Source organism: Kamptonema formosum PCC 10802 (genome assembly GCF_000332335.1).
In the GTDB taxonomy this organism is placed as follows: domain Bacteria; phylum Cyanobacteriota; class Cyanobacteriia; order Cyanobacteriales; family Oscillatoriaceae; genus Oscillatoria.
On the sequence record NZ_KB235948.1, the window covers coordinates 5,002,380 to 5,058,086 of the forward strand.

Here is a 55,707-nt window from a genome sequence, read left to right on the forward strand (position 1 = left end):
GTTGGCGGTGGCGGTGCTGGCTCTGGGGGTGCCGGCTTGGCCACTGACTCAGCGGCTTGCTGTTGCTGTTCTGGGGTTTGGGTTTCGTCGGAACTCATAGAAGATAAAAGCAATTGAAGGGTTGGCGGGAGAGGGAGGGGGTGAGGGGGGGGAGTGAGGGAGTGAGAAACGGGAGCATTATTCCGTTTTTGCCAATACCGGGGCAATTTAAATCGGGCTGCTCAGACATGAAGCTATGCCTGCGGGGGCGCTGTTTGTGGGATGCCCCAATTGAAAGCCGGTGCTGTACAGGGCGTGGGATGAAGAACCCCACCCGCCGGGGGGTGGGGCTCTCCGGATAACTGCAAAGAGTTTGAATCCTCGCCCTCGTGTTGGGCGCTGCGCAGCTGACTCTCCCACTTTCCCGCCGGCGCGTGTTCCCGGCGTGCGGTACGGATTGCTAAGTGCGGGAACAGCGCAACTCCAGGCAGGTGCGCAGCATTTTGGGGTCAAACAAAATCGGCAGGAAGTGGATGCTCTTTACTTCTCGGAAGTAGAAGAGTATGGGGACTGGGGGCCAAAAGATCCGCCAATTTTGCCACTCCTGGTAGGGAAAGCGCCGGAGCAACTTGTCATTTCGGCAGACTTCCAAGGCGGTTTCGGTGAATTTCAAACGAATGGTGGCAGTCTGGAACAGGAGAAATAGCCCCAGTAGAGCGATGGCGATTGCTGCCAGGGGTTGCACCGGCAGCAGGGGAATGGCTAGCACCGCTAACACGACCGGCAGCGTATAGCTGGGAGCCAGTTCAACGGTTTGTGCCGATAGGGGAGAGGACGCGGTAGCAGTCACAGGCGTTAATCCGGCTTTATGTAAAGTAACCTTTCTCTGCTTTTCATTGTAGAGGGTTAGATCCTCACAAGCCCCGGATGACGGCGCTGCCGGTTCCCTGGAACATCAGCCAGGAGAGAACAAAGTTGAACATGAAGATGGCCAGCAGGGAGGTGACAACTGCGGTGGTGGTGGACTGTCCGACGCCTTTGGCTCCCCCTGTTGTGGTCAAACCCCAGCTGCAGCCAATGACGGCGATTAAGCCACCGAAGCAGACGGCTTTGATGACGGCGCTGCACAGATCCCAAACATTGAGGAAGCTGCGGGCGGAATCGATGAAGACTCGTGGGGGGATGCCGTATATGGTGGTTGCGATCAGCATTCCCCCAGCCATGCCGGTGAGCAGGGACAGCACTGTCAAAACCGGCAGCATGACGCAGCAGGCGAGCGTCCGGGGTATCACCAGGTAATCCACCGGATCGGTTTTGAGGATGTAGAGGGCGTCAATCTGCTCGGTTACTTTCATGGTGCCGATTTCTGCGGCGAAGGCGGAACCGACGCGACCGGCAATGATCACGGCTGTCAGCACTGGGCCCAGTTCGCGGGTGAGGGAGAGGGCCAGCACGCCGCCCACCGCCCTCGCTGCGCCAAAGTTGAGAAATTCTCGCGCCACTTGGATGGTGAACACCAAACCGACAAAGGTGGCGGTGAGGAGGGCGATCAGCAGGGACTCCGGACCGACGGCTGCCATTTGCTCGAGGGTGTTGCGCCGGTGAATCTTGCCGGCAATCAGGTGCACGATGACTTGGCCTGCGAGAAAAATAGCGGCCAGCAAACGCTGCAACCACAATCCCAGGCTGGATCTAGAATTGGTTTCACTCAAGGGGGGATTATCGCACAACTACAACTTAATTGTGGCAGAGCCTCCCAGTGTTTGTTCTTTTGGCTATTCCAGAAACGCCACAGTCCCAGTTGAGAGCTTCACCGATGGAGTTCCCTTGCTCGGTTGATGGAGCTCAGAGCTCGACCGATGGAGTTCCCTTGCTCGGTTGATGGAGCTCAGAGCTCGGTTGATGGAACTCTGATCTCGGTTGATGGGCACCCTTGCTCGGGTGATGGAGCTCAGAGCTCGGGTGATCGAGTTCCGAGCTCGGGTGATGGAGCTCAGAGCTCGACCGATGGAGCTCAGAGCTCGGGTGATGGGCACCCTTGCTCGGTTGATGGGCACCCTTGCTCGGTTGATGGAGCTCAGAGCTCGGTTGATGGGCACCCTTGCTCGGTTGATGGGCACCCTTGCTCCAGCGGTGGTGGGGCTGGCTCATTCTGTGTTCTGGTTTGTGACTCTTTTTTCAGCTGCAACCCACACTACTGCCATATATGGGTTTCATGCGGGTATTGACAAAACTCTCGCAGCTCACCAGCTAGCAATTATTTTCTGAATGTAACATAATTTTACAAAAAATGCTTGACAGCAAAATGGCTGCCCAATAGAATTGTCGTAACAAGAGGCAATGCTTCTCATATATCTGGCGCAAAACTTAATCTCGTACAGAAGAGGGCCAATCTAATGACCGCTCCTTTGACCGGGGCAGACTTATTGCTCTGTTGCGATCGCTAGACGCGCCCAGAGAAAAGCTTGCAGCAATTTTTGGGCACAGGTGCTAGGGCATAGGGGATGGGAAAAGTTATACTGGTTCGCTAACATCGAACTTTCGATTTAGAGAAAAACACTATGGCGGAGGTGAGCGCAGACCTCGAACAGGACATCTGAATTTGGAAGAATAAGGTTTACCGGAGCCATCCCTTGCTCAGTAAGGACGACGAGCTGATCGCGCAATACCGGCGCTGGGTTCGCCAGTTCTACAAAGGAGGAGCTAAGGATAGCTCGACCTAGCATGCGGCACAGGGGAACGAAAACGTGAGTGAGGCAACTGCTCTCTCGCAAGCCAACTCGTAGAAACAGAAAACCTAAAAAGGCTGTCTCTTGGAATACCCTGGCTTATAGCCGTGGGGAGAATGTCAATTACTAAGAATAGAAAATGATATGAAGTTAAAATCCCAGCTAAAGGCTCCCATCTGTTGGATTGCCTTGATGCTCGTAATGTCTGGTGCAAAATGCGGTGCGGATGTAGAAGTAGGAGTTGACAATAAAACTCTAGATGTTTTAAAACAAGGTATTGAGGAGTTAAGGCGACAGCCGGATCGCGGGGAGGAAACGATGCTTGCCACAGTTAAATAGTTGGAAGAGTCAAGCAACAAAGTAGCGAAGCAAGTGGCTCAGGAAGTTCGTTCGACCTACAATAGTATCGCTGGGCAAACAGGCAGTGAATTTTCCTGCCGGTCCGATTTCGTTGTTATACGGCTAGAGCAGCGACTGCAGAAAATTGGGCATAAACTAGATAAGGATCGTTTTCCTGCTCCTGATATATTACCAGTGATTTGCTCTACTAATTCCTCCGATAGCATTACGTTAGATACCAATTTGTTAGTGTTCTACGGATTCGATTTTCAGGAGGAGTTTAATCAACCAGACAAACCATTTAATGCCTATGTGCAATATGCAGATGGCACGGGGAAGCAAGCAGTAGGCTTTGTAGCAATTCCTCACAACTATCAGCTTGTACTGGATCTGCAAAGTCCAGAACTGAAACAGGTTATTCGGGCAATGAACCCAAATAAAGGACCGCAGATCGTACTTGAGTGGGGCGGGCGGAATGTGGGAGTTAACCCAGATAAACAACGAAATAATCAAGCTGCACTACCAATTATCCTACCGGCACCAGAACCGCCAAAGCCCCTAAAGAGAGATTATGTCGCTGTTGGCAAGATTGGGCCATTTGGGGGTCCCTATGGTAATTGGACGACGGAGGAAAGATGTCCAACGGGACAGTGGGTGTTAGGTGCTTCGCTGAAGATAGAGCCAGAACAGAAGACAGGTGATGATACTGCCCTCAATGGTATTTATTTGTTGTGCGGAACAGTTGAAGACAAAGGAAGTGTAACAGAAATATCATCTGGAACTGGAGGGTGGGGAGATAAAATAAATGTAGGGAATTGTGGTGATAAGTATGTAACTGGTGTGCAGTTAAGAATTGAAGGACCTCAAGGGAGCGGCGATGATACTGGCGCTGTTGATGCGGAATTTCTGTGTCAAGATGGGAAAAGGTTTGCTTCCTATCGACTTGGTTGGGGGGGATGGTCAAGCTTAAAAACTTGTCCTCCGGCTTCGGCAATTTGTGGCATAAAGACAAAAGTTGAGCCCCCACAGGGAAAGGGTGATGACACGGCTTTGAATGACGCTGAGTTTACTTGCTGCTCACTGCCTTGAAAAGGGGAGATATCAATAAATTTGTTGAGTGCGGTTCAGAGCAGTTGCCGACAGGGGCGCTGGATCATAGAAAATTTTCAGCCAGCTTTTAGCGCCCTCTCTTATAAAGAGTCTCTTAGAGGCAGGGCATATCTGCAAAAAAACGCCACACTCCCCCCGCACCCCCTGTACAAAAAAACCGGGTAACTTCGGCGAAACCCGGTTTTTAAACGAGCGCCAACGTCTTCAAAAAAGCCGGTTTTCCAACTCAGCCAACCGGCACCGGCACCGGCTCCAAGCGAGCCACCAATTTAACGCCGTATTCCGCCTCAAACACCGCTTTCTTCTGATCCAAACTCCAGCGCTCTAAAACGCACTCATCCGAGGGCAGTGCCGGCAGAATCCGCAAGTGCAATTCTCGCAGCGCCGGACGGAACTCGCACTTCAACCCGGCGATAGCGCCAATTTGCCGCCGGTCGAGCGCCACCGCCAGCCGCAGCAAAGCGCTCAACTGACTCACCATCTGCCGGTGCTGTTTGCTAGGCAAGCTCCGGTAGTTTTCGTGCTTTTTCTTCGGCCCACTCTTGCGGTGGTAGCGGGCGATATTCGCCATCACTTCTATCTCGGTTTCCGTGTATCCGAGTAGCTCGCCATTGCGAATCAAGTAATACGAGTGTTTGTGGTGAGAAGAGTGACTCACATGCAAGCCGCAGTTGTGCAAAATCCCAGCCGCCCACAAAAGTTCCCGCTCTTCCGAACTCCAGTTGTGCAAAACGCCCTGAGTTTGGTCAAATAGGTTGAGCGCAAAAGCTGCCACTCGCTCAGCGGATTCCAGGCTAACTTCGTATTTCTCGGCGATTTTGATTACGCTGCGCTGGCGGACAGAACTCTGGAAGCGCAGCCGGTCTTCAATCAAACCGTGGGTGAGCATCCAGTCTACTACGATGCCTTCCCGCAGGGAGCGCTCGCAAACCGTCAGCAACTCCACCCCCAGCAGCGTCATGGCTTCCTGTAAAATTAGAGCGCCGGCTAAAATAATTTCTGACCGCCGGTCTGACATCCCTGGAATTGCCGAACGCTCGGAGTTAGAAAGCTTGCGCAAGCGATTCACCAGGTTCGACAAGTCTTTGAGGGTGAATTGGAAGCCGGTGAGCGGACTGGGAACCACACCCATCTTTTCGCGGGCGATAATCCCCGCCAAAGTTTCAATTGTCCCAGATGTGCCCACCAAACGGGGTTGCTCCCCCGGTTGCAAGTGCGCCCGCAACTCGTCAGCCGGTCGTTCCAGCGTACCCCGCACGAACGCTTGCAGGTACTGAAACTCGGCATTGCTAATCGGATCGGTGGTGATGAATTCTGCTGTCAGGCGAACTGCGCCCACTTTGGTGCTGCTCAGGGAGCGAGGCTCGTGCCCATCCCCTAAAATTAATTCTGTAGAGCCGCCGCCAATATCAATTATAATGTGGGGCTGGCTGTTAAATTCCATCCCCGACAGGACGCCCAGGTAAATTCTCCGGGCTTCTTCTTGACCGGAGATTAAGCTAACCGACAGACCTAACTCCTCTCGCACCTGCTGCAAAAAGTCTCGCCCGTTGGGAGCCTCGCGCACGGCGCTAGTCGCCACAGCCACAACCGTTTCCGCATTCAGGCTGTTGGCAATTTCTTGGAAGCGCCGCAGAGTGTCGGTAGCGCGTTTGATTACCGCCGGTTTGAGGTCGCCAGTTTCTGGACAGCGGTCGCCCAGCCGCACCGTTTCCTTCTCTCTGGCAATAATCGTAAAAGCCGGCAGTTTGGGTTCAATCCGCACCACCACCATGTGCAGGGAGTTCGTCCCCAAATCGATGGCAGCGATAATCCGGTCTTGCTCCACAGATGGAGCGGGAATCTTAACTAAAGGAACTGTATTGACCATCCCCGTAGATCTAGGGTTACAACCCCAGCCCATACTTTCAGATTCAGCATATCTTAAAAGGGGTCTTTTTCCGCTCGGCAGGCGCTTGCTGTCAGGCGTGCTGCGCTCCGCCAGGGAAAGGGGTGAGGGGTGCGAGGTCCTGTCAGCCCCGGATGCTCCCGGATGAGGCGACCGATATCCTTTTCTGTTTTCTCTCACAATTCCGGGTGCGAAACCGGCACTAGCTCGCTCCGCAGAAGTCTTGCGCAATGCCTGCCGGCAGCGGGAGCATCTGATTTGTGCACTCCCCCCACCCCCAACCCCTATCCCACTTGGGGTCAGGGGAGAATTCTTTTTTCCCCCCTCTCCCGCCCTGGGAGAGGGGGGTTAGGGGGGTGAGGGTGAAACTCTTTGCAAAAAGGGGATGCTCCCGACGCCAACTCCCCTGCGGAGCAATCTAAAACGTTCTCGCGACTGAGCGTGAAAACCGCACCTGCCAATGATATACTTATTCGGGCTACAGTAGCCCAGTGAGTCTCCTAATTCCGAATTCTCCTGCAGGCACTTTAGACACAACCATGCTAACCGAGCAAGAACGCAAAGCCGAACCGATTTGGCTGAGGATCGCTAGACTTCTCAGGTGGGACAAGCCATCGGGACGCCTGATTTTGATGATTCCCGCCCTCTGGGCTGTGTTTTTGGCCGCCGGCGGGAAGCCCCCAGCACCCCTCGTGGCCGTGATTGTGTTCGGCACTCTGTTCACCAGCGCCGCCGGTTGCGCGATCAATGACCTCTGGGACAGAGATATTGACCCGCAAGTGGAAAGGACGCGCAATCGCCCCCTGGCTTCCCGCGCCCTCAGCGTGCGCACCGGCATTGTTTTGGCGATTCTGGCCTTGCTTTGCGCCGCCATTGTGGCCCTGTACCTCCCTCCCCTGAGTTTCTGGCTGTGCGTCGCCGCCGTGCCGGTGATCCTCCTCTACCCGCTGGCAAAGCGAGTGTTTCCAGTTCCCCAGCTCGTGCTCTCTATCGCTTGGGGATTCGCGGTTCTCATCAGCTGGACTGCAGTGACAGGCACATTAGAATTTCAAACTTGGCTGCTCTGGGCCGCCACTGTCTCCTGGACTTTGGGCTTCGACACCGTGTACGCGATGAGCGACCGGGAAGATGACCTGCGGCTGGGGGTAAACTCCAGCGCCCTGTTCTTTGGGGAGTACGCCGCCGAGGCTGTGGCCTTTTTCTTTGCCTGCACCGCCGCCATGCTTGCCTGTGTGGGGGGACTGATGCACCTTTACATTACTTTTTGGATAGCTTTGGTTGTGTCTGTCGCGGCGTGGACTTGGCAGTACCTCCAGCTGAGAAATGAAAATCTCCCTAAAGCAGTTTACGGGAAGATATTTGGCCAGAATGTCTGGATTGGCTTTATTTTACTCGCCGGCATGATTGCAGGAATTTTGACAAGATAAACAACCGAAAACGCCCGCAGATGTCCCCAGATAAGACTGGCCTCTGGGACTTGCCGGCATGGATAAAACTGTGGGATTTCTGGGATGAAAAAAATTGTGATTGGGGTGATGGGTCCGGGTGCCGGCGCTACAGCAGCTGACATGCAAAATGCCTTTGAAATTGGCCTACTTATCGCCAAATCAGGTTGGGTTTTGCTCACCGGCGGCAGGGATGCCGGTGTCATGGATGCCGCATATATTGGTGCCAAAGAGGCGAATGGCCTTACTGTAGGCATCCTGCCTACTGACGGCACCGGCATGATTTCTCCCGCAGTCGATATTGCTATTTTCACCGGCATGGGCAGCGCTCGCAATAATATCAATGTCCTGTCGAGTGATGTGCTGGTTGCCTGCGGTATGGGTGCCGGCACTGCCTCAGAAATTGCCCTCGCCATCAAGGCGAATAAGAAAGTCGTTTTGTTAAATGATGACGAATCCAGTCAGGTATTTTTCAAAAAGCTTTCGCCAGAAAATGTTTTTGTGGTAGGGAGTCCTGAAGAGGCGATAGGGAAAGTTAGAGAGGTGTTAGGATAATTTGTTTATCTCGTCAGGGACAGGCGAGACGCCTGTCCGTTGGTCCGCGCCCTATGTGCCTAGTGCTATAAGAATAAGAGGCAGAGCCGCTGAGAAAGGGTTCCCAGGTTCTACCTGGGAACCAGAAACGAGAAGAGGAGAAATTGGGGAGTTATTTGTGGGAGTAATTCCCCACAATTTGCAGGATGCGCTCGGCGGCGTGACCGTCTCCAAAAGGATTGATAGCGGTTGCCATCGCTTGATAAGCCGCTGAGTCGCTCAGCAATTCGCCGGCGACAGCAGCAATTTTGGTTGGGTTGGTGCCGACGAGTTTGGCGGTGCCGGCGTCAATGGCTTCGGGTCGTTCTGTGGTTTCTCGCAACACGAGTACGGGTTTGCCGAGTGCCGGCGCTTCTTCTTGCAATCCGCCAGAATCTGTCAGCAAGAGATAGCAGCGCTGAATTGCGCCGACGAGTTGAGCGTAATCTAGAGGTTCAGTCAAGAAAACCCTGGGGTGATCGCCCAAAAGTGCGGTCAGCGGTTCGCGCACTGTGGGGTTGCGGTGCAGCGGTAACAGCAACGCTGTGTCTGGAAAGCTGTCTAGGATTTGCAGGAATCCGTGAGCGATGTCTTGCAGGGGTTCGCCCCAGTTTTCTCGCCGGTGGACTGTTGCCAGCAGGATGCGGTGTTCGTTCCAGTCCAAACCGGGAATCTCGCACTCGGGCTGGCGCTTGGCCACGGCCAGCAAGGCGTCAATCACGGTGTTGCCGGTGTGGTGAATTTCTCCGGTGACGCCGGACCGGCGCAGGTTTTTCACCGCCTGGGAAGTGGGCGCAAAGTGCAGCTGAGCCAGCTGGGAGATCAGACGCCGGTTCGCCTCCTCTGGGTAGGGGTTGAACAGGTCATCTGTGCGCAGTCCCGCCTCCACATGGCCAACGGGAATCTGCTGGTAAAAGGCGGCTAAGCAAGCGGCAAAGGCGGTGGTGGTGTCTCCCTGGACGAGCACCAGTTGCGGTTGCAGTTCTTGAAAGAGCGCTTCCAGTCCCTGCAAACTCCTGCAGGTAATGTCCGTGAGGGTTTGCCGGGGAAGCATGATGGCCAAATCTCGGTCGGCACTCAGCTCAAAGAGTTGCATTACTTGCTCGACCATTTCGCGGTGCTGGCCGGTTAAAACCACTCGCGTCTCAAAAGATGGGGAAGCCTGGAACAGTTGGATGACCGGCGCTAGTTTAATAGCTTCTGGACGGGTTCCCAGAGTGATGCAGACAGAGATAGGAGACTTCGGCATTGAAGTGGGTACTAATTTACCAGAGGACAGCGACAACAAATTTAGCGTGTCAAATAATAGGGTGTAAAAAGGCGGTGCGGAAAGCGCTTTCCGATCAATCCTGTTCAGGGAGTGAAGCTCAATCCTTGGGCTTTGGCTTTCCTAAGCTCTTAGGCTTTTAACCTGCTTTTGCGTTGAAAGGAGGCAGAGCCTCCAGATTGCGTTCCCAGACAGAGCCTGGGAACGAGAGAAATCCTTGGGCTTTGGCTTTCCTATCATCCCACACCCCTCCCCAGCTTTCAGGAATTTCAGTATAATCAACAGGGCACAAGAAATCCATCCCTGCCAGAAAATCACTCAACCGGCTGACTCACGCGCTATTGAACCCTGTGCCAGAAATCAGGTTTCTTTTAGAATAGTGGTTTCTTGATGTGCCGTGATGTGCCGTTTATTTATAGCCTCTCTCATCAAGCGTGAGGTACTGAGAAACCCGGTTTCTTTAAGAAACCGGGTTTCTGGGCCATAGTTCATCCCACTGAGAGCCGCTATATGTCCACTGACTTAAGATTGCCCAGAAGGAATAAAAACCCGAGGGGGTGGAGTTGGGAACCGGCTGTTTGGGGCGCGCTCGCCGGCGGCACCCCGCTTCTCGGCGGGACTGGCAAAAACGGGACGCTGCCGGCGGAGGTCAGGTAAAAATCAGCAGGATTCCCCACCGACTGGACAAAAAGTTCGCAATTGTGCGCATGGCAGGATCTCAGCGGCTTGTATCCTCTTTTGTAGAAGCAGCGGCAGAGCGTCAAGGCGCGAGGGGAGGGGCGTGGCCGGTGGCCATTTGTAGTTGGGCGTTAGCCCCGTTTGTAGTTGGACTTTAGCCCAAAGGTTTGTAGTTGGGCTTTAGCCCAAAGGTTTGTAGTTGGGCTTTAGCCCAACCGGTGGCGCAACTGGCCCGTTTGTAGTTGGGCTAAAGCCCCACCAGTTCTGTTAAATAAAATTACAAAAGCAGAAAACCAGCTTGACTGCGGCTCCCTTTCATGGGGCCAGCCAGAACAGGTCGGGCTGGAGGAACTCCGCCGGGACAGATTGCATCCCTTGCGCTGTGCGGCGGTTTTGCCACTGAAGTGGTGCTGGGCGGAGAAACTTGGGAAACCTAAACAATATGGTGCGTGCAGAATTGTGAGTGCGTACATCTGCGCCAGAAAAAGAGTGAAAATGACCTTTGAGATGAAGATCTGTTCAGTTTAGTCTTGAGGCGCGGCACCCAACGCTGGGGGTCAAGCAACCGGAATCTACAAACTCTTGCGCACAGGCCAAGAGGGCATCTATAGCCTAAGACCCAAACTCTGATGAGTTTTTTGCATTTTAAAGCTTTGCTGGTCAATCAGAATAGTGCTCTATGACACAATCCAATCGTCCACCCGTTCCACCCCCTCCTGGTCCACCTCGCATTCCACCCATGCCACCCCCACCCGGTGGGCGGGTGCCGGCTCCTCCCGGCAGTATGGGCGTGCCAGGGGCCACTCAGGGACAGGCACAAACGATGCGCGTGCCGGCACCACCGCCACCGCCGGGGGTACCCAGACCTCAATCGCCCCCACCCCCACCGGCAGCTGTAGCCCCACCGGCAGCCCCACCGGCAGCCCCACCGGCAGCTGTAGCCCCACCGGCAGCCCCACCGGCAGCCCCACCGGCAGCACCGGCAGCACCGGCACCGGCACCGGCAGCACCGGCACCCCCATCTGCGCCGGCACAGCCGACAGCGGTTTCCCAGCCGACACCGGCAATGACCCACTCGAACATCCCGCCGATTAAGGCACTGGTAGCGCCAGAGCCCCGACCGCCACAAAGAGGCCCGGGGCCCAGTCCGGGACACCCGACATTAAGGGATATTGTGTGGACAGCGAACGAAAACGGGGTTTCTGACGTTCACTTGGGCGTTAATGAAGCCCCCCGATACCGCAAGCGGGGCGACATCACGCCCACAGAGTGGCCGGTGACGGATCTGGACAGCTTTATGAGCTGGCTGCGGGAAATCCTCACGGATGAAGAAATTCAGCGCTTCCAAGACAGCCTGGACTTTGACGCGGTGGCGGACCTCGGTTTCGTGCGCATCCGGATCAACCTGTTTGACTCCCTTGCCGGTCCGGCGATGGTGCTGCGCCTGATCGGGGCGACGATATTGACGATGGAGCAGCTGAAATTGCCGCCGGTGTTCAAGGATGTCTGCCACTACCACAAAGGGCTAATCCTGGTGACAGGGCCCACCGGTTCTGGTAAGTCCACCACAATGGCGGCGATGATTGACTACATGAATAAGGAGTTTGCCAAACACATCATCACCATTGAGGACCCGGTTGAATTCGTCCATATCAGCCGCAAATCCCTGATCAAGCACCGGGAAGTGGGCCGGCACACCCTGGAATTTAAAAACGCCCTCAAAGGAGCGCTCCGCCAAGACCCAGACTTGATGCTGGTGGGGGAAATCCGCGACCAAGAAACGATGAATATCGCCCTCAAAGCCGCCTCCACGGGTCACTTGGTTGCGGGCACCCTGCACACGAACAGCGCTATCAAAACCATTGAGCGGATTCTGGGGATGTTCCCGCCCGCAGAGCAGCCACCCTTGCGGATTTCCCTGGCAGAATCCCTGATCTGCATTATCGCCCAGGGGCTTTGCAAAACAACGGACGGCAAGCGGGCAGCTTTCCACGACATCCTGATCGCTACTGACGCGATTAAGGAATACATCATCAAAGGGGATTATGAAAATATCAACCAAGTGATGCTGAAAGCTGAGTTCGACGGCATGATGACCATGAACAAGGCTCTGCTGAAGCTCTATCAAGAAGGCCGCATCACTGAAGAAATCGCCTTGGAAATGTCGCCCACTCCCAATGAAATGGCTCAGTTCCTCCGAGGCCGCATCTAAGTGAAGCCGGGGAACGCAACGCGCTGCGGACTCCCCTGGCACCTACCTTGCTCCGACAGGCAAGGGGCCTGCCCTGCGGCGCAACCCCTCTTGGCCCAGAACCCCGCTTTCTTTAAGAAACCGGGGTTCTGAAATTTACACGAAGGTTATTGGCGCGCTATATTCGCCTTACGGTTTGTGCAATTTAATAGTTGCTACGGCAGTGCGGGGGACAGGAGGCGAGATTTCAGGTCCTGTGCCTGCGTCTCACGGACCGTTCATTTCTCAGCGCCACCCCCGACGGCTGCGCTGGCAGGTGGCGGCACGCCAGAGCCCCACACAGTTTTTATTAAAAATTAATTAAACGTAATTCACCCCCTGCAGGGCTGAATGCTATGGTTGAGATGAGGGAATGGCTCTGACAAGTTGCCCCTCCGTTAGAAGAGTTGCGCAATCCCTAAGTGCTGGCCACCTGTCGTCCGCAGTTTCCTCAGCGCTGGGAAGAGCCTGCCCCAGTCATGCGAATTGAGCGGAACTTATCTTATCACAGCTCCCAGCATCTGGGAGTGCCACCTATGCGCGACCCATCGGAAACTTACGGATATGTACTGCGTTTATTTGTTTGCGGGCACACGGCGGCTACCGAGCGCACCCTCAAGCGCCTGCACCAGCTTCTGCAGGAGGGGAGCCCTTCCCCTTATACCTTGAAAGTCATTGATATTTTCAAACACCCAGAGCAAACAGAAGCAGATCGAGTCTGTGCCACCCCCACCCTCCTGAAAGTCTGGCCGCAACCCTTTAGGCGGATTGTCGGTGAGCTGGACAATGCAGACGCTGTTCTGCGGCTGCTCAGCTCTGTGGATATTGAATAATTTCCGCTTAATACGTTTTCATTTGCGGTCGGGGTGCTGTGAGCGGTTCAGCAGTAGGGTGGCATCATCCCAGACGGAAACTGCCTAAAAATCCTGTTGGCTGAAGTGGGGCTCATCCGGGACTCCCAGACGAGCCACTCGCGTTCTGCAAGAGATTTGTACGAACGCCGATATCGCCTCTCCACACCCGTTTTGGGCCGGCATCCCTTTTCCTAACCGTCTGTATTGCATCAACTTGACAGCCACTCTACAGAGGAACGCAAACATCAGGCGCACACAGCCCTGGAAATTGCAGTGCCGTGACGGTCATCGTGTCGATTTCGGCGCGACGGATCGCGTGGTTATTCGTATCTGCAATGTAGAGGTAAGCACCGGCAGCGCTCAACCCGGCAGGCTCGGAAAACCGAGCGCCGGCACCCCATCCATCTCGCAATCCGGCTGTCCCATCTCCTAAGACAGAATAGCACTCTCCCGTGCGCGTGTCAACCTTTTTGATTTTGTGGTTGTAACTGTCCGCAACCCAGAGAAAACCGCCGGCATATTCTACCCCCAAACAGTGCTGCAGCCGAACCTCCCAGCCGGTGCCATCCCTGTCCCCAAAACCGAATAATTCCCCACTCCCACAGACGGTTCGCACTGCGGGGTTTGCGCCCAAACTGACACCGCGAATTGAGCTAATTTCGCTGTCGGCGACAAACAGTTCCAACCCGCCGGCGGTGATGCCGCTCGGTTGGGCAAAGGCAGCTTCCGTAACTGAACCGTCGGCGCACCCTTCCGCGCCGGTGCCGGCGTAGGTTTGCACAGTGCCGGTTGCCAGCTGCATTTCCCAGATTTGGTGAGATCCCGCCATTGCCACATACAGCCGGTCCCCCACCAGTTGCAAATCCCAAGGGGAATTGAGCGGCGTTTCCAACCCGCGCCCGCCGTGGGGGCGAATGTGGTGACTTTGGGTGCCGGTGCCGGCGATCGTTCCCACTCTTTGCGCCTTTAACTCAATCCGCCGCAAGGCGTGATTGCCGGTATCTGCGACATAGAGAATTTGATTTTCCGCATCCAGCGCCATGCCTTGCGGTGCGGAAAATTGGGCTGACTCGAAGGAACCGTCCGCTAAGCCCGGAATGCCGGTGCCAATGACGTGCGAAACCTCAGCGTCAAGGGTGGTGACGACGAGCCGGTGGTGTCCCGAATCCGCGATAAACAGGCGATTTCCCGTTTCATCCGCTAGCACTTTTCCGGGAAAAGCCAGGGGTGTGATTAAGGGCTGCCGGTGTTTTTCCAGAATCAGGCTGACTTCCTGAAAATTGATGGTGCCTTGCTGTTTGTGCTGGCAAATGAGCTGCTCAATCAGTTCGCCGATCGCCTCTCGATGGCCTTCGCCTGAGACGCTGGCAATAACATATCCTTGCGGGTCAATCACTGTCAGAGTTGGCCACGCTCTGACCGCGTAGTGCCGCCAAATTGCCAAGTTGCTGTCAACCACAACCGGATGCTCGATGTCGTAGCGCAGGATGGCTTGGCGGATGTTTTCGGTTTCTTTCTCGCTGTCGAATTTGGCGGAGTGTACGCCGATAACGGTGAGGCTGTCTTTATATTTTTGTTCGAGGTATTTCAGGTCTGGGAGGATGTGGGTGCAGTTGATGCAGCAGTATGTCCAAAAGTCAAGAAGGACGATTCGCCCTTTTAATTCTGCTAGGGAGAGGGGGCGATCTGTGTTGAGCCAAGTTTTGTTTTTGGGAAATTCGGGCGCTCTGACTCGGGGTTGGCGCATGGGGGGAGATTGGGAGGGTTTATAGTTTTTTATTTTAGCGAAGTTTATGGAAATTTGGAACCGCCGCCGTGAAGGAGCGCCTAGGAAGAGGGTAGAGGTGGTTTCGCTGTTGCCCTCACGGCTGTGAGGCTTTTTAAAATTAAGCTTAAGGAGTGAGGGGAGAAAGAGGTATAATGATAAGTGTGAGGAGGTACAGTAAGGCGGGAAGTCAGAGTATGGGGACGGTTCGAGTGCCGGTAAAGCTAACGAATGAAATCGATGAGAGGTTGGCCGGTCGGGGGCTGCTCAATCCCAGTCTGGTGCGGGTGTGTGAGATAGAGGCACTTGTGGATACTGGTGCGGCGCGTCTGGTACTGCCTGTGGATGTGGTGCGGGCGCTTGGGATAAGGATTCAGGGGCAGCAGCTAGCAACCTATGCTGATGGCCGGCAGGAAGTGCTTGGTTTGACTGAGGATTTGCTCATTGAGGTGTCCAGTCTTCAGATTATTCAACCGGCACTCGTGGTGCCTGGAAATGAAGTGCTGATTGGTCAGACTGTATTAGAGGCATTGGATTTGCTTGTAGATTGCAAGCGCAATCGTCTAGTTTTGAATGCACCCACTCCCGAAGAACCGATTTAAAATAGGAGTGGGCTAACAGTTGGAAGACAGGAGAGGTCAAAAAGATGAGCAGTGCTAATCAAGCGGTGGTAAATCCGAGTCAGGGTGCAGTTAAAGTGAAGGTAAAGCTAACGAATCCGCTCGATGAATATTTCGTTGAGCAAGGACAGCTTGACCCCAGCCAGGTTCATACATGTGAGATTGACGCACTTGTGGATAGGCGGAAGGTGCGTACTTTTATGCCGGTGGAGGTGATGCGGCTTCTTGATTTAAGGGTTCAGTGGCAGGAGGTTTTAAAATTCGCTGATGGGAGTGAAAAAGTGGTGAGTCACACTGAATCGGTGAAAATTGAATTGCTGGGTCGTGAGACTTCTGTCGATACTATCGTTGCGGGAGATGAAGTTGTGATTGGTCAGGTGGTATTGGAGCTGTTAGATTTGGTTGTGGATGAGGAAAACCAGCGCGTCATCCCCAATCCCGCACATCCTAACGGGCCGGTTTTTAGAATTTAGTCAGTGTTTCTCTCGTTCCCAGCATCTGCCTGGAAACGCAATCTGGAGGCTCTGCCTCCTTTCAACGAAAAAAGCAGGTTAAAAGCCTAAGAACTTAAATGCCATTACCGGCTCTGTCGGGACCGATGAATTATTAGACCTTGAGGACAGGCGAGACGCCTGCCCTACGTCTATACCTTGTAGGACAGGCGTTCCCTCCGATCGAGCGTGTCCTAAACTGACTGTCTGTTGCTATAATACTTATCCAGCTTTCCAACTCTCCACACAAAGAGCAGAAAGTGAGCTATTCCCTAACACCTACCGTCTTGTCAAAGCCCTTTTGTAATAATCGTTGCCCCCAGGTAAATCTGGCAAATCCCCAATTCCGCTCAATTGAAATCCATTCGCCGCAGTCATAGGAACTGACGTTCCTAAAGCGCACTTGGGAGTTTTAAAAGCCTCGATATGGATGTGGGCGTATCCGCCATTAACCTTCGCCGCCGGCGACACTCTACCCACCACGCTGTCTTTCCCGACTTTCGCCCCATTCGCCACACTGCGATCGATGTGGCCAATTAAGAGGCTGCGGCGCTGATAAATTTGCAGGCAAATAAAATCCTCACCGGCATACATTGCTGTTTCCGCAACCGGCGCAACCACCTGCCGGCGGGCAGATTTGTTAACATTTCCGTCCGCTGCGTGGCACGCCGCCACCCCAAAGTCTTTCGCGACCGTTAAATCCAAAGCAAAACGGGTTTGGTGGCTAATTTTTCCCTGGTAGCCCTGACGGGAGCATCCCGGTTGTGCAAACAAGCCCATATCAATGCGACAATGATTTCAACAGGGGGCAGGAGGCGAGGAGGTTTGGCCAGATGAATCCCGGAAACGGGATTGAAACGCCCTGACACACATACCACGTCTCACCCCTGCTATGCGGAAGCTCAATCTGCCGGCTCTCACTCTTCCCCTTGCTAGGCTGCGGTGCGGCGCTGGGCGGAACACCGGCAGCACCGGCATCCCGGCGCGTGCCTGCCGGCGCAACCGGCGGCTTTCTCGCACAGGCGGCGGCGCTGACTCCGATCAGCCCCACCAGCGAAACCGCTAAAAACTGTTGAATCTTTCCTGACATCACCGCCGCACCGGCACACCCCGCCCCACATCCCGGACGCGAATTATAACACACCATCAAATTTTTGTCAAGCCCGCGCGGGCGGGCTGTGACATCACCGGCTACATTCCCATAATGGAATAGCCGGAGTCCACATACAGCACTTGGCCGGTAATCCCGCTCGCCAGATCGCTGCACAGGAACGCCGCCGCGTTGCCCACTTCCAGCTGGGTCACGGTGCGCTTCAGCGGAGCCACTTCCTCAACGTGGTGGATCATGTCGAGGATGCCGCCCACCGCCGAGGAGGCCAGGGTGCGGATGGGCCCAGCAGAGATGGCATTGACGCGAATCTTTTGCGGGCCAAGTTCAGCCGCCAGGTAGCGGACATTCATTTCTAGCGCCGCCTTGGCAATTCCCATAACATTGTAGTTAGGAACGACTCGCACGCCGCCGAGGTAGGTGAGGGTGACAATACTCCCGCCTTCCGCCATCAGGGGTTTGGCAGCAGCGCTCAGCTGGACTAGGGAGTAGGCGCTGATATCCAAAGCCTGGAGGAAATCTGGCCGCGAAGTCTTGCTAAAATCACCTGAAAGCGCTTCCTTACCGGCATAGGCGAGGCAGTGGATCAGGATATCGAGCTTGCCCCACTTGTCGCGCACCGTCTCAAAGGTAGACTGAATTTGGGCGTCATCTTGGACATTGCAGGGGACAAACAGGCTGGGGTTGAGGGGCTCTACGAGTTCGGCAACTTTTCTCTCCATGCGCCCCTTCTCGTCTGGCAAATAGCTGATGCCGAGATTGGCTCCTGCTTTGTGCAGCTGTTGGGCGATGCCCCACGCTATGGAGCGATTGTTGGCAATGCCGGTGACGAGGGCGTTTTTTCCGGTTAAATCTAGCATAGACTTCGATTTTATGAGTAACAGGGATGCCACTTCCAGCTCAAATAGCCAAAATGGCCATTTTTTGGCGGAATGACCGGGCGAATATCTCGGCTTGTCGCTAGGATATGTGTCAAGCTTAGACCAGCAGCCGGTGCTCTCAAACCGGCACCGCACAGCTGGCAGTCTGCTTTCCCTTAATCTTCCTGTTGTTTGTGGCACCTCAAAAATTATGTATCGAATTGTACAAAAAAACACCAGGGAGTCTGTTTATCTGTTGTAAAGTCAAAGAATCCTCACATTAGGGGAATTCGTCGTATCTGGCAAACTTTCGAGGACACGGGTGAAGGCAATGGATAGGGTCATGACGCAAGATAGACCGCTCGCAACTGTGTTCCGTCAGATGGGGGGTGCTGCGTTCCCGCCGGTGGTGGAAGTTTACGAACGGGGCAAGACTATCTTTTTCCCCGGAGATCCGGCAGAACGGGTCTATTTTCTACTCAAAGGCGCGGTGAAGCTTTCCAGGGTTTATGAGGCGGGCGAGGAAATTACCGTGGCGCTGCTGCGGGAGAACAGCGTGTTTGGGGTGCTGTCCCTGATTACCGGGCACCGCTCTGACCGGTTTTACCATGCGGTTGCCTTTACGCCGGTGGAATTGCTCTCGGTGCCGATTGAGCAGGTGGAAAAGGCGCTCAAGGAAGATGCCGACCTGTCAATGGTGATGCTGCGGGGGCTGTCTTCGCGGATCTTGCAAACCGAGATGATGATTGAAACCCTGGCCCACCGGGATATGGGATCGCGGCTGGTGAGTTTTCTGCTGATTCTCTGCCGCGATTTTGGGGTTCCGAGCGCCCAAGGGATTACTATAGACCTGAAACTTTCCCATCAAGCTATCGCAGAAGCTATTGGCTCAACGCGAGTCACCGTCACCCGGCTGCTCGGGGATCTGCGGGATCAAAAAATGATCTCCATCCACAAGAAAAAGATCACCGTCCACAATCCGGTGACGTTAAGCCAGCAATTTACCTGACCGGCTAGGCCACTTCCCGCCGGTGAGCCCTTAGCTTTTGGTGCCCTGAGGCGTTAAGCTGTATCTGGGTTGGCGTGTGGCGGTAGAGGGCGTTCCTCTTCCGACAGGTAGATGACCATCGGATACATCCTGATTTTGTCCATTTTAGTCTTGGGGGGCGCTATCGCCACGGCGGGCGACCGGATTGGCACAAAAGTTGGCAAGGCGCGGCTCAGCCTTTTCAATCTGCGCCCCAAAAAAACGGCAACTCTAGTCACTGCTCTGACCGGCGTCACGATTTCCGCGATGACGCTGGGAATTTTGTTTGCCACGAGCGAGCCCCTGCGCAAGGGTGTGTTTGAATACGACCAGACTCAGAAAAAACTCAGATCCGCCCGCCGGGAGCTGGCGCAAGCTCAAGCGGAGAAAAGTCAGGTGCAGGCTGAGCTCGATCGGGTGCGCGCCGAGCAAGCCCCTGCCCAGCAGCGCTTGGATGAAATTAACCGGTCTTTGCAGGGTGCTAATGCCAAGCTCTCGGAAGCATTGGCCCAACGAGCCCGCACTCAGAAGCAGCTGCAGGAAACTCAGCGCCAGCTCAGCGAGACGGTCCCTCAGAAGGAGGCTCTGCGAAAGGAAATTGAGCAGCTGCAGGCGGAACGCCAAGCGCTGCTCGACGAACAGGAGCGGGTTAAAGCTCAGATCGCCCTTCGCGACCTGCGTCTGGCTGAGCGCCAGCTTGAGATCGCTAAGCGGGACCGCGAAATCGCTCAGCAAGACCGGCAGATCGCCGAGCAGGAGCTGCAGGTGGCTCAGCAGAAGCAGCTGCTCGCCGAGCAGGGGCAGCAGGTGGCTGAGCAAAAGCAGCTGCTCGCCGAGCAGGGGCAGCAGGTGGCTGAGCAAAAGCAGCTGCTCGCCGAGCAGGAGCTGCAGGTCACCGCGCAAACTCAAGTCATCGCCCAGCAGGAAACTCAGCTCAAGGAACTGGAAACTCAAAAGAATGTCCGAGAGCGAGAAGTGAAATTGCTGGAGCGCGATTTGCAAGTCCTCAAGGAGGGCACGATTGCGATCCGCCGCAACCAAGTCCTCGCCTCTGGTGTGGTGCGCGTCGTTAAGCCCAGCGCCGCCCCGCAAGCGGTGCAGCAACTGCTGCACGAAGCTAACCAAGTTACTGGCAAGCTGACTCAGCCCGGTCGGGACACGTTCGGCGAGCCGGTGATTCAAATGACCCGGGCTGAAGTTGAGGAATTGATAGATCGCATTGATGACGGTCAGGACTATGTGGTGCGCATTCTCTCGGCTGCTAACTACCTGCTCGGGGAAAAGCGGGTGCAAGTCTTTGCCGATGCGGCTCCCAATCAAGTTGTGTTTTTGGCTGGCGATGTGGTGGCGGCGACTTCCATCGATCCCGCAACGATGACGGCTAGCCAGCTGCGCGAGCGCATCGAGGTGCTGATCGGCGCTTCTATGTTTCGCTCCCGCAAAGCCGGCGTTCTGGCTGAGACTATCCAGGTCGGAGACGGTCGCATCGAAACCCTGATTCGCTTTCTCCAGCAACTCCAGCAGCAAAACCAGCCGGTTGATGTTAGGGCGGTTGCTGCAGGTGTCACCCACACAGCAGGCCCTCTCAAAATTGAACTGGTGGCTACTGTCAATGGTGAGGTGATTTTTCGCACCTGCTCTCCTAACTCCGCCACCGGCCAAGCTTGCGCTTGACCTCTCCTCTCACCCTGCCGTCACGCCGGCAGCCTTTTATTGACTAATCAACCGGATATCATGTTGCTATATGCTCTCTGCCGTCTGCCATCCATCAGGTTTATTCCAAAAAGATAAAGCTTTTTGGGTTAATCACTCATTTAATAAGCCCTTGGGCTTTTAATCTGCTTATCACACAGCTTATTACACCTGGGATCGGAGGGAACGCCTGTCCCACGTCCTAACCTAAGTGGCTCCTGCGTTCTATAAGTATTCACTTAGGTTAGGACACGAGCGTCGGAAAGGAACCCCTATCCTAGGAGGTTCCGACGTAGGTCAGGGGTTTCGCCTGCCCTAACCTAAGTGGCTCCTGCGATCTAGCAGTATTCACTTAGGTTAGGACACCCGCGTCGGAAAGGAACCGCTATCTTAGGAGGTTCCGACGTAGGGCAGGCGTCTCGCCTACCCTAACCTAAGTGGCTCCTGTGATAGGGCAAATTAAATGCACGACACGGGGAGATCCCCCCACCGGCCCCGACGCGATCAACTCCTGTCCCTACAAGAAATTATGACCAATTCAAAGAGTGCAATTTTGGGCTTCGATCCCGGACGCGAGAAGTGCGGTGTGGCTGTGGTGGCGTCGGACCTGATGCCGGTCTGCCACCAAGTTGTGCCGGCGGCTAGGGCGCTAGAAACGATCCAGTCCCTGTGCCGGCAGTTTGCCGTCGAGCTGGTGGTGATGGGAGATCAAACCTCGGCAAAAGCCTGGTTTGAGCAACTCACCGGCAATTTGCCCGAAACGGTGCGGGTTGTGCTGGTGGATGAGCGCTACAGCAGTTTGGAGGCCAGGGAGCGCTACTGGCAAATGCACCCCCCCACCGGCCTGGCGCGCGTGATCCCCAAAGGCATGCGAGTCCCTCCCCGCCCGGTGGATGATATTGTGGCCATTATCTTGATTGAGCGCTACTTGGCTCAGAGTGGGTTGGGTTGAGTGCCGGTCAGAGCATGGGGCATGGGGCATTGGCCACTGGGCACTGGGCACTGGGCACTGGGCATTGGGCATTGCTGAAAATCTTCCCCATGCCCCATCCCCCATGCGCCATGCGCCATGCGCTATGCCCCATGCGCCATTACAGGTCAGCCCGAATTGTGAAAGAATAGTCTCCCCCAGGCTCCAGCTGGTAGTCACATTTCTCCAAGAAGCGCCCCAGAGGCTCCTGTATTAAGGCTCGCCCTCGGGAAGGCTCTATGGCCAGCTCGCCGCGCTTGAAACACCACTGGAACTGCCACACAAATTGGCCGGCACTGACTTCACCGGCAAGGGTGCCCTGGTGCCAAGACTGTTGAGTGACTCGCACATGTGCTGTGGTTCTGGGCAGACGGTTAGGACTCATACAACTTCCGTCTTTATAGTTTGTTTGAGAAACCCGGTTTCTTAAAGAAACCGGGTTTCTCAGGTTTCTGAATTGGGAACAGCAGAAACCCGCCGAGCTTTGCCGGAAATCATGAATTAATTATCCGGATTTACTCTCCTGCAGCCGCTGCTACTGTACGGCTGTTGTACAAATTCATAGCTTTCTCAACCCCCTGCTTGAGGCTGAGGGAGACGGCATCAGCGACGAGCTGCAGGACTTCTGACACCAGCTGGGTTTCAGCGGACGAGAATTTTCCCAGAACATAGGAAACCGTGGCGGAATCGCTGCCTCGATCCTTGGGTTTGCCGATACCGATGCGCAGGCGGGGAAAGTTTTCGGTGCCGAGGTGGGCGATGGTTGACTTCATGCCATTGTGACCGCCGGCAGATCCAGACAGGCGCAACCGCAGCCGCCCCAAGGGCAAGTCCATATCGTCATAAATCACCAGCACGGATTCTGGCGGGAGTTTGTACCAGTCCGTCACCGCTCGAATGGCTTGTCCGGAGAGGTTCATATAGGTCAGCGGTTTGAGCAGGCGGATTTTATCACCTTTTGGCCCCACGCCCTCTCCGAACTGGCCCTGAAATTTGCGGTGTTCCGCTAGGGAAATGTTCCAGGAACGCGCCAAGGCGTCAGCGGCGGCAAAGCCGATATTGTGCCGCGTTTGGTCGTATTTTGGCTCTGGATTCCCCAGCCCTACAATCAGCTGGGGAATCACCAGAGCCGGTGGTGCCGTAGCTTGTGTCATTGAATTTCCGATCTCACAAAAGCGGGGCGAGAGATTTTAGACGCTAGATTTATGGGATAGCAGTATTCACTTAGGTTAGGACAGTAGGACAGGCGAGACGCCTGTCCTACGCCTTTTATCCCTAGGGCACTGATGTCCGTTCCCCATGTGGCTAGTGCTAGAAAATGCCGGAGCTAAAATCCGGGCGTGCTGGGCGGAACTCCCCCCTAGGTCTGCTGAGACTGGCCGGCGGCAGTCTCGTCGGGGACAGGGGTAGCCATTTTCTCCGGTTTAGCGGGGGGAGCGGTCTTCACCGCTTCCAGCTGCTCCACTTCTCGCTTGAGCTCGTTCTCAAAGTCCCTGGAAGCTTCCTGGAAGCCCCGAATTGCCTTTCCCAGACTGCGACCGATTTCTGGCAATTTCTTGGGGCCAAAGATCAGTAGGGCCACGCCCAGGATCACGGCCATCTCCGGCAAGCCTATCCCAAAAATGTTCACGCGACAACCTCGCTGCGACTTCTGGCTCTAGTATAGAACTGACAAAAAATCCCGGTCTAGCCGGGACTGCTGGGCGATGGTGCCAGCTTGGGGTGGGGAGCGGCGGAGGCTAGTTGCCTAGGGCTCTCCAATCCACCTGGAACGAGTCAAGCAGCAGCGAGGAGTTGTAGATTTGCAGAATAATCAGCAAGAAGACGAGAAACAGGCCCATAAACACCCCCATGAGGATGGTGGTGCCCCAACCGGGGGCGACTTTACCGTATTCCGAGTTCAGGGGTCTGAGAACCTCTCCCAGCCAAGTCCGTTGTGCCATAAGTCACCTGCGATCAGTTACGACAGATTTTTTAATGTTTTGTAATATTGTATAAGGAACAGCACTCATAAATTTAATTTCAAAATGGAATCCTCAGCAGTTCTTATCATTTCGATTGGGGCCGTCCTGGTCGCCATCACCGGCTTCTCCATCTACACCTCGTTTGGGCCACCTTCCAAGGAGCTGGCCGATCCCTTTGACGACCACGAGGACTGAGATGGCACCGGCACTGCCGGCCTCTTCCGGGCCCGACGAGCAGTGGCCTTCTGCTGCCGGTGGCGCGGCTCGGCCATTATTGCTCCGACAATTCGCCCGAAACGCAAGCCGGTGGCTAAACGCACCGGCTTATTTTTTGACGCTTGACAGAATTCATTTAATCTGATATTAGAACCCTCGGCGCTCGCCGTGAGAGGAGTGGGAAACTGGGCACAGCACTAGGACTTGCACAAGATAAGGTTGCCTCTGTCACCGATTTTTCCGTTCGTCACCCACCCCCTTACAGGAGATTCGATTTCCACCCAGTTGCGACCGTCCACCGTGACAATGGTTGCCGGATTAGTGCTGACGCTGAGCGTGTCTCCATTCGCCACACCTCCCATCCAGGGCGCGTTAGCCGTCGGTTGAGAGCGAATTGCCAGACCTTCTTTCACAGGGGTCTGGACTCGGCGACAGCGATCCTGTGCGCGAGCCACTTCCGAAGTGGGAGAGGTTGTATAGGTCGGAGAAGACACCGGCTCTGTCTGAGGCGCTGCAGCGACCGGCGGCGTTTCAGCGGTGCGAGACATGCGACGGGCGGTGACGGTTACAGTCGATCTGAACCGGCCATTCTCCCAGCAGCCGATTTGGATCTCTCCCGCACTGGTATTAATCAGCTGAGCGTTAATTCTGTACCAGTAATTTTCTGCCTTTTTCCTCTCTGTATAGGGCGTTTCGACTTGTCCAAAGCACAGATTCTCCAGAGACATCAGGGCAGTGGTGTCCTTTGGCGACAGACCAAACCGCAAATCTGAAGCATTCATCTTGTCCCAGCGCTGCCAAGAACTCCATCCTGTCTCTGGGATATTATTAAGTCCATTCGGATCCATAGGGTCGGCTTTAACCGGCAAGCTTGCAGAAAGCATCAAGCTGCCTAGCAGCGTGCCGGTGAGGGTTAATTTTAGCAAGTTTTCAAGTTTCATGGCTGTATAACTTAGAATTTCCCTGACTGTATTATAGAACCGTCAAGCCCTGTCTGCGAGGTTTGGGGAACTTGCAAGGGGGTGAGAGCGTCTCACTTGTGGCAAAAGACCATTTTGGTTCGGGTTGGAACCCGACTTGCCGGGTGCGGCGCGCAGAGATCGCGCACTCACTTGCATGCTTTTTTTTGTTTTATAGCATGTTAACCTCTATCCCCTCACCCCCTCACCGCCCGCACTTTGGGGAGAGGGGGAGTAATAAAATGGTCAGTAGCTGAACAGAATTAACAGCGGGGCCAGAAACCGGGTTTCTTTAGGAAACCCGGTTTCTTGACGCTCACCGTACAGCTCAACCGCACTGCCTGACGGCTTCCCCTGCCGTCATCCCCTGGCGCAAGCGACTGCGCTCGTCGTACATAGCCTCTTTCATACATTTACTGATTTGCTGGCTGAGCGTTTGGGTTGTCGCTCGCTGGCAAACCTGTGCGGCAGCGCCGGCAGTCATCCCATTCCGCAGGCGATTGCTAGAATTGTACATTGTTTCTTTCACGCAGTCGCTTATCGCCACACTTTGCTCTGCAGTTGCAGCATTTTGACAGGCGGCATTGGCTGCCATTTCGGCTATCTCCGACCGGCGGCGATCGCCAGCGTACATCAGCCGGCTCATGCAGTGGATTTTAAATTCGCTTGCGGCTTGCGCCTCCCCTCGCGCCGGCACCAGCAAACTGCTCATTGCCAGTGCGGCAGCTACCGGCACACTCCAGATAGTTTTTGCTAAAATTTGCGTTTTAACTCTCACAAAAAACTCCCTGTTATATAATTTAAAGCATTCTGTAGGGTGCGTTCCCAAGGGGAACGCACCTACTTCTCTTTCAAACGTATCCAATTTTACAGCAATTGAGCCACAAAGGTGTTAACTTAACTAAGTCTTTAGATTTGCGCCGGCACCGGCTGGGGCACCGGCAATCTGGCAGTTTGAACCCTGCCAGAGTTGGCGCTTTTCCGGTGGCTGCAACCCACCGGCGGGGGGAGAGAGCGCACTTCTGAGAAACCCAGTTTCCTTGAGAGAGCCGGTTTTGGCATTTAGGGAATTTTATGTTAAAACGTTAACGAGTTGACAGCTTGCGCCTTTCAAACGCACGCGCCGCTAGGAGGTAGGCGTTAATAGCGAGCTGCGCAAGTGATGCCTTTACAGCAAACCCGCAAGAGAGGTAGCATGGGACTAGATGTTTTTATCAAACAGTGGGAACAGCCAAAAGCCTGGGAACGTTATGCAAATGACGAGCCAGGGGATTCTGAACAGTTTAGCTATATCGAGTTTCCATCTGCCAAGTATCCCGACCATCTTTTCAAAGTTGGGTACTTCCGCTCCAGCTACAACAGCAGCGGGATTAACCACAAACTGCGCAACACCATCGGCATCGACTTGCACTCTATTTTCAACCCGCCGCTAGAGGGAGCCTACCACTTCCAGCCAGACTGGAAACTCGCCAAGTCAATCGCGCAGAAGGCGATCCGCGACTTAAAAAATTATATAGCCAAAGGAGGCTACAGCGTCCTGACGGTAGATCGCGACCTATTCGGCGACCGGCAGAAGAGCGGGATCGGCAGTGAAGCGCTGGCTCTCCATAAATTCCAAGAAATTATGGAGAAACATTCCGATTCCCCTTTGGGAAATTTCACCTCATGCGAGGGGCATTTCTTCCTGAACGATCCCTTGAAAGTGGTTGGCGTCATTCCCGGCGTATCTGACGTTTTCAAAGGAAAGTGCAACTATGTCATTTACAAAGACGACAGTTGGGACTGGTATTTGCAGGGGCTTGAGATTGTCGAGGAAACATGCGACTGGGTTTTATCTCAAGCTGATATTGACTGCTACTGCCTAGCTTGGAGTGGTTGAGGGATAGCGTCGCGCTTTGGCAAAGATATAGCCTCTCTCATATTAGTGAGATACTGAGAAACCCGGTTTCTTTAAGAAACCGGGTTTCTGGGGAGTAGTCCATCCAACTGAGAACCGCTATAAGTGGTTGGAGAGAAGGCGGCAGAGCCCCCAAGCGGGTGTTTCCAGGCTCCGGCTGGGAACGAGTAATAAAGGCTTTCCTGCCGTTTTTTCAATCCAAAATCCAAAATCTAAAATCCAAAATTGGTCTTACTCAACACCGGCAGCCACCGCGAAACTGGCAATCTTCCAAGGCGAAATTCGGAAATATTGCCAGTCCGGTTCCGGCGCGAAAGCCGGCTGCTCCAACAAATCCACCGGCTCCTCAATTTCCAGCCCCAAATCGCTCTCCAACCTCAGCAACCCTTCCTCCCCGTGGCACTCATAACACCGGAGAACCCAGCGATTGGGACTCTCCTCCGACTGCTTAAACGCCATCAAGATTAAATTCTCAGCCGACAAATCCAGGAAGCAGCCAAGCGCCGGCAGCTCGATTCCGCCTTTCGGGCGAGAACCCTCAGATAGAACCATCACCTGCAGCGGCTGATTTAACTCATAACCCCGGCGAACTGTGCCAGCAGATTGCCAGGTGCCGGTGTGGGGATACACGGCATAAGTAAATTCGTGACACCCCCGATCTGCTTCTGGATCTGGCCAGCTCGGACTTCGTAACAGCGTCAGGCGCAACTGATTTGGCTTAGCGTCGTAACCGTATTTGCAATCATTCAGCAAACTCACCCCATAAGACATCCCCGAAATTGGGCTGGGATCTTCGCTCAAATCCGCCCAGCGCAGCGCCGGCACCTCCCATTTTGCCCTCTCACTCTGCGTCTGGGGTTGAGTCGTTCGCCGAATCGCACCGCAAGCCATTTCATAAGTCGCGAAATCCGCTTCTAAGTTCAGCGGAAAAGCAGCTTTCAACAAAACGTGACGCTCCTTCCAGTCTGCAGTCGTGGCCACTTTCAGCACCGGCAGCCCCACATCCAAAATATAATCCTGGCGAAACTCCGACTCGCCCAACTGCAGCGCAACGCGCAGGCGCGAACGCACAGCGCCTCGCTCCACCCATTTCACCGATTTCAGCTGAGCAGCCGGCAGCCGGTGCTGTTCGTAATTCGGGTCAATATTCCACGCATCCCAATACTGCCCCCTGTCTGTGAAAGCTTGCAGCTGATTTCCACCGGCTTGCAGGACTTCCCTGCGATTAACCTTATCAAAAACACTGCGAAGATTGCCAGTTTCCCCCTCAACAGTTACCCGGAGAAACTCATTCTCTAAAACCCACTCTTCCTCCGTACCGGCATCCGGCACAGCACAGGGGGGAAGCCTGTCCCTATCATCCGCCCCTGTAGGGATTAGCCAGAAAACGCAGTAGCCAACAGGCGGGATATCTGCAGCGAGAAACAGCAGCGTCTCGCTGTCAGAAAGCTGGGAGGGGAGCGGCTCTCCTTGCAAATCGCAAACTTCCCAGGAAGCTGCCGGTGCCGGCAAAGAAACAGCAACCACCTCCGAACGCCTCCAGTTGAGAGCATTAAAGACAATCGCAGGAATTGCGCCCGGTTGCGGCGGATGGGGCAGAGAAATTTGCTCGGCGATAGCGCTCAGCGCCCCCTGCAAGATTTGCGAGCCAACCCGTTCCACGTCCACCCAAGCTTGATTCGCCTCGACATAGACTTGGGGAATCGAAGAACCGGGAAGGATATCGTGAAATTGATTAAACAGCACCTTCTTCCAGGCATCTTCTAATTCAGCTTTTGGGTAAGGCGCACCGGCACTGATATTGGCCAGCGAGGCAAACAGTTCCGCCCGGTACAGCAACCCCTCACACTGCCGGTTCCACCGCTTTTGTTCCGCGTGAGTCGTGTAGCACCCCCGGTGGAATTCCAAATAAAGCTCATCCCGCCAAACTGGAATCGCCCCATTTTCCCCCTTTTCCCCCTTTGCACTTCCAGCAACCCGACTCTTTTCCCCCTCCCCGCTAGCGGGGAAGGGGTTAGGGGGTGGGGTTCCCTCCGCCGGCACTTTTCCAGACAAACTTGCCTGTACGCGACGCAAATAATCCACAGCCGTCGTAAACTCCAAACGCGGGAAAAACGGAGACTGCTCCCACCGCTTGGCGACTTCCAACATATCGCGAGTCGGTCCGCCGCCGTGATCGCCTACTCCCGGCAACCAGAGCGCATCTTTCAAACCCGTTTGCCCCTCCCACTCGCAGGAATACTTCGCCATTTTCACCGGCTCAATACTTTCCCCAATCAAAGCCGACATCAGACTGAATATCTGACTGCCATCCGGCGCTTCCCACCAAAACGCCCCATAGGGAAACTTCGTCGTATCATTCCAGCGCAACTTTTGCGTGACAAAATATTCCACCCCGCCCTGCTTGAGAATTTGAGGCAGCTGCCAGCAGAACCCAAAACTGTCCGGCACCCAAACCACCGGCATCACCTGCCCGAATTTTTCTCGCGCGTATAACTGCCCGTAGAGAACTTGGCGCACAATCGACTCACCGTCAGCCAGAATTAAATCCGGCTCCACCCACATTCCGCCCACCACTTCCCACTTGCCGGCGGCAGCCCGATCCTGAATCGCCGCAAACAAATCAGGGCGGTTTTCTTCAACCCAAGCGTAGAGTGCCGGTGTCGAGTGACAAAAAATCAAATCGGGAAACCCTTCCTGCAACCCCAAAACGGATTCAAACGTTCGCTGCGCCGCCTCCCAAGTCTCACTCACCGGCCACAGCCACGCCAAATCCAAATGAGCGTGCCCCAACAGCCAAATTTTGTAACTGTTGTAACTGTCGCCCGCAGACGCGCGCTGATAAATGCCGGTACTTCCCTCTCCCGCAGATCCGCGCTCACCTGCGCTCACCTGCCGGTCCAAAACCTCCAGAATCTTTTGCCGCACCCGAGACAGAGAAGCGTCAAACTGCTGCCGGTTTGGCAGCGCTTCCCAGTCAATCAAATCGATTTGAGATTTTATCGTTTCCCCCTTGACAGTCTGAGATGCAGGAGATATAATATCGGTAGGGGGATATTGCGCATTTGTCAGCCCCAACTCTTGCAACACCTCTAATTCATCAGCGACAAAACCGGGATCGAGACTGTTGAGATCCGCAGCCTCATACAGGCAGAGGGAGCGCACCAAAGCGCCGGCATCGTGCCCGGGGCTCACCAGCCGCAAAGCCACCGCAAACTCTGCGCCCGGGATCGCCGGCGACGCCAGCAGGATTCTCGATGAGGAATCAAACAAATCTCCGGTCAGGACTTGCTCGCCATTAACGAAAACGCGGGCGTCTTCAGCCCACCAGCTCAACCACAGCCGCATGATTAATCCATGTAAAGGGTAGCCGTTGAGGTCGTGGGGAACAGTCAGGCGCTGAAAAAGCCAGAGGACTTGACGGCCAGCCGGCCAGGTGATGTAACCTTTAGCATTAAGCCCGGCAGCAGGCGAGTGTTGGGCAGAGGTGGCGAACACCTCCGCCACCGGCAAATCTGCCAAGCAATACCCCCAGCCATCTTGGACATTAAGCCGAGCCAGCCGGCGCAACCGGTCAATCGGTTCAGAAATTTCACACTCACTCACAATTTACGCCCCTTATAGAAGAAAATAGAAATGGCAGCCTGTCGCGTCTAAAAGAGTATGTCCGGTTCTTCTGGTCGCTATCAAAGCAGAGTATTTAACCTGATAAACCAGCAAACCCGCCGGTTTGCTGACGAGTGCGCCCGCGCCTTGCGGCACGTCAAAGTCGCCACAACTTGGAGTGCGCAAATATTCCTATATCCGTTTTACGCACTGTTTGAAGCCGCCCGACTTGCCAGCAAAAACCTGCTACCCGGTGAGTCGCCGTCACCGCAACGCCAGTCGGAGTCTCGGGTTCAGTCCCAACAGGCGATCGCAGCTGACACTCCCCTGATGCGAGTGCTGGAAGCAGCACGAAGTTTATCACTGCCAGAGGAATTTGTCAACGAGTTTCCGGCGGCAGACAGCCCGATGGCGACAGGAGCGGCACCGGCACTGGCGCAACCGGCAAAAGTTGGGGGCGCGAACAGTGCTGCCATCCGGGGATTCGCCACCCTGCTAGCGACACAAACCCTGGTACTGGTCGCCGGTCAAAACCAAATTGCAAACATCCTAACGCCGCAGCAACAGCTTTTCCTGGAGCAGCAAATCAGCCAGGAAATGGACAGCTACTGGCAGATTCGCCGGCTCGCCACCCCGCTCGCTGCGCCAGCCGCTCCGCAAGCCAATCCCGTCGCGCCGGCGGGCCTGTTTGCCAGTGCCATCGCTTGGATACAGACCAACCCCATAGCAGTTGCGCTCAGCCGTTTGGGGCAGTCGAGCCTCCTTTGGCAGCCGGGCCAGCCAGACGCCCAACAAACAGCGGCTCAGGATTCTCAATCCCCAAATCCCCCAATCCAGGCTCCCCTCCCCAGCCCCCAGTCCCCCAAATCGTATATGGGCGGCGAAATAGTGCACCCCCTGCCGCGACTGGCCAAGAAGTGGGAGCCCCCGGTCAAAATCCAGAATCTGATCCCGGCAGGGGCGCTGGCCATCGTGGAGCGCACGGTAACGGTGATAGCAGCCATTGGCCTGCCAGGCGTGTCCGCCATAACCACTGCGGTAGCCGAGGGGAGCTCGGAACTGCTGCAGCGAGCGCAAAAGCCCTTCATCGCTCTGGTTTCCGACTCACCGGCAGCCTCAAAACCGCCGGAACTCGGAGAGACGGCTTCGGAGAACAGCATGCAAGCGCTGATTCGCTCAGCCATCAACCACTTTTTTGGAGAGCGGGGCGAGCCATTGAGCGGGCGACCGGCGGACGCGCCGGCGTCTCCACTGAGTCCAGCTTCCGACACCGAAGCGGACCTGTGGCTCACCGCCAGCGATATCTTCGGAGAGCAACCCCCGGCAGCAGCTGTGCCGCACTCGCCGGAAGGCGTGCCGGCGGGGCGATCCGCCGGCAGCCCAGTCGGGCGCTACTGGCAGTCGGTGCAGAAATTTTTGCCAGACTCCGCCAAGGATGCCGGTGGGCCGGTGCCATCGGCCCTAGCGGAGACTGAAAAGCTGCCGGCACGCCAGCCAGCCGGTGTCAAACACACTCCCGACTGGATAGAAGCCGAAGTCACCTGGAAGGAGTACATCAAGCATCCCCTAGAGGTGTTGCTGGAGTGGCTCGATCGGACCATGCTGTCGCTCGAAGAGGCGGCTGTTAAGATTTGGCAGTGGGTGCGCCTGCTGCTCGGGGTCAGGGGTTAGGGATTGGGTGTTAGGGGTTTGCCGGCAAGTCCTGACGCTTTTAATCTGCCTAGTTATTGAAGTGGGCGGATAATCAAAAGCCAAATAGGCAGTTAGTTAAGGGGATCGATAAGAGGGTAGAATAGTGCGAATTAAAAGAAAATATGAGAGCGGGTTTCTAACCGCTCACCCCTGACCCCTCACCCCAACGCCTCACCCCTAACGCCTCACCCCTCTCCCCTATCCCCTAAAAAAAGTTTTTCTCAAAGGGCTCGACTTTTGCGGTCAAAGATTTAGATATTATAAAGAGGCTGTCTCAGCTCAATCGCAAATACCCTCAGCTCTTTTAAATCTGTCGGAGATGCCAGTATGTTTACCCTGAAAGTCGTTGTTTACATCGTAGTTAGCTTTTTCGTTGGTTTATTCGTGTTTGGCTTTTTGTCCAACGACCCATCCCGCAACCCCGGGCGTCGGGATTTGTCGGAATAACCGGCTCAATACTTGCGCCTGAGGCGGGAGGAGTGCTGCAGGGTTTCGGCTGCCGGCGGCGGGTGCCTGTGAGCGCGGGTTGGTGCGACCATAGGAAATTGACCCCTAAAAGCTGATCTATGCTGTATCCGGTTCCGCCGCCTGAACCGTCACCGCTAGTAGATTTATTAGCGCCCTCGCAAGTGCCCCACTCCGGAGTCTTGCACGCTAACCTCCTGCTAGCAGCGACAGAAACTCCCGCACCGGCGACTCCTCCCACGCCGGGCCGGCCTGCCTTGCCAGAGCCGGAACGCTTGCAATCGAGTTCCCTGCCGGCACTGCAGAGAAACTCGCGAGCGTCTCTGCTGCAGCCGCCGCCAGATGTCGGATGGCAGTTTTTCCAGCAGCCAGCAACTGCGGAAAGCAACCCAAGCGCCGGCAGGACTCCCGAGCTATTTCCCGCGCCCGCCACAGCAGCGGCAGGGGAGCTTGCGCCCCTATCGCTACAGTCGCTATTTTCGGTCGGCGGTGAGGCGGAAAATCAAGTCCCGGGCAGGAGGGGCGTCCCGCCAGCCAGCAGCAGGGAGCCAGGTGGGTTAGATTTACTGGGGCACCTCGCCAGCCCGCCGCAGAATCCGCTGCAGGTTGCTCCAGAACGCCAAGTTTTCAGTAAAAGTTTCTCCGCTCCCCCCCCAGCAAAAAAAGACGCGCCCGTATCTCCCCCCCGCGATCGGGGGGACCAGGGGGGTGAGCCGGCACAGGGAGAAAGGCAAGAAAATGCGCCGCGACAGCAGCCCGCACCCGCCACAGGGGTGCCGGTGCAGCTGCCGCCAATGATGCCAGAGGATGTAGTAGAATTAACAGCCGACCGGCAGGAGTACGACGAGCGGCAGCAAATTATCACTGCAGAGGGGAATGTGGTGATGCGGTTCCGGCAGTCGGTGCTCGATGCGGACAGATTGCAGATTAATTTGCAGACTCGCACCGCTGTTGCGGAAGGGAATGTGGCCTTGCGGCGCGGGGACCAGGCGCTGCGCGGGGAGCGATTTGAGTACAACTTTTTCCAGGAAACCGGCACCGTGCGGCAAGCCAGCGGCGAGCTGTACACCGCCACATCCGGACAGGATTTCTCCCCAAATTTACCGCTCGGCGTGACTGCCCTAACGTCACAAGAGCGCCCTCTGAGCGATCGCATCCTGGCCAACCAGCCGCAGGAAAACATTACCAATCCGGGCGGCGTCACCGTCGGTGTGGGATCGGGGCGCAATGGCGGTTTCCAGCAAGCCGGTGCGGTCAGGCGTCTGCGCTATCAAGCCGACCGGGTGGACTTCACCCCAGAAGGAGGGGTGGCTACCAACATCCGCTTTACCAATGACCCCTTTTCACCGCCAGAGCTAGAGATGCGGGCGGACAGAGCTCGCTGGACTCGCCTGTCGCCCGAGCAAGATGAAATTGTGGCCACTCGCCCCCGCGCGGTGTTCGATCAGGGCCTGTCGCTGCCGATTTTGAAAGACCGGACGGTGATCGACCGCAGCGAGCGCGACCCGGCTGCCGTCAGTTTCGGTTACGACCGCCCGGAACGGGGCGGGGTGTACGCTGAGCGCAGTTTCTACCCGATTTTCCAGCCGCAGTTTCGCCTGAAGCTGACACCCCAGTTTTATATTCAGAGGGCGTTTGAAGGCGGAAGCGACAGTCCGGAGTCGCTGTTCGGGATGAAAGGCCGGCTGAATGCCAGTTTCGGACCGCGCACTGCGCTTGAGGGATCGGCGGTGCTCAGGACGTTTGACTTGGGGAAGATAGATACGGATTGGCGGGGGAGCCTGCGGCTGCGCCAGCAGCTGGGGACTTACGGTTTGACTGGGGAATATTCTTACCGCGATCGCCTGTTCAATGGCTCGCTGGGGTATCAAACGGTTCAGAGTACGCTGGGGGCTGTCCTCACCTCGCCGAGGATTCCTTTGGGCGACAGCGGCATCAATCTCAACTACCAGCTGGGGGCTCAGTATATTAATGCTGACACCGACCGGCTGGATTTGCTCGAGCCGGTGCGGGAAAACAATCGCGTCGATTTGAGCCGCTTTCAAGCCAGCGCCACTCTCAGCCGGGGGATTCAGCTGTGGAGAGGGACGGCGCTGCCCCTGAGCGCCAGCGAAGGGTTGAAATACACGCCGGTGCCGGTGGTGCCCTATTTGCAGGCCGTGGTGGGACTGGTTGGCGTCACCAGCGCCTACAGCAGCGGCGACAGCCAATCCGCCCTGATTGGCTCGGTTGGGCTGCTCGGGCAATTTGGCCATTTCTCGCGCCCTTGGCTGGACTACACCGCTTTCAATCTGGTTTACAGCCAGGTGTTGCAGGACGGTGCGTCTCCCTTTTTGTTCGACCGCATCGTCGATACCAAGGTGCTCGGCGCTGGCATCAGCCAGCAAGTTTACGGCCCGTTTCGGGTTGGGTTTCAAACCGCTATCAATCTGGATACGGGTGAGGACATCAATACTGACTATCTTGTGGAGTACAGCCGGCGCACCTACGGCATCGTCCTGCGCTATAACCCCGTTAAGGAGATTGGCTCCCTGACGCTGCGGATTAGCGACTTTAACTGGACGGGCGGGGCTAGACCGTTTTATGGGGACAGTGAGGTGCACTCGGTAGAGGGAGGCGTCCGTCGCGATTATGATTGAGGCATGGGAGTTTATTTTGGATGGAGGATTTGTTTGTTTGTTTGTTTGTTTGTTTGTTTCAATCCCGTTGCCGGGATTGGTGCTGGCCAAAAATCTTCTCCTGCTACCCCCTGCTGAAATCATTGTCGCATTCATTTGGGCTTCTTTGCACAACCGAGATGCTGCTGAGGATTTTGCTGCCTAAAATCTAAACTCTGGAATCTCTTCTGTCAAATCTCAAACCGCTACAGCGATGACCGAAACGGCCAAGGACACTGCGGTTGCCAGCGCCGCTGCGCTACTGACTCACTATAGTTTTGAGCTGGGTGGCTACACTGCTGAGCAATTGATTGACCGGTGGCTCAGGGATTATGACGCTAGCTGGGTGCGTTTGGCCGTGATTGAGGCGCTCTATCAAGGGCGTTACAAGGCGGTTTCTGTGGCGCAAATTTTAGCCTGCTGGCAGCGGCGCGGCGACACATTATACCATTTCAACGGCGATTTTGAGCGGTTAGTTTGCCGGAAATTTCCCGACCGCTTCGTCGCTAAGCGCCTGAGCTGGCCAGCAGGCTCCCCAGTCTCCGCAGCGGTTGCGTCTCCCCGGGGGGGCGAAGCGCCTTTACCCCGGCGCGAACAGCCGAAAGCTCTTGCTCAGGAAGGGGAGGAGTTGGGCTCGGCGACACCGGCACCCCAGAGTGACGCCACCCCAGAACCGCCCGCTCTGACCCCTAGCGAAGACAGTGACTGGCTTGAGGAGGTGAGGGCAGCGGTTATGGCATCTGTAGAGAGTGCCGCCGCTGCGGATTCTCTGCCGGCGATCCCCACCGGCAGCCCCCCACCGGCAGCACCGCCCCCCCCGCCGCCGCAACCTCCCGAACCAGATTTTGCCAGCACGAGTGCGCCCATACCCAGGATAATGGGGAAGACTTTGGCGGATTTGCTTCGGCTGGCTGCTGAGGTGAGCGAGCCGGCTGCCCTCGAACCGGTGCCGGCGGCAAAAACAAACGAAGCGCCCTCACAGTGGAAACCCAAGAAAGTTCCTCAGGTTAAGTACCAGGCGGATTGGTCCCGGTGGGAGGCAATCAAAAATCCCATTGTCCGGTTTATGCCGGCGGTGGAATCTTCTGAGTTCCACGCCAAGCTGAAGGCGGTTGCCCAGCAGCCTGAGGATTCTGCCGCTGACAGGGCCGGCACAACTGCTGTCACAGAATTGGATGTTGAGACAGAGGTGCCGGTGGAGGAGTGATCTTGGGCATGGGGGCATGTTTGTAGTTGGGCTTTAGCCCAATCGGCGGGCCTCGTAAGAGGGCAGAATTTTCATCGGTGGCCGTGTGCGCAGTTCCGAAGCGACTGCCTCCTTTGGGCAGATAGGAAGATTAAAAGCCTAAAAGCTTAAAATCTAACCCCTAACCCTTAACCCCTAAATTCTCGGCGTGGGGAATTGGCCACGGGACAGTCCCCGGCAAGCTTTTACGCTTTTAATTTGCTTATTATACAAATTGTGCATCGCTTACCTGTGCTTTTAGCAAAGGTCTTTCTGAATACTCTATAGTTTATAGCTAGTGCAAATTAAGTGCGCAAAAGCTTAATTTTCGCCAGTCGCCGCACCGGCTTTTTGGAAACGGCTGTGCGATGACTGTGCTGCCGGATGTTAGAGGGGAAGTGAGAGATTTAGACCGGATAAATCCGGTCTGTGCGAGAGTTATGCCTGCTGGGCGCTAGCTGCGGTTTTGGCGGGAGGCTGTGCGCCGCCCATGCGAATCTCGGAGCAGAAGGAGGCGACGCTAACGCCCGAGGGGCGCTTGACGGTGCTGGTGCGCAGCCGGAAGTTGGGGCTCTCGAACCACAGGCGCTCTTCGGAATACAGGTCTGGTGTTTCTATAATCAGTGTCAGGCAATCGTCACTGCCCATGATATACCGACCGGCAACCGGAGCGTTGAGGGTGAGGGTTTGCTGCAGCAGTTTGCCGGTGTTGGGGCTGTCGGGGCTGGGAATGGGGACCAGAACGGTGGAACCGACTTGTTTGAGCTGTTTGGCTCCCACTGTGCCGTTCCACTTGACACGAGCGCCTGATAGTGCTAGAGATGGTTCAATCCGGTACTGCCGGCAGAGTTTGATGACTTCCGGATCGCTGGGGGCGAGGATGTCAGTCCAGAGATCCGTGGTGCCGGTTTCTAGTTGGGGGGGTGCCATGTAGTGGCTGGTGCGCTGGGAAAACCATTTGCCAGCACTCTGCTCGAAGAACTCGATGATGTCCATGTATGGGCGGTTGGGCGTCGGTGTTTCTTTAGAGTATCTTACGCGAAAGGGGACGCCTGCCGGCTGGCCCAGTGGTGGGGTGCCGGTGGTTCGTAGTTGGGCTTTAGCCCTCTTCATGCGCTGCTTGGGCATTAGCCCAACTACGAACGGGGGGGTGCCGGTGGGTGGTAAAGTTTATTGTCAGGGATTGACCGGAGCGGATATAGCGGTTCGTTCTGGAGTTGTGAGAATTATTTTTTTATAAACCGCCAAGACGCGCCTGTTCGCCAAGATAAGAATGTAGGGTGCGTTCCGATTTCTCGATCGTGGGAGTAGAGAAAGTGCGAAAAATGGAACGCACTCTACGGTTTCTGGGATGTTATTTTATAAGGGTTATGCCTTGAAAGCGGTGCTGTGCGGGCGGGTGCCGGTGTGTGACAGGTGAGACGCCTGTACTGCGAGAAGCTGGTGTATTTATATGTTACAGTTTACAGGTCTCGACGCGAGAGAAGAGAGCAGCACACCAACTCCACACACCAAAACCGCCAACAGCCAACCCACAGACGGAGAGATGGCCGACAGGCGCACTGACATTAAAGGTAAGTTGATTGTAATCTAGCCATTTATCTTTCACTCTCCATCCTACGCGCTTCCCGAAAGCGTGCCATATTTTTCTATCGTATTCTCTGGCTACCCCCAGACTCTGATAGATGCGCTTCTGTACGCTAAACCCGAAACGCCCATTGCTGTATTGTACCCAAAGTTCATCAAGAATGCGCAGGTCTGGGCAGGGAAAAGTTTCGATGTCTTTGATTTCCAGCCAGCCTTCTTTTTCCCTACCGGCAGCCTTCAGCATCACAATCCTTGTCTCCTCATCCGCCTCTTTCCACTTCCCCGCCGCCAGCAAATCCCGCAATTTGCTGTAATCTGCGCCGGCGGCTGAAACTAGCTCTACCGGGGGAGGGCTTGCAACTGCCGGCATCCGCTGTACGCTGGGAGGATTTGGGACTGTGGGCGCAATATTACTAGATCCGACAGGAGTAGCAGGGAGTAACCTCAACCAATCCCGCACCGACTGCGGGCGATATTTGGCTTCTAGCGCCATCCCCTTCATAATGGCCTCATTCACCCCGGCACTGATGCTGTAATTAATCTCTTTGGGGGCTTTGAAGCGAGCATTCAGCGCTCTTTCCGGGGCAGAAGTTGGCACGGTTTTAGTCAGCAGATAGTACAGCGTTGCCGCTAGCGCGTAGACATCCGTGTATTCTCCCAGTCTGGCTGACTCTACATACTGCTCCGGAGGGGAAAACCCGCCTGAGTAACCTCTAGTATTCGGCTGGGTGACATCTGGAATAAACCCCCGCGCCAAGCCAAAATCAATTAGAACCGCTTCCGATTTACCGGCACGCACCATAATGTTTGCCGGCTTGATATCCCGGTGCAGCAATCCCTTTTCGTGAACCACTTGCAGCGCTTCCCCTATCTGCCGAATGTAGCGCAGTGCTTCGCTCTCCGACATGAGGCCCAGATTTCCCACGCGCTTCGCCAAGTCTTCCCCTTCTACATATTCCATTGAGATGCAAGGCAGCTGCCCCTCAAAGAAGGCATTTTCAATCTGTACGATATTGGGGTGCCGGCACAAAGATAGCAGCAGCGCTTCCTCCCGAAATTTGTCCCGGAACCAGGCAAACTGCGGGTGGCTCAAAATTTCATCTTTTAGTGTCTTGATGACAACTCGCTGCCCATTTCTATTTTTTGCTAGATAGGTTATCCCAATGCCACCATACCCCAGCTGCCGGTCTATAATATACCGATTCCCGTACAACTCCTGCCCTGATGCCCAAACCATTCCTCACAGACTCCCAAACGCTGGCATTTATTGTCGCACAGCTCACGGTGCCGGGAAGGGTGCCGGTGCCGGTGTGCCTGACAAAAATCTCTTACCTAGTTGTTGACAAAGTACCAGTTATATGCTATGTGGGGGCGAGTGCCGGCTTGTCGGGAAAGAGTGCCGGCTGGTTCGTATAGCAGCAGTCAAATTGGTTGGGACATTGAGGGCAGGCGAGACGCCTGCCTTACGGGTTGGCTGCAAACAGAGCACTCCCCCCTAAAAACCGGCTTCCGCCAACCGCTGCAGGGAAATATTCGCCGCCTCAGCAACCTGGGGGTGGCTGTCTTTCGCCATATACTTCAGCGCCGACACACTCTTTGCGCACGGCAAATGCCCCAGCGCCTCCGCCAACCGCTGGCGCACCAGCCAGTCATCCGACTGGGCGAACCGCAAAATGTGCTCGACAGCTTCCACTGATTTAATCTCTCCCAGCGCCGCGATCGCCGCTTGCTGCACCACCACTTCCTCACTGTCTAGCGCCTGAATCAGCACCTCGCTAGCGCGGGAGTCTTTCAGATTCCCCAGCGCCACCGCTGCGCTGAAGCGCACCAGCCAGTCGGTATCCTCGTAAAACGCCCGCACCAGCGGCTCAAAGGCTCGCAGGTCTTCCAAATAGCCCAAAGCGCCGGCGGCGTCAGCCCGAATCCCGTAATCCGGATCGGTTTCTAGCAAGCGCACCAGTATCGGATAGCACTCCTCTGTCTGCTTGATGCCGAGCGCGAATACCGCCATCGACCTCACTTGCAGGTTCTTGTCTTCCAAAACTTTCTTGATTAAAGGGACCGCATCTGTTGCGGGGACTTCCCGCAGTGAGGCTAGCGCTACCATGCGATCGCGGGAATTCGCGCTTTCTAACTGCGCGGCAATTTTCTCTAGGCTGAGCTGACTCATCGGCTTCTTTACAAAAGTTTACATTTTTTCTCATTATAGTCAGGTTTAATTGAACCGCCAAGACGCCAAGGACGCGCCCGAGAGGGAGAGAAACGATTGATTCAAGCGGATAAATGGTGAGGTGGCTTGAAGTGGGAGGGGGTGCGCCGGCCATCGGTGTCAACTTAAGCTCCTGGCGATTGAAATCGCGGCACTACAACCAAGTCCGCCTACGCGGACTTAAGAGAAGAGCTAGAATCTTAAAACCCGCGCAGGCGGGTTTTGTCTGTATAGCTGCGGTTTCAACCGCCCAGAGACTGCGGGACACAGCTTAAGTTGACACCAGTGGTGCGCCGGCGCGCACCTCACCCCTACTTGCGCCGGAAGAGAGCGAAATGCTCCTCGCCCTGACGTGCCGGCACGGACTCCGCCGGCGGCTCTAGAGAGAGGATGTCAAAATATCCGGAAAAATACTTCTCGATTTCTGCCGGCGTGACGCCAAAAGGTGGCCCACCGGCACGCGAGTGGGTGAAAAACAGGCCAATCAGTATCCCGCCCGGACGCAATAGAGAATGAACTAGCCGGACATACTCTGGGCGCTTCTCCGGTAAGATAGCGCAGAAGCAGGTATGCTCCACCACAAAATCAAAATATCCGGTAAATTCATCAACTAAATCAAAAATGTCCCGCTGGAGGAACCGGGCGGAGATGCCGGCATCTCGGGCGAGACGGGTGGCGGCGGCGATAGCGGAAGGGGCGAAGTCAAATCCCACCACCTCAAACCCGCGAGAGGCAAACAGCAGCGCCTCGTAACCGCGCCCGCAGCCCAAAACCGCCACGCGCCCATCAGCGGGAGCCCCAGGCGAGTTCAACAAATTAACAAAAGCAGGTGCCGGCTGGCCAATATCCCAGCGCGTTGTTCCTTCCTGATATCGCTGTTCCCAAAAACTCGGACTTTCAAACTCACTCATCATCTCTCAATTTTAGATTTTGGATTTTGGATTTTGGATTGAAGAAAGGACAGTAAAGCCTTTTCAGCCCTAGGGAAAAATACTAGCTATCTCAACTAGAGCGCCTCTCAATCCAGCGTGGGAATTTCAGAACGCACCTTACGGCTGTGAGAGACGCGATAGGGATTATTCTCCTTCTGCGCCGTTGGCGTTCGTGCGGTTCTTCAAACCTTCCAAACCTTCCTGCAACCGGCGCTCCTTAAGCTTCAGCAAAATTTCAGCGTGCACCTCGCGGGTGAGCGGATAGAAATAAGCCAGCACCATACCGGCAATCAAAGCCAGAGTCGGCAAAGGCCCAATAGAAACGCGAATTGCCAGCAGCACAGCATCCGGCTGCACCGGCATCGCGATTTTTGGTGTCGGCTGAACATACCCAGCCAGTTCCAACCTTTGCAGCACCAAAAACACCGCAATTCCCAAACAGACCTTTTGCAAGAATACAATAAAACTGTAAAAAATGCCTTCGCGGCGCTGCCCCGTGTTGAGTTCATCCAGCTCAATCACATCGGGAAGCATCGACCACGGAATCAGATAAGCCGTAGAAACGCCAAACCCCGCCATCACCGCCAGGACATACATCAGTCCCAGTTGACCGGGCTGCAAAAAAAACAGGCCTGCTTGAGCGATAATCCAGATAGACATGCCCATAAAATAAACCGCTTTTTTGCCAAAACGCTTGCTGAGGTAGCTCCAGACAAAAAGCATGGTGATGGCGGTTCCCTGTACGGCGAGGATGACTTGCACAATCACCTGGCTGATAACCTGCGGGTCGTCGCTCGGACGCATCCAGCTGCGAACAAAGTATGGTATAATAGCAGCGGTGAGCTGAACCGCCAGCCAAGAGCACAGGTAAATGCCCACCACAAACAAGAACGCCCGGTTGCTGAACGCAACCCGCAGCTGTTCCAGCACCGGCATCGACACAGGAACCTCTTCCTCTGGGTGTTGCTGCGCCACTGCCGCCAGGCGGGCGCGGGTTCCCAACACACACAAATACAGTGGCACCACGGAGAGCAGCGCACAGACAATGCCCATGACTAAATACTGATTTCGCCCATCAGGAACCAAACGGGTGATGATTCCGAAAACAACCGCCGACAGGATGCTTCCCCCAATCGAGAAAGTAAACCGAAAGCTGTTGAGGCTAGTGCGTTCGTCGTAGTCTTTAGTCAGTTCTGGGGTGAGGGCGGTGTAGGGTAAATTGACGACAGTGTAGAAAGCGTTAAAAAAAATCGAGATAGCGGTATAATACCAGAACAGCCCCCACTGATTTGTACTGGGGAGGGGCACCACCCACTGCAAAAAGAAGAAAATCCCAAACGGAATCGCGCCAAATATCATCCAGGGATAGCGGCGTCCCCAGCCACTCTGAGTGCGATCGCTGAGTACGCCGACAATTGGGTCATTGACGGCATCCCAAAATTTGCCAACCAGCTGCGTCAAGCCGGCTAACCCCGGCGCTAAACCGGCAACATCGGTGAGGAAGGGGGACAGGTAAAAAATCAGAATGTTCGCAGTGATAGCGGAGCCTAAATCCCCCGCACCGTAGGCCAGTTTTGTCAAGAAACTCAGCTTTTCGGTTGCCGGTGCGGCGGGAGGAGGGGCATAAGAGGGTGTTTCAGTCATTAGTTAGAATAGGGGTGCACACGTGAAGGGTTAATCATAAAAAATATTATCCCGCGCAGGCGGGTTTTAGCAATGTGCGGGCAGAATTGATTTGTCTGGGAGCGGGGCGACGCAGTGTCTCCCTGTGTTCTCCCTATCTTAATATAGTGTGCTGCGGACGCTTTCAGGGCGGGGCGAGTGCCAGATTTCTGCCGGTCTGCTTTGATTCAACCCGCCCTCACCGGGGCGCATGAATGGCCCAGACTGCAGGGCGGGCAATCGGCTTTCCTGAAGAGCGGGGCGCTCACAGCGATAACATGCCGGCGGGCAAGAGCAGCCGGCTGTAAGGATATTTTAAGAGTGTGTCAGCCGGTGCTGTGCTTTTATCATAGAGAGCAGGATTTAATCCTGGATTCTTGACGCAAAGCAGTAGGACACGGTATAATGAGATACGTTAGCGAACCATGCCGACCGATCGAGTTGAAAATAGTGCTTGATTTCTTATCCGTCTTTGAGACTTCCGACACGGTTGCCAAGCGAAACAGGAAATTGAGCTTAAAGCAGCTGTCATCGGCGCTGAGCGTGAAAGCGCTCTGGGTTTAAGTAGGTGCCAAAACACCGAAGAGAGACGTTCGCGTTCATAGTGCTTTCGGGATCTTCCTGAAAGCTTTGCGGGATACCGCCTCTATCACTTTTACGGGTGATAGTGCTCTCGTTGCGTTGTCCGGGGTTATCCGGGATAATGTCGCGTAAATGTATCAGAAGCCTAAATCTCTCCTGACTTGTCCGAAATATGCGCGACCTTTATGTTTCTTGGTCGGAGTACCACCACAAAATTGAGCAATTAGCTGCCAAAATTTATGAGTCCGGCTGGCAGTTCAACCAAATTGTCTGCATTGCCAGAGGGGGGCTGCGGGTTGGCGATATCCTCTCCCGGATTTACCGGCAGCCCCTGGCAATTTTAGCGGTATCGTCTTATGGGGGTGCCGGCGGTCTAGTGCGTGGCGCTGTCAAGCTCTCGAACCACCTGACGATGACCGCCGGCAAGCTGGGCAGTCACGTCCTCTTAGTCGATGATTTGGTGGATTCGGGCATTTCCCTGGAGCGAACCGTCAGCTGGCTGTGGAGCCACCACGGCGCTGATATTGAGGAAATCCGCACGGCTGTGATTTGGCACAAAGCCTGCTCCTGCGTGACGCCGGATTACTGTGCGGATTACCTCCCTGACAGCCCCTGGATTCACCAGCCCTTTGAGCGCTACGAGCAAATCAGCCCAGCTGAACTTTCTGGGTTGGGGGTTAGGGGTTAGGTGTTGGGGGCATTTGCCCCTAGACGCCAAACAGCCACAGCCACACCGGCAGCAGGAGCAACAAGCCGGCACAGCCAACTGCCAAAGCGGTGACGGCTAAATCGCGGTCGAGATTGTAGACTTCTGCCAGCACGAGGGTGGCAAAGGCCGGCGGCATGGCCATTTGCAGGGCGATCGCCAGCCGCGCCGAGCCGGTGACGCCCACCAGGGGCAAACCGGCTCCCAAAACCAAAGGCACCAGCAGCATTTTAATTCCGAGACTCAGGAAGGCCGGTCGCAGGCTGCGCCTGGAAGATAGCTGCGACAGCCGCATGCCAATCAGCACCAGGGAGAGGGCCAGTGCTGTCCAGGCAAACGCCAGCAAGCCCCGCTCCGCGAGCGCCGGCAGGGGGAGGTCCCGGAAAGCCAAGCCAAACCCGAAGCTCCAGAGCGCGGGATTTTGCAGCATGGCCACAGCTAGCTGCCAGTGACTGCCGGTGCCGGTGCCAAAGCGAGCCGCCAGCGCCACTCCCAACCCATAGGCTCCCAGCAGAGTTCCCAGCATGTCGTAGAACAGCGCCCAGGCGAAATATTTGTCCCCTACTAGGGCGAGCGTGACGGGATAGCCCAGGTAGCCGGTGTTTCCCACCATTGACGCCAGCAGAAAACTGCCCTGGCTGGCATTGCTCCAGGACTTGGCTTTGCCTTCCAGCTTCACCCACGCCCAAGCGAGCCCCGCCCCCAGCAAAATGGCCGCCCACGCCGCCACCGGCGCTATCCAAATCGACCCCGACAAGTCCGCACCGCGCAGAAATGCCACGATGCCGGCAGGCACCCCCACCCAGAAGAGAAACTGTCCCAGATAGGCGGGCGCGCTGGGTGGCAGCGTCCAGCCGAGAACCAATCCCAGGAGGACTCCACCGGCGAGCTTAAGATAGAGGTTGAGCAGTTGAATTCCCATGCGCGGTTGACTGAACGGTCGGCAGTGGTTTACCATTTGACCTTAACCGGCTCTGGGCGGGTGAAGCGGGCGGGCGATTGAAAGCGCAGGGCGGGAGGATTTACTCATCAAAAAAATACGCTCTGGCGGCGCTCAACCCAGTCCGGTTGGGAGTGCCGGTGCCGTTTGTCGGGACTGGATGGGAGTGACGGTGAAGTTATTATCCAGCAAGGATCTCGGATGGAACCGTTTGTGTTGATCAATCTGTCTGCAGATACAATCTGTAATATTGTGTGTTGGATGACGTGCAGGAGTCGCTCCCGTGAATAAGGTTGATTCGTCTGAAAAACTCTCGCAAATCCCCGCACCCGCTGTGGACGACATTCCTGTCGCTTTACGGGACACTCCTCAGTCAAGCTCCCAGCTGCTGGGGCCCAAACAGCTCTTGCTGCTGGCGGGACTGGGATTGGTGGCGCTGGCGCTGTTTGCCGGTTTCGGGTTCGCTGTGATAGAAACGCGCTCTGTGGCGTCTCGCCCAGCGGAACCCGCCACCCCCGCCACCGCCGAGCCGGCTGAGTCGCAAACGGCTGCAGCCACCCCCAGCTCGGCAAACACACTCTTGGGACACTTTCAGTATGAGGAAGCGCCCGCCTCGGAACTGGCACCTGTCTCGGCGGATAGCAGCGTTAAGATGCGCAGAGCAGCCGCTGAAGCCTTTCAAGCTATGCAAGCTGCGGCGTCTGCAGATGGCGTCAGCTTGGTGCCGCTTTCCGCATTTCGCAGCGTGGAAGACCAGCAGCACTTGTTTTTTGATGTTAAGGCGGAACGGGGGCAAACCGCTACTAAGCGGGCGGAAGTCAGCGCCCCTCCGGGCTATAGCGAACACCACACCGGCTATGCGGTGGATATCGGGGATGGCAATGTGCCGGCGGCTAATGTCAGCCCGGATTTTGAACATACCTCTGCTTTTAAGTGGCTGGAAGCTAATGCGGCGCGGTACAGTTTTGAGATTTCTTTCCCGAAAGGTAATGCCCAAGGCGTCAATTACGAGTCCTGGCACTGGCGCTTTGTCGGCGATATCAACAGCTTAGAAACTTTTTACAAAGCTCGCGGCAAGAAATAGTTTTTCCCTCGCTCCAGTAGGGTGCGTTGCTCCCAGCAACGCACCCTACTCTATCCAAATAAAAGTTAAGAAATAATGAGCCCAACTGCGATAAATCTGATTGCAATTACAATTTTTGCCCTGACGGCTTCTAGCCTGCTCGGACCCCTGTTTAATCTGCCACCGGCAGTGCCGGCAATCGCCACTTTTGTGATTTTGGGACTGGCAACCCTGGATACCCTCAGCTCGGCGGGCGCAGGGACTATCCTGATGGACTGGCTTGAGGGGGCTTCCCCGGAGCGCCGCGAGCGGGTTCTCCGCCACGAAGCGGGCCACTTTTTGGTGGCGCATTTGCTGGGCATTAGTGTCACCGGCTACGCTCTCAACGCCTGGGAAGCTTTCCGCCAGGGGCAATCGGCTCAGGGGGGCGTCCGCTTTGAAGATGAGGAATTAGCCGGACAGCTTCAGAGTGGCGTACTGTCCTCCCAAATGCTAGAACGCTATTGCACTGTGTGGATGGCAGGAATTGCGGCTGAAAACTTCGTGTATGGCCGTGCGGGGGGCGGGACGGAAGACCGGCAGAAACTGAGAGCGGTGCTGGCGCAGTTGCGGCGTCCTGAGCAGGCTCCGCTGAAGGAGCGCTGGGCTTGCCTGCAGGCGCGGACGCTAATCGAATCCCACCAGCCGGCTTATGAAGCGCTGGTGGCGGCGATGGCGCAGCGGCTGCCGGTGGCTGAGTGCTGTCAGGTGATTGAGCGCCACCGGCGGGAATCGGCAGCAAAATCTGTTTGATCCCCAACCCCAGACAGCCTTTTTGTTACCCTCCCTCTGCGGCTGAAGCGCCTGAAGGGGTTTATATAGCCTCTCTCATATTAGTGAGGTACTGAGAAACCCGGTTTCTTAAAGAAACCGGGTTTCTGAAGCGCAGTTCATCCAACTGAGAAACGCTATCAAATCATTACCTCTGCGGAACTCCCTTCTATTGCGGCTGTTGGGATTCATCGTCTTTGTCTCTGTCTTTGTCTTTTTTGTGTTCCGCCAGCAGCTGTTTCACTCGCGCCTTCATTTGGGCGTGTTTGGTGACTCCTTCGTAGGCGTAGCGGTTGTAGCCGCCGCGCTGAATCAGTTTTTGCAGGTAGCTAATCCGCTCATTTGTGGCGGGGTGAGTTGAGAAGAAGCTCTCGAAGGAGTTTCCCCCTCCTTTTTGCTCTTTGAGCGTTACCATCAAGTTGTGCAAACCGTCGGCGGCGTAACCGCCGGCGACGAGCATGCGAGTGCCGAGAATGTCCGCCTGACGCTCTTGATCTCGGCTGTAGTCGAGCATGACTAAATCGGTGAGGGGTCCGCCAAAGGGGATGTATTGGGTGAGGTTGGCGAGCAAGGAACCTTCGGTGAGCTGCTGGAAGGCGTGGGAAAGTACGGCATGGGCTAATTCGTGGCTGAGCAAGCCGGCGAGTTCGGCTTCTGAGTCGGTGTGCAGGATTGCTCCCGCATTGACGAATACTTTGCCTCCGGGTAGGGCAAAGGCGTTCAAGTCTTCGTCGAGGACAACATAGAATTCGTACTCAAACTTTCGTCCGCTGAGTTTGGCTAATTTGTCGCCGAGTTCTCTGACATAGCCGGTGACGGCTTCATCTTCGACGAGTTTGAGCTGGCGCTTTGCAGAATTTGCCACGCGCTCTCCTAAGGCGTTTTCCCCTTGCATGAGCAAGGCGGCGGTTTGAACGGCGGAAAAGGCTCCCAGGGGACTGCCGGTGAGGGCAAACCCTAAAACGCCGGTGATGCCACCGGCAATGGCGTTGCCGGTTATTTTCTTCCGCAGCTGGGAGCGAAAGCGGTCCAGGTTCTTGTCTGCTAGCTCGGTAAATTCCGCTGCTTGCGGGCTGTCGGGGTTGAGCAGGGCAAATTGCCTCGCCGCGACGGAGGCTTCCAGCCACTGCTCGCGGTTGCCAAGCTCCTCAATTCTGGCTTTGAGCAAATCCGGGTGGTTGGGAAACATCGCCGTCGCTCGCTCCAGGATGCTCAAGGCAGTGTCCTCTCCGTTATACTGTTCTACAGCTCGGGCGTACAGCAACTGTCCGGGAATGAATTCGGGATGGCGCTCGACTAGCATTTTCAGGGGGATGAGGATTCGGGTTGCTAGCCCCATCTCCCAGCCGGCTTGGGCTTCCCGCCAGTAGACTTTTCCTGCGGGTGAGAGTTGCTCTGGATCTGAGAATGGCTCTGGGAGTTTCTCGGTAACGCCAAGCTGCGACTCTTGGGGAAAGGGGGGTTTGACTTGCCGGTACAGTTTCTCGGCTGCTGCGACATCTCCCGCTAGATAGAGTTTGTCCGCTTCGGCGAGTTTTTGCTGGGCTTCGGATAGGGCTTCGGTTTCTGGGGCGGGTTGGGTGGCGGCACCGGCAGGAGCAGGCGCTGTGGCTGCCGGTTCTGCTAGAATCTGGGGAGTTGGCTGCAGCACCACTAGGCTGAGGGCGATGAGGTTTTGCCAGATGGGTTTCATAGGGGCTGGGCTATCTTTTTAGTTCTAGTGTACCGGCGCGGGAAAGAACCCCCCAGGTTCTCTCGCGGAACAGCCGCTGATTTTTCTGCGCCCGCTTCTATTGGCGCTGCGCCGGCACTGCCCCCCCTTAGGGAGCCGGCGGGAAAATTTTGTAAGATTTTCGGACAATTTGAGCTATCTTGAGGTAAGATGGCAGTTGCAAAGATTGTGGGAGATGACAAGCTATGCCCGAAGACTATTCCAGCCTCTGGTTCGAGGAGAAAATGCTGGAGTTAGTAAACCAGCGGCGGGGTCAGGAATTACTGGATTTGTCTGACAGAATATTGGCAGAAAACCCCAAGAAATATAGCGCCTGGATGGGGCGTTTTTTTGCCCTGTGGCTGCTCCAAAGGTTCGATGAGGCATCGGAGGCTCACCAGAAGGCATTTGACTGCATGACGCCTGAGCAGCTGAGAATGTTCGGTGAAGTTATGGCTGAGAGGGCCGATGAATTTACTGAGGTTTATGAGGAGAAATTGGACGATCTAGCTCTGGAGCAAGAAAAAATCGGTTTTAGTTCGGAATCAGAGCGGCGCGAATATTATCAGGAGAGCGAGAGAATTTTGAATGAGATGAAGGAAGGTGCGGAGGGCTTTAAGCGGATATTCCCCCCAGAGAAGGGGCGCTCTAAGAAGAAGAAGAAGAAGGGCGATATCTCCTGATATAGCAGTAGCCACTTAGGTGAGGACATTAATGGCATGGCGCATGGGGCATGGCGTATGGAGCATGGCGCATAGGGAAGACTCACAGCTTTTGCCCAATGCGATGATGCGATGATGCGATGATGCGATGATGCGATGATGCGATGATGCGATGATGCGATGATGCGATGATGCCCATATCCTCCAGTTTTGGCATCAAGCGCCAGATTTGTAACCGCAAAGGGGATACTGGACGCCTGTACGGTGCGGCGGGAAATCTGGTGTCCACTCGCAGTTATGGCAATGCGGCGCAAAAGTTGCCGGTGAACCCATTATAGCAGCACCAGTTTAGGACAGGGCCTCTCACTTTTTAGTAGGAACAGGGACAGGCGAGACGCCTGTCCTACGTCCTAACCTAAGTGGTTACTGCGAGACAAGATGTTGACGGGGGAAATATGTCTTTAGAGGCGGAGATTCAGAAGGTAAAGGATGAGCTTGCGGTTCCGGGGATGACGGTTGTGGCGGACTCCCAGCATGTGGCTGACCAAACCGCTCTGGGTGGCTCTGTGAGCTTTGCGGAGGCTCTGCGCAGTGCGATTGCGAGCGTTCTTGAATATGGGGACAGGATTGACAGTCTGGTTGGCTTGGTTCAGAACGATCCCGGAGCCTACGAGCTAGCCGGTGACCCGGATATCGCCGCTATCACTGAGTTTCTTCGCCAGCGCATGAACCAGCCAAGTTCCCAGGTTATCTTGCTCGATCCGGAGTATCGATTTCTTCCTGAGGAGGGGGAAACCGTTGACGAGAACTGGATCTTTCGCCTGGAAATGCCGGATACCTTCTCGGGTTTGACGTGGGCGATTGTCCCTCGCTCGGGAACCGAGCCGGCTTATAACTACAATTTCGACTAGGCACCGGCATCCCCCACAGGTGGACAGCTCGCCGGCACCCCCCCACACGCGCCGGCGAGCCCGCAAACCCTTGCGGATGCGGGATTTTGCCAATTTGCCGGCAAGTGCTTGACAATCTGCCGGCTGCTGTGCTATACTGCCTGCACAGGCAAAAATAGATAAAAAAGTCGGTTATCACAATCGGCAGCAATTTTAGAAGCCCCTCAAAAGCCATTCAAGCTTTTGAGCGGGACGTGCATAACTGCAATAACCAGTCAGGCGACTAGGGAAACCAATATAAGATTTCCGACGCCCCCTGACTCAGGAAAGAAGAGAAACGGGACTGCTAATTCATTTGATCCAGCAGCAAATTAGAGAAAAAGGAGTCAGGGTGGGATGAAAACTCGTTGGGATTGGCAAACTCTGGTAGACGCCGGCTTCCTCAACCGGCTGATTGGCAAGGTAGAGATTGCTAAGGTCATAAAGGTGGCGGTGAATAAAATTATCGGCTGGCGGGAGTACAAGGGGCGGTTGCTTGTCTCGATTAAGGGGATGGGTGGCAGATTTGTCGGGTACTGGCAGTTTGAGGCGACGATTAAGCGCCTGCTGAGGGCGATGGGCGAGATTGCCGACTGGGAAACCTGGAAAGCGGTGCGTTTGGGGATGCGGTTGGGGCTGAAGCGCTACCGGCACAGCGCATGGGCGCGAGTGGCGATTGAGGGGGCGATTGAGCGCAGAGATGGGTATTTTTCCAGGAAGCGGATGTGCCGCCGGTGGGCGGATGGCTTTATTGAAACGATTCAGCGGTGTTTCGATCGCAAATCTTTGGGGGCGGTGAGTCAGGCGTTTAAGGAGCAGCGCCGGCTGTACGAGCGGGAATTCCCCGAAGAGATTGAGCGGGTGCTGGCTGTCAAGAGGGAGCAGTGGGCCGGTCTGCGTCACGCTATCGTTATATAGCAAGCAACTATAGCCGTTTTCATCTGAGTGAGGTACTGAGAAACCCGGTTTCTTTAAGAAACCGGGTTTCTGGCACGGTCCGGTCGGCTGCACACCCTTTCCCCCACCGGCACTCCGCCATCAGTAAATCCAGAAATAAGCAATCGCCAAAGTCACCAAAGTCAGCGGTAAGCCAAACCGCAAATGCTCGCGGAAAGACAGCAGGTAACCCTGTCGCGCCACCGCCTCAGCGACAATCAAATTCGCCACCGAACCCAGCAGCGTCAGATTGCCGGCGAGGGTAGACGCCGCCGCCAGCAGCAGCCACGCTTGCGTGTCGCCGCCGGGGATAAGCGGCTGCAAAACCAGCACCGCCGGCACGTTGGATATCAAATTCGACAGCACCACTGTCACCCCCAGCAGCCCTGCAGGCGTGCCGGTGAAGCCGGCGAACCCCCGCAGCAATCCCAGTCGCTCAGTCGCTTCGGTAATGACAAACAAGCCGGCAAACATCACCAGCAAGTTCCAATCCACCGCCGCCAACAGCCGCTGCGCCTTCACCCGCCGGCTCAGCAGCAGCACAGCGGCGGCTATCCAGGCGGATTCCGCCAGGGGTGCGCCGGCTAAAAACGCCACCAGCAGAGCGCCGGTGACAGCAAGGCTTTTCAGCAGCAGCGGTTTGAAGAGCCGGTAGCGCGCCGGCTCGCGGCTGGGGTAAGGCTGGAGCGAGCGCACCTCCGGATACAGCCAGCACAGCCACCCCACCTGCACGCACAAGCTGAATAAGGCTACCGGCGTCAGCGCTCTGGCAAAATCCAGGTAGCCAATCCCGGAAAAAGAACCGATGAGCAAGTTTTGCGGGTTTCCGCTTACGGTTGCGACGGAGCCGAGGTTGGTCCCACCCGCCAAGGCGAGCAGGTAGGGAATCGGGTTGAGGGAGAGCGAGCGCGTCAAATTGACGGTTAGCGGTGTCAGGAGAATGGCGATGGTGTCGTTGAGAAACAGCGCCGACAGGAAGCCGCTCCCGAAGGTGAGGGCGACGAGCAAGCCGAAGGGGCTTTTGGTGATGCCGGTGATGAATTCCAGGGCGAGCTGAAAGAAGCCAGAGCCGGCGAGACTGGCATTGACAATCATCATGGAGAGCAAGAAAATGATGATGCCCGGATCTATGGCTTGCCAAGCTTCTTTGAGGCTCATCGCGCCGGAAGCGATGATAAAGCCGGCTCCCACCAAAGCAATGCCGGCGCGGTTGAGGCGCAGGCTGGGAATGTATCCCAGCCCCAATCCCAAGTAAGTCAGCGCCAGTAAGGTGTATTGCAGGAATTTCATCTCAATTTGAGATTTTTGGGTTAAAGTTTATAGCAGTGCCCCATGCCCATGTCCTAACCTAAGTGCATATTGCTATAAAACATAAGTTTTGCCAATCAATTTTATCGCAAACTCACTTGAGTGAAGTGCGCCCCAGAAACCCGGTTTCTCTAATAAACCGGGTTTTTCAGTTCCTTATAAACCCCACACCGGCAAGTAGCCTTTGGCATCTGCGAGCGCCTTCTCAAAGTTAGCTAAAACATCGCTCTCTCTGAGAACAATTTTTTCCTGCTCCAGCAAAGCTCTGCCATCTCGGAAAATCTCATCTCGATGGATATGATATAATTTAGGAAGGGTTTCTGGATTGGGCAAAAAGGTTTGGCCAATGGGGTGGGGCGTCTCGAAGGAAAAGCTAAATTCTGGGAACTGCTCGGTTTTAATTTCTAAGTAGTAGAGCGAATAGTAATCCTTTTCTTCGCTGTAATGGCATTTGGGACATTTGAGGACGGTTTCCCGATTATAAGAGAAATACTCCAACTCGTTATAAAAATCAGACCTGTACCTGATAAGGAGGTGTTTGGAGCAAAGTGCAAGAAAGATTTTATCGGCTTTCTCTGGACGGTAAAAGAAAAGTTTGCTCCAGGGAGTTTTGCAAAGTAACTCTACCGCTTGATTCCGGCGCTCTTGCCACTCATCTCTGCGCTGGCTGTAAAGAAAATCATTTGTTCTCGCTTTGTCTATTTTGAGTTGATTTTCTTGCGCCCAGCGCTCCGCCCATACTGTCCAGTATGCCAGCTGGAGGACAGCGGAAATTTCGGGAGAGCCTTTTTTCCGCCACTCGGATTTTATCCCATCCCAAGATGAACTAAAATCTTGTCTGGCTTTCTTGTTTCTTTTGCGAGTTTCGCTAGCGGCTTGCGAGGCGATTTGCCGCTTCTGCTTAATGAGGGCTTCGTAGTCGTCTCGCCACTTCTGGATTTTGGCTTTGTCTTGTGATAACTCGATCGCAAAACGGCGTTCGTGAAGGGGATATTTCCAGCCCTTGCCATAATCATCTAAAAAAAAGTTGTGTCTGAGGATGGGTATTTTGCCTTCGTTAATCCAGCGAATTCGTTCGGTTGGGGTGCAGCCGAGAAGTTCATCTAATTCTTCGGGCTCGACGGCTAATTCATATTCAAAGGTTTTCAGGAATCTTTCTTCCTCGGCGGGATCATTTTGGAAGATGTTGATGATTTTGGAGATCAGGGATTCCATGGGTTCCCTGTAGTTGTTGGGTGTTCCTAGGAATTTTAGGAGCTGGAAGTGAAAGAATCGGTCGGTGGTGATCAGATGTTCTATCATGGGTGGGGTTGAGTTGGTTCTGTTCTACTATACACTAGGTTAGGAGATTTGTAAACCCCCACAGGACGCTAATGACGCCCGTGGGGAGGGGGAAAAGGTTTTTAGAGGTTCAGCCATGAAGGTTTTGTTCTATTGTGCACTAAGTTAGGCGGCTTGTGAACTGCCAAGACGTCAAGGACGCCAAAGGGGGGGAGGGGAGAGAGTTGTTTGGGGTTGTAGCTGTGAGAGCCAGTCTGGCGCGGCTTTTGGGGAGCGCAGGTGAATTGCGGTGAGATGGGTGTATTCAGGTTGCTTGAGGAGGATGGGGAATTCTTTTCGCCTTTGGGGGTGTGTCTTGATTGCCCACAGGAGGACGGAATCGCGGCTGAAGGTTGTGGCGAGTGTTTCGCGGTTCCCATTCCAGAGTTGCTCTCGCGCCAGCACGCGCCGAACTGTGCGCCGCACGAGCCGGTGTAGGACCACCGGCAAGGGATAGTCGAGCCACACTACTGTGTCAGCGCGACTCCAGATGATGTCTCGCACTTGGCTGTAATTGCCATCCACAACCCAGCTGTTTCTGCTGAGTGCCGGTGCTAGGCGCTCTCGGAAGAGGGGAGTTGGGATTTCTGTCCAATTGGGTTCCCAGTGGATAGCATCGAGTTCGATATGGGGAATGGTAAGGCGATGTGCGAGCTGACGGGCTAGGGCTGTTTTGCCAGAGCCGGTTGTGCCAACCACAGCAATGCGCTGAGGGCAATTCTGGGGACTCTCAGGTGAAAGACGATCCATTTGAGGGTAGAATGCAAAAAAATGAGCTTCGCCAGAGTTACGAGCTCTGTGAAGCTTGGATCAATGTCTTTTCACAGACCAAGGAGGTCTGAATGAGTAAAATTGTAGCGCAACCGGGGCAGCGCATCAAGCTGACCTACGAGTCCAGGGACTTTGAGGTGATTGTCATCGATCCCAACGGTTTGGGCCAAGGCCAGCCCACCGTGGGGCTGGGGTTCCGCATGATAGAGAAGTATGTGGGCATCAACAGCAACACGCTTTCTAGCTGGGTGGTCACGCAAAATGGCGATCACAGCCTGAAACTCCCTTCTGGCAAGACTTTCAATGTGATCAAGATTTTTTCGCCGGCGGACGGGAACACCTATATGGTGCTGGAAGCCTCGGACTGGGTTGCTTTGGTGGCTGACGTGATCAAGCACCCAGGCCGTATCTCTAAAGCTACAATCGCGAAGGTGGTGGACTTCCTCACCTGGTTTGCGATTAAGGGCTTCTACGCGGATGTGTACGCTGCTGTCAAGGGCGGATACTTGCCCAAAGACAGCCGAAATCTGACTCGCTGGCTGGAATCGCGACGCCGGGGTGTCCCTATCCGCAATGATTACACTGACCTTTTGGACTCTCTCGGTTGCAAACCCATAGAGTTTGCCCGGTGGACGGATTATGTTTACCTGGGTTTGTTTGGAGTGAAGGCTGCTAAGATGAGAGAAATTTGGGAGCGTCAAGCCGGCGATCGTCGCATTGCCCGTAACTATATCCCAGAATCTGAGGGTTTGGAAGCGGTGCGTTTCTGCGAGGATATGGTGGTGCGGATTTATGTGGATAATCTCCAGGAATCCCACGACCATGCAATTCTGTGGACTCGCCGAAAGTTTGCTAAGTTGCTAGCTGAGTACGAAGCTGTTGAATCCTAGCTGTGGGGTGCGTTCCGCACTGACATTGCCGGTGTATGGGCGATGTGTTGTGCCGGCGGAACGCACTTTGCTGATTAGATCCCAGGCGATTGAAATCGCGGCTATACAAACGAAGTCCGCCTCCCTTGGACTTCAGAAAAGTAGGCGGAATGCACTTTGCTGATTAGATCCCTGGCGATTGAAATCGCAGCTATACAAACGAAGTCCGCCTTCGCGGACTTCAGAAAAGTAGTGTTAAATCCGCCCCCCGCCTTCTGTAGGGGCGGGTTCACCCGAAATCTTTGAGACACAGCGCAGGATTGTACTAAACCCACCCCCGCCTGCAGTGCTGTCGGGTGCGTTCCGCATTGCCGGTGTATGGGCGATGTGTTGTATCGGCGGAA

57 protein-coding genes and 2 pseudogenes (1 of these 59 cut by a window edge) are annotated in these 55,707 nt (G+C 55.2%); 31 read left to right on the top strand and 28 right to left on the bottom strand.

Features of this window, described 5'->3' with window-relative positions; translation table 11 throughout:
- The 3 genes from OSC10802_RS0121910 to OSC10802_RS0121920 form a co-directional block, all read right to left on the bottom strand.
- Positions 1-98, bottom strand: partial view of a DUF3086 domain-containing protein gene (locus tag OSC10802_RS0121910; protein ID WP_026098700.1) — the 5' end (the start) only. 1,219 nt of this gene lie to the left of the window's left edge; the window shows 98 of its 1,317 coding nt (coding positions 1-98); the start codon lies at positions 96-98; its stop codon lies off the left edge, out of view.
- Positions 99-439: 341 nt separating this feature from the next.
- Complete coding sequence (locus OSC10802_RS0121915; RefSeq protein WP_017718912.1) at positions 440-829, bottom strand: DUF3119 family protein; 390 nt, start codon at positions 827-829, stop codon at positions 440-442.
- Positions 830-893: 64 nt separating this feature from the next.
- Entirely contained in the window at positions 894-1,691 is a 798-nt protein-coding gene (locus tag OSC10802_RS0121920) for an MlaE family lipid ABC transporter permease subunit (RefSeq protein WP_017718913.1), read from the bottom strand.
- 888 nt (positions 1,692-2,579) lie between these two features.
- Between OSC10802_RS0121920 and OSC10802_RS56625 the strand changes: the two genes are divergently transcribed.
- The 3 genes from OSC10802_RS56625 (at position 2,580) to OSC10802_RS0121935 (ending at position 4,136) form a co-directional block, all read left to right on the top strand.
- Complete coding sequence (locus OSC10802_RS56625; protein WP_369797128.1) at positions 2,580-2,702, top strand: hypothetical protein; 123 nt, start codon at positions 2,580-2,582, stop codon at positions 2,700-2,702.
- A gap of 150 nt (positions 2,703-2,852) precedes the next feature.
- A complete protein-coding gene (locus OSC10802_RS0121930) occupies positions 2,853-3,047 on the top strand; it encodes a hypothetical protein (protein WP_017718915.1) in 195 nt (64 codons plus the stop codon).
- Positions 3,048-3,080: 33 nt separating this feature from the next.
- Positions 3,081-4,136, top strand: coding sequence for a hypothetical protein (locus OSC10802_RS0121935; protein WP_155968191.1), 1,056 nt, complete (start codon positions 3,081-3,083; stop codon positions 4,134-4,136).
- A gap of 247 nt (positions 4,137-4,383) precedes the next feature.
- Here the strand turns inward: OSC10802_RS0121935 and OSC10802_RS0121945 are convergent, their stop codons facing one another.
- Positions 4,384-6,027 (bottom strand): Ppx/GppA phosphatase family protein, encoded by a 1,644-nt coding sequence (locus OSC10802_RS0121945; RefSeq protein ID WP_017718918.1) that lies wholly within the window; start codon positions 6,025-6,027, stop codon positions 4,384-4,386.
- 557 nt (positions 6,028-6,584) lie between these two features.
- On the opposite strand from OSC10802_RS0121945, the gene OSC10802_RS0121950 reads away from it, so the two are divergent.
- Entirely contained in the window at positions 6,585-7,472 is an 888-nt protein-coding gene (locus OSC10802_RS0121950) for a 4-hydroxybenzoate solanesyltransferase (RefSeq protein WP_017718919.1), read from the top strand.
- Between the two features lie 84 nt (positions 7,473-7,556).
- The gene (locus OSC10802_RS0121955) at positions 7,557-8,045 is read left to right on the top strand and encodes an SLOG cluster 4 domain-containing protein (protein WP_017718920.1); all 489 of its coding nucleotides are present in this window, start codon (positions 7,557-7,559) and stop codon (positions 8,043-8,045) included.
- A gap of 151 nt (positions 8,046-8,196) precedes the next feature.
- On the opposite strand, the gene wecB is transcribed toward OSC10802_RS0121955, so the two are convergent.
- Positions 8,197-9,312: a non-hydrolyzing UDP-N-acetylglucosamine 2-epimerase gene (wecB, locus tag OSC10802_RS0121960; protein WP_017718921.1), complete on the bottom strand. Its 1,116-nt coding sequence runs from the start codon at positions 9,310-9,312 to the stop codon at positions 8,197-8,199.
- Positions 9,313-9,840: 528 nt separating this feature from the next.
- On the opposite strand from wecB, the gene OSC10802_RS50605 reads away from it, so the two are divergent.
- Positions 9,841-9,987 (top strand): hypothetical protein, encoded by a 147-nt coding sequence (locus OSC10802_RS50605; RefSeq protein ID WP_155968192.1) that lies wholly within the window; start codon positions 9,841-9,843, stop codon positions 9,985-9,987.
- 698 nt (positions 9,988-10,685) lie between these two features.
- On the opposite strand, the gene OSC10802_RS57220 is transcribed toward OSC10802_RS50605, so the two are convergent.
- On the bottom strand, positions 10,686-11,042 hold the full coding sequence (locus OSC10802_RS57220; protein ID WP_512699226.1) for a hypothetical protein: 357 nt from the start codon (positions 11,040-11,042) through the stop codon (positions 10,686-10,688).
- A gap of 92 nt (positions 11,043-11,134) precedes the next feature.
- Here OSC10802_RS57220 and OSC10802_RS41200 point away from each other — a divergent pair.
- Both OSC10802_RS41200 and OSC10802_RS41205 read left to right on the top strand, forming a co-directional pair.
- A pseudogene (locus OSC10802_RS41200) lies at positions 11,135-12,220 on the top strand (type IV pilus twitching motility protein PilT); the annotation flags it as partial.
- Between the two features lie 554 nt (positions 12,221-12,774).
- Positions 12,775-13,071, top strand: coding sequence for a circadian clock KaiB family protein (locus tag OSC10802_RS41205; protein WP_232731723.1), 297 nt, complete (start codon positions 12,775-12,777; stop codon positions 13,069-13,071).
- Positions 13,072-13,318: 247 nt separating this feature from the next.
- On the opposite strand, the gene OSC10802_RS0121990 is transcribed toward OSC10802_RS41205, so the two are convergent.
- Positions 13,319-14,839 carry a thioredoxin-like domain-containing protein gene (locus OSC10802_RS0121990; protein WP_017718927.1) on the bottom strand — a complete coding sequence of 507 codons (1,521 nt, stop codon included), beginning with the start codon at positions 14,837-14,839 and terminating at the stop codon, positions 13,319-13,321.
- 173 nt (positions 14,840-15,012) lie between these two features.
- Between OSC10802_RS0121990 and OSC10802_RS0121995 the strand changes: the two genes are divergently transcribed.
- Positions 15,013-15,459 (top strand): retroviral-like aspartic protease family protein, encoded by a 447-nt coding sequence (locus OSC10802_RS0121995; protein ID WP_026098703.1) that lies wholly within the window; start codon positions 15,013-15,015, stop codon positions 15,457-15,459.
- 44 nt (positions 15,460-15,503) lie between these two features.
- Entirely contained in the window at positions 15,504-15,950 is a 447-nt protein-coding gene (locus OSC10802_RS0122000; protein WP_017718929.1) for a hypothetical protein, read from the top strand.
- A gap of 297 nt (positions 15,951-16,247) precedes the next feature.
- Here OSC10802_RS0122000 and OSC10802_RS0122005 read toward each other — a convergent pair whose 3' ends face one another.
- The 3 genes from OSC10802_RS0122005 to fabI are packed head-to-tail and all read right to left on the bottom strand — an operon-like array spanning position 16,248 to position 17,936.
- Positions 16,248-16,748, bottom strand: coding sequence for a hypothetical protein (locus OSC10802_RS0122005; RefSeq protein ID WP_017718930.1), 501 nt, complete (start codon positions 16,746-16,748; stop codon positions 16,248-16,250).
- A gap of 1 nt (position 16,749) precedes the next feature.
- A complete protein-coding gene (locus OSC10802_RS50610) occupies positions 16,750-17,115 on the bottom strand; it encodes a hypothetical protein (RefSeq protein ID WP_232731724.1) in 366 nt (121 codons plus the stop codon).
- 44 nt (positions 17,116-17,159) lie between these two features.
- Positions 17,160-17,936 (bottom strand): enoyl-ACP reductase FabI, encoded by a 777-nt coding sequence (gene fabI / locus OSC10802_RS0122015; RefSeq protein ID WP_017718932.1) that lies wholly within the window; start codon positions 17,934-17,936, stop codon positions 17,160-17,162.
- Positions 17,937-18,279: 343 nt separating this feature from the next.
- Here fabI and ntcA point away from each other — a divergent pair, with 343 nt between their 5' ends.
- The 3 genes from ntcA to OSC10802_RS0122030 all read left to right on the top strand — a co-directional run bounded on the left by ntcA (position 18,280) and on the right by OSC10802_RS0122030 (position 21,607).
- A complete protein-coding gene (gene ntcA / locus OSC10802_RS0122020; protein WP_026098704.1) occupies positions 18,280-18,945 on the top strand; it encodes a global nitrogen regulator NtcA in 666 nt (221 codons plus the stop codon).
- 111 nt (positions 18,946-19,056) lie between these two features.
- Positions 19,057-20,637, top strand: a complete 1,581-nt coding sequence (locus OSC10802_RS0122025) for a DUF3084 family protein (RefSeq protein WP_017718934.1) — start codon at positions 19,057-19,059, stop codon at positions 20,635-20,637.
- Positions 20,638-21,184: 547 nt separating this feature from the next.
- Positions 21,185-21,607 carry a pre-16S rRNA-processing nuclease YqgF gene (locus OSC10802_RS0122030; protein ID WP_017718935.1) on the top strand — a complete coding sequence of 141 codons (423 nt, stop codon included), beginning with the start codon at positions 21,185-21,187 and terminating at the stop codon, positions 21,605-21,607.
- Between the two features lie 139 nt (positions 21,608-21,746).
- Here OSC10802_RS0122030 and OSC10802_RS0122035 read toward each other — a convergent pair whose 3' ends face one another.
- From OSC10802_RS0122035 to psbH, 4 genes are all read right to left on the bottom strand, one after another.
- On the bottom strand, positions 21,747-22,010 hold the full coding sequence (locus tag OSC10802_RS0122035; protein WP_017718936.1) for a DUF3146 family protein: 264 nt from the start codon (positions 22,008-22,010) through the stop codon (positions 21,747-21,749).
- A 130-nt stretch (positions 22,011-22,140) separates the two neighbouring features.
- Complete coding sequence (gene pth / locus OSC10802_RS0122040) at positions 22,141-22,779, bottom strand: aminoacyl-tRNA hydrolase (protein ID WP_017718937.1); 639 nt, start codon at positions 22,777-22,779, stop codon at positions 22,141-22,143.
- 206 nt (positions 22,780-22,985) lie between these two features.
- Positions 22,986-23,255: a TatA/E family twin arginine-targeting protein translocase gene (locus tag OSC10802_RS0122045; protein ID WP_017718938.1), complete on the bottom strand. Its 270-nt coding sequence runs from the start codon at positions 23,253-23,255 to the stop codon at positions 22,986-22,988.
- Between the two features lie 109 nt (positions 23,256-23,364).
- Positions 23,365-23,568: a photosystem II reaction center phosphoprotein PsbH gene (psbH, locus tag OSC10802_RS0122050; protein ID WP_017718939.1), complete on the bottom strand. Its 204-nt coding sequence runs from the start codon at positions 23,566-23,568 to the stop codon at positions 23,365-23,367.
- A gap of 84 nt (positions 23,569-23,652) precedes the next feature.
- Here psbH and psbN point away from each other — a divergent pair, with 84 nt between their 5' ends.
- Both psbN and OSC10802_RS50615 read left to right on the top strand, forming a co-directional pair.
- Positions 23,653-23,784, top strand: a complete 132-nt coding sequence (gene psbN, locus OSC10802_RS0122055; RefSeq protein ID WP_017718940.1) for a photosystem II reaction center protein PsbN — start codon at positions 23,653-23,655, stop codon at positions 23,782-23,784.
- Positions 23,765-23,950 carry a hypothetical protein gene (locus tag OSC10802_RS50615; protein ID WP_155968197.1) on the top strand — a complete coding sequence of 62 codons (186 nt, stop codon included), beginning with the start codon at positions 23,765-23,767 and terminating at the stop codon, positions 23,948-23,950. The genes psbN and OSC10802_RS50615 overlap by 20 nt, the downstream gene beginning before the upstream one ends.
- A gap of 52 nt (positions 23,951-24,002) precedes the next feature.
- Here OSC10802_RS50615 and OSC10802_RS0122060 read toward each other — a convergent pair whose 3' ends face one another.
- The 3 genes from OSC10802_RS0122060 to OSC10802_RS50620 form a co-directional block, all read right to left on the bottom strand.
- On the bottom strand, positions 24,003-24,746 hold the full coding sequence (locus OSC10802_RS0122060) for an SH3 domain-containing protein (RefSeq protein ID WP_017718941.1): 744 nt from the start codon (positions 24,744-24,746) through the stop codon (positions 24,003-24,005).
- A gap of 346 nt (positions 24,747-25,092) precedes the next feature.
- Positions 25,093-25,542, bottom strand: coding sequence for a hypothetical protein (locus tag OSC10802_RS0122065; RefSeq protein ID WP_017718942.1), 450 nt, complete (start codon positions 25,540-25,542; stop codon positions 25,093-25,095).
- 131 nt (positions 25,543-25,673) lie between these two features.
- A complete protein-coding gene (locus OSC10802_RS50620; RefSeq protein WP_017718943.1) occupies positions 25,674-25,826 on the bottom strand; it encodes a hypothetical protein in 153 nt (50 codons plus the stop codon).
- 133 nt (positions 25,827-25,959) lie between these two features.
- Here OSC10802_RS50620 and OSC10802_RS0122075 point away from each other — a divergent pair, with 133 nt between their 5' ends.
- Positions 25,960-26,643: a hypothetical protein gene (locus OSC10802_RS0122075; protein WP_017718944.1), complete on the top strand. Its 684-nt coding sequence runs from the start codon at positions 25,960-25,962 to the stop codon at positions 26,641-26,643.
- Between the two features lie 249 nt (positions 26,644-26,892).
- Here OSC10802_RS0122075 and OSC10802_RS0122080 read toward each other — a convergent pair whose 3' ends face one another.
- On the bottom strand, positions 26,893-30,267 hold the full coding sequence (locus OSC10802_RS0122080; protein WP_017718945.1) for an alpha-mannosidase: 3,375 nt from the start codon (positions 30,265-30,267) through the stop codon (positions 26,893-26,895).
- Positions 30,268-30,324: 57 nt separating this feature from the next.
- Here OSC10802_RS0122080 and OSC10802_RS0122085 point away from each other — a divergent pair, with 57 nt between their 5' ends.
- From OSC10802_RS0122085 to OSC10802_RS44660, 5 genes are all read left to right on the top strand, one after another.
- Positions 30,325-31,938, top strand: a complete 1,614-nt coding sequence (locus tag OSC10802_RS0122085) for a hypothetical protein (protein WP_017718946.1) — start codon at positions 30,325-30,327, stop codon at positions 31,936-31,938.
- Positions 31,939-32,286: 348 nt separating this feature from the next.
- Positions 32,287-32,406, top strand: coding sequence for a photosystem II reaction center protein I (locus OSC10802_RS46490; protein WP_071593335.1), 120 nt, complete (start codon positions 32,287-32,289; stop codon positions 32,404-32,406).
- A 119-nt stretch (positions 32,407-32,525) separates the two neighbouring features.
- Positions 32,526-35,063: a DUF3769 domain-containing protein gene (locus OSC10802_RS0122090; protein ID WP_017718947.1), complete on the top strand. Its 2,538-nt coding sequence runs from the start codon at positions 32,526-32,528 to the stop codon at positions 35,061-35,063.
- A complete protein-coding gene (locus OSC10802_RS0122095) occupies positions 35,056-35,247 on the top strand; it encodes a hypothetical protein (RefSeq protein ID WP_017718948.1) in 192 nt (63 codons plus the stop codon). Before OSC10802_RS0122090 ends, OSC10802_RS0122095 begins: the two co-directional genes overlap by 8 nt.
- A 48-nt stretch (positions 35,248-35,295) precedes the next feature.
- Complete coding sequence (locus tag OSC10802_RS44660) at positions 35,296-36,288, top strand: hypothetical protein (protein ID WP_017718949.1); 993 nt, start codon at positions 35,296-35,298, stop codon at positions 36,286-36,288.
- A gap of 456 nt (positions 36,289-36,744) precedes the next feature.
- Here the strand turns inward: OSC10802_RS44660 and OSC10802_RS0122105 are convergent, their stop codons facing one another.
- Both OSC10802_RS0122105 and OSC10802_RS0122110 read right to left on the bottom strand, forming a co-directional pair.
- On the bottom strand, positions 36,745-37,419 hold the full coding sequence (locus OSC10802_RS0122105) for a phycobiliprotein lyase (protein ID WP_369797094.1): 675 nt from the start codon (positions 37,417-37,419) through the stop codon (positions 36,745-36,747).
- Between the two features lie 343 nt (positions 37,420-37,762).
- On the bottom strand, positions 37,763-39,130 hold the full coding sequence (locus OSC10802_RS0122110; RefSeq protein WP_017718951.1) for a serine/threonine-protein kinase: 1,368 nt from the start codon (positions 39,128-39,130) through the stop codon (positions 37,763-37,765).
- Between OSC10802_RS0122110 and OSC10802_RS50625 the strand changes: the two genes are divergently transcribed.
- Entirely contained in the window at positions 39,118-39,309 is a 192-nt protein-coding gene (locus tag OSC10802_RS50625; protein ID WP_155968199.1) for a hypothetical protein, read from the top strand. The genes OSC10802_RS0122110 and OSC10802_RS50625 overlap by 13 nt on opposite strands.
- 79 nt (positions 39,310-39,388) lie before the next feature.
- On the opposite strand, the gene OSC10802_RS0122115 is transcribed toward OSC10802_RS50625, so the two are convergent.
- The 3 genes from OSC10802_RS0122115 to OSC10802_RS0122125 all read right to left on the bottom strand — a co-directional run bounded on the left by OSC10802_RS0122115 (position 39,389) and on the right by OSC10802_RS0122125 (position 42,678).
- Positions 39,389-40,063, bottom strand: a complete 675-nt coding sequence (locus OSC10802_RS0122115; protein WP_017718952.1) for a HEAT repeat domain-containing protein — start codon at positions 40,061-40,063, stop codon at positions 39,389-39,391.
- Between the two features lie 350 nt (positions 40,064-40,413).
- Positions 40,414-41,016, bottom strand: coding sequence for a methyltransferase domain-containing protein (locus tag OSC10802_RS0122120; RefSeq protein WP_198525159.1), 603 nt, complete (start codon positions 41,014-41,016; stop codon positions 40,414-40,416).
- 162 nt (positions 41,017-41,178) lie between these two features.
- The gene (locus tag OSC10802_RS0122125) at positions 41,179-42,678 is read right to left on the bottom strand and encodes an MFS transporter (protein WP_017718954.1); all 1,500 of its coding nucleotides are present in this window, start codon (positions 42,676-42,678) and stop codon (positions 41,179-41,181) included.
- A gap of 618 nt (positions 42,679-43,296) precedes the next feature.
- Here OSC10802_RS0122125 and OSC10802_RS56630 point away from each other — a divergent pair.
- Both OSC10802_RS56630 and OSC10802_RS0122135 read left to right on the top strand, forming a co-directional pair.
- A pseudogene (locus OSC10802_RS56630) lies at positions 43,297-43,410 on the top strand (RNA-guided endonuclease TnpB family protein); the annotation flags it as partial.
- A 40-nt stretch (positions 43,411-43,450) separates the two neighbouring features.
- On the top strand, positions 43,451-43,966 hold the full coding sequence (locus OSC10802_RS0122135) for a phosphoribosyltransferase (protein WP_017718956.1): 516 nt from the start codon (positions 43,451-43,453) through the stop codon (positions 43,964-43,966).
- Positions 43,967-43,985: 19 nt separating this feature from the next.
- On the opposite strand, the gene OSC10802_RS0122140 is transcribed toward OSC10802_RS0122135, so the two are convergent.
- A complete protein-coding gene (locus OSC10802_RS0122140; RefSeq protein ID WP_017718957.1) occupies positions 43,986-44,906 on the bottom strand; it encodes an AEC family transporter in 921 nt (306 codons plus the stop codon).
- 301 nt (positions 44,907-45,207) lie between these two features.
- On the opposite strand from OSC10802_RS0122140, the gene OSC10802_RS0122145 reads away from it, so the two are divergent.
- Both OSC10802_RS0122145 and OSC10802_RS0122150 read left to right on the top strand, forming a co-directional pair.
- Positions 45,208-46,008 (top strand): M15 family metallopeptidase, encoded by an 801-nt coding sequence (locus OSC10802_RS0122145; RefSeq protein WP_044170181.1) that lies wholly within the window; start codon positions 45,208-45,210, stop codon positions 46,006-46,008.
- Positions 46,009-46,083: 75 nt separating this feature from the next.
- Positions 46,084-46,779, top strand: coding sequence for a hypothetical protein (locus tag OSC10802_RS0122150; RefSeq protein ID WP_017718959.1), 696 nt, complete (start codon positions 46,084-46,086; stop codon positions 46,777-46,779).
- 187 nt (positions 46,780-46,966) lie between these two features.
- Here OSC10802_RS0122150 and OSC10802_RS0122155 read toward each other — a convergent pair whose 3' ends face one another.
- Positions 46,967-48,490 carry a M48 family metalloprotease gene (locus OSC10802_RS0122155; protein WP_017718960.1) on the bottom strand — a complete coding sequence of 508 codons (1,524 nt, stop codon included), beginning with the start codon at positions 48,488-48,490 and terminating at the stop codon, positions 46,967-46,969.
- Between the two features lie 224 nt (positions 48,491-48,714).
- On the opposite strand from OSC10802_RS0122155, the gene OSC10802_RS0122160 reads away from it, so the two are divergent.
- From OSC10802_RS0122160 to OSC10802_RS0122170, 4 genes are all read left to right on the top strand, one after another.
- Positions 48,715-49,191, top strand: a complete 477-nt coding sequence (locus OSC10802_RS0122160; protein WP_017718961.1) for a hypothetical protein — start codon at positions 48,715-48,717, stop codon at positions 49,189-49,191.
- A 167-nt stretch (positions 49,192-49,358) separates the two neighbouring features.
- Positions 49,359-49,508: a hypothetical protein gene (locus tag OSC10802_RS50630; protein ID WP_155968201.1), complete on the top strand. Its 150-nt coding sequence runs from the start codon at positions 49,359-49,361 to the stop codon at positions 49,506-49,508.
- A gap of 81 nt (positions 49,509-49,589) precedes the next feature.
- On the top strand, positions 49,590-50,081 hold the full coding sequence (locus tag OSC10802_RS0122165; RefSeq protein WP_155968203.1) for a hypothetical protein: 492 nt from the start codon (positions 49,590-49,592) through the stop codon (positions 50,079-50,081).
- 375 nt (positions 50,082-50,456) lie between these two features.
- Positions 50,457-51,017, top strand: a complete 561-nt coding sequence (locus OSC10802_RS0122170) for a hypothetical protein (RefSeq protein WP_017718963.1) — start codon at positions 50,457-50,459, stop codon at positions 51,015-51,017.
- A 120-nt stretch (positions 51,018-51,137) separates the two neighbouring features.
- Here the strand turns inward: OSC10802_RS0122170 and OSC10802_RS0122175 are convergent, their stop codons facing one another.
- From OSC10802_RS0122175 to OSC10802_RS0122185, 3 genes are all read right to left on the bottom strand, one after another.
- Positions 51,138-52,325, bottom strand: coding sequence for an anion transporter (locus tag OSC10802_RS0122175; RefSeq protein ID WP_017718964.1), 1,188 nt, complete (start codon positions 52,323-52,325; stop codon positions 51,138-51,140).
- A 174-nt stretch (positions 52,326-52,499) separates the two neighbouring features.
- Positions 52,500-53,558 (bottom strand): hypothetical protein, encoded by a 1,059-nt coding sequence (locus OSC10802_RS0122180; RefSeq protein ID WP_017718965.1) that lies wholly within the window; start codon positions 53,556-53,558, stop codon positions 52,500-52,502.
- A 258-nt stretch (positions 53,559-53,816) separates the two neighbouring features.
- Positions 53,817-54,413: a P-loop NTPase family protein gene (locus tag OSC10802_RS0122185; protein ID WP_044170182.1), complete on the bottom strand. Its 597-nt coding sequence runs from the start codon at positions 54,411-54,413 to the stop codon at positions 53,817-53,819.
- Positions 54,414-54,505: 92 nt separating this feature from the next.
- Here OSC10802_RS0122185 and OSC10802_RS0122195 point away from each other — a divergent pair, with 92 nt between their 5' ends.
- The gene (locus tag OSC10802_RS0122195) at positions 54,506-55,324 is read left to right on the top strand and encodes a hypothetical protein (RefSeq protein WP_017718967.1); all 819 of its coding nucleotides are present in this window, start codon (positions 54,506-54,508) and stop codon (positions 55,322-55,324) included.
- The last annotated feature ends 383 nt before the right edge of the window (positions 55,325-55,707 follow it).

Coding starts and splice junctions, on each gene's coding strand:
- OSC10802_RS0121945 (WP_017718918.1), bottom strand. CDS start 6,027: ATGGTCAATACAGTTCCTTTAGTTAAGATTCCCGCTCCATCTGTGGAG.
- OSC10802_RS50605 (WP_155968192.1), top strand. CDS start 9,841: ATGTCCACTGACTTAAGATTGCCCAGAAGGAATAAAAACCCGAGGGGG.
- OSC10802_RS50630 (WP_155968201.1), top strand. CDS start 49,359: ATGATGCCCATATCCTCCAGTTTTGGCATCAAGCGCCAGATTTGTAAC.
- OSC10802_RS0122170 (WP_017718963.1), top strand. CDS start 50,457: ATGAAAACTCGTTGGGATTGGCAAACTCTGGTAGACGCCGGCTTCCTC.
- OSC10802_RS0122030 (WP_017718935.1), top strand. CDS start 21,185: ATGACCAATTCAAAGAGTGCAATTTTGGGCTTCGATCCCGGACGCGAG.
- OSC10802_RS0122060 (WP_017718941.1), bottom strand. CDS start 24,746: ATGAAACTTGAAAACTTGCTAAAATTAACCCTCACCGGCACGCTGCTA.
- OSC10802_RS0121995 (WP_026098703.1), top strand. CDS start 15,013: ATGATAAGTGTGAGGAGGTACAGTAAGGCGGGAAGTCAGAGTATGGGG.
- OSC10802_RS0122195 (WP_017718967.1), top strand. CDS start 54,506: ATGAGTAAAATTGTAGCGCAACCGGGGCAGCGCATCAAGCTGACCTAC.
- OSC10802_RS0122160 (WP_017718961.1), top strand. CDS start 48,715: ATGCCCGAAGACTATTCCAGCCTCTGGTTCGAGGAGAAAATGCTGGAG.
- OSC10802_RS0122175 (WP_017718964.1), bottom strand. CDS start 52,325: ATGAAATTCCTGCAATACACCTTACTGGCGCTGACTTACTTGGGATTG.
- OSC10802_RS0122155 (WP_017718960.1), bottom strand. CDS start 48,490: ATGAAACCCATCTGGCAAAACCTCATCGCCCTCAGCCTAGTGGTGCTG.
- OSC10802_RS0122180 (WP_017718965.1), bottom strand. CDS start 53,558: ATGGAATCCCTGATCTCCAAAATCATCAACATCTTCCAAAATGATCCC.
- OSC10802_RS50610 (WP_232731724.1), bottom strand. CDS start 17,115: ATGGTGTGTTATAATTCGCGTCCGGGATGTGGGGCGGGGTGTGCCGGT.
- wecB (WP_017718921.1), bottom strand. CDS start 9,312: ATGCCGAAGTCTCCTATCTCTGTCTGCATCACTCTGGGAACCCGTCCA.
- psbH (WP_017718939.1), bottom strand. CDS start 23,568: ATGGCACAACGGACTTGGCTGGGAGAGGTTCTCAGACCCCTGAACTCG.
- OSC10802_RS0122150 (WP_017718959.1), top strand. CDS start 46,084: ATGAGCCCAACTGCGATAAATCTGATTGCAATTACAATTTTTGCCCTG.
- OSC10802_RS0122185 (WP_044170182.1), bottom strand. CDS start 54,413: ATGGATCGTCTTTCACCTGAGAGTCCCCAGAATTGCCCTCAGCGCATT.
- OSC10802_RS41205 (WP_232731723.1), top strand. CDS start 12,775: ATGCGCGACCCATCGGAAACTTACGGATATGTACTGCGTTTATTTGTT.
- OSC10802_RS0122025 (WP_017718934.1), top strand. CDS start 19,057: ATGACCATCGGATACATCCTGATTTTGTCCATTTTAGTCTTGGGGGGC.
- OSC10802_RS44660 (WP_017718949.1), top strand. CDS start 35,296: ATGACCGAAACGGCCAAGGACACTGCGGTTGCCAGCGCCGCTGCGCTA.
- OSC10802_RS0122085 (WP_017718946.1), top strand. CDS start 30,325: ATGTCCGGTTCTTCTGGTCGCTATCAAAGCAGAGTATTTAACCTGATA.
- OSC10802_RS46490 (WP_071593335.1), top strand. CDS start 32,287: ATGTTTACCCTGAAAGTCGTTGTTTACATCGTAGTTAGCTTTTTCGTT.
- OSC10802_RS0122090 (WP_017718947.1), top strand. CDS start 32,526: ATGCTGTATCCGGTTCCGCCGCCTGAACCGTCACCGCTAGTAGATTTA.
- OSC10802_RS0122075 (WP_017718944.1), top strand. CDS start 25,960: ATGGGACTAGATGTTTTTATCAAACAGTGGGAACAGCCAAAAGCCTGG.
- OSC10802_RS0122005 (WP_017718930.1), bottom strand. CDS start 16,748: ATGGGCTTGTTTGCACAACCGGGATGCTCCCGTCAGGGCTACCAGGGA.
- OSC10802_RS0122110 (WP_017718951.1), bottom strand. CDS start 39,130: ATGGTTTGGGCATCAGGGCAGGAGTTGTACGGGAATCGGTATATTATA.
- OSC10802_RS0122135 (WP_017718956.1), top strand. CDS start 43,451: ATGCGCGACCTTTATGTTTCTTGGTCGGAGTACCACCACAAAATTGAG.
- psbN (WP_017718940.1), top strand. CDS start 23,653: ATGGAATCCTCAGCAGTTCTTATCATTTCGATTGGGGCCGTCCTGGTC.
- OSC10802_RS0122095 (WP_017718948.1), top strand. CDS start 35,056: ATGATTGAGGCATGGGAGTTTATTTTGGATGGAGGATTTGTTTGTTTG.
- OSC10802_RS0122125 (WP_017718954.1), bottom strand. CDS start 42,678: ATGACTGAAACACCCTCTTATGCCCCTCCTCCCGCCGCACCGGCAACC.
- ntcA (WP_026098704.1), top strand. CDS start 18,280: ATGACGCAAGATAGACCGCTCGCAACTGTGTTCCGTCAGATGGGGGGT.
- OSC10802_RS0122000 (WP_017718929.1), top strand. CDS start 15,504: ATGAGCAGTGCTAATCAAGCGGTGGTAAATCCGAGTCAGGGTGCAGTT.
- OSC10802_RS0122035 (WP_017718936.1), bottom strand. CDS start 22,010: ATGAGTCCTAACCGTCTGCCCAGAACCACAGCACATGTGCGAGTCACT.
- fabI (WP_017718932.1), bottom strand. CDS start 17,936: ATGCTAGATTTAACCGGAAAAAACGCCCTCGTCACCGGCATTGCCAAC.
- OSC10802_RS50625 (WP_155968199.1), top strand. CDS start 39,118: ATGCCCAAACCATTCCTCACAGACTCCCAAACGCTGGCATTTATTGTC.
- OSC10802_RS0121950 (WP_017718919.1), top strand. CDS start 6,585: ATGCTAACCGAGCAAGAACGCAAAGCCGAACCGATTTGGCTGAGGATC.
- OSC10802_RS0122105 (WP_369797094.1), bottom strand. CDS start 37,419: ATGAAGAGGGCTAAAGCCCAACTACGAACCACCGGCACCCCACCACTG.
- OSC10802_RS50620 (WP_017718943.1), bottom strand. CDS start 25,826: ATGCCAAAACCGGCTCTCTCAAGGAAACTGGGTTTCTCAGAAGTGCGC.
- OSC10802_RS0121955 (WP_017718920.1), top strand. CDS start 7,557: ATGAAAAAAATTGTGATTGGGGTGATGGGTCCGGGTGCCGGCGCTACA.
- OSC10802_RS0122120 (WP_198525159.1), bottom strand. CDS start 41,016: ATGATGAGTGAGTTTGAAAGTCCGAGTTTTTGGGAACAGCGATATCAG.
- pth (WP_017718937.1), bottom strand. CDS start 22,779: ATGACACAAGCTACGGCACCACCGGCTCTGGTGATTCCCCAGCTGATT.
- OSC10802_RS0122115 (WP_017718952.1), bottom strand. CDS start 40,063: ATGAGTCAGCTCAGCCTAGAGAAAATTGCCGCGCAGTTAGAAAGCGCG.
- OSC10802_RS0121990 (WP_017718927.1), bottom strand. CDS start 14,839: ATGCGCCAACCCCGAGTCAGAGCGCCCGAATTTCCCAAAAACAAAACT.
- OSC10802_RS0122140 (WP_017718957.1), bottom strand. CDS start 44,906: ATGGGAATTCAACTGCTCAACCTCTATCTTAAGCTCGCCGGTGGAGTC.
- OSC10802_RS0121930 (WP_017718915.1), top strand. CDS start 2,853: ATGAAGTTAAAATCCCAGCTAAAGGCTCCCATCTGTTGGATTGCCTTG.